The organism is Gordonia sp. ALPHA1B1, assembly GCF_005502615.1.
GTDB classification, from domain to species: Bacteria; Actinomycetota; Actinomycetes; order Mycobacteriales; family Mycobacteriaceae; genus Gordonia; species Gordonia hongkongensis.
The window spans coordinates 1-48,258 of the sequence record NZ_SCOC01000034.1 but is presented as its reverse complement, the minus strand read 5'-3'; the positions used below and the strand labels follow the sequence as shown (position 1 = coordinate 48,258).

Annotated in this window: 52 protein-coding genes and 1 pseudogene; 32 read left to right on the top strand and 21 right to left on the bottom strand. The window is 65.6% G+C overall.

Annotated elements, in window-relative coordinates:
- Both FFS52_RS18985 and FFS52_RS18980 read right to left on the bottom strand, forming a co-directional pair.
- Positions 1-168 (bottom strand): annotated as a pseudogene (locus tag FFS52_RS18985) (IS256 family transposase); the annotation flags it as partial.
- Complete coding sequence (locus FFS52_RS18980) at positions 116-1,213, bottom strand: reprolysin-like metallopeptidase (RefSeq protein WP_171011677.1); 1,098 nt, start codon at positions 1,211-1,213, stop codon at positions 116-118. The pseudogene FFS52_RS18985 and the gene FFS52_RS18980, both read right to left, overlap by 53 nt.
- Before the next feature lie 283 nt (positions 1,214-1,496).
- Here FFS52_RS18980 and FFS52_RS18975 point away from each other — a divergent pair, with 283 nt between their 5' ends.
- The 4 genes from FFS52_RS18975 (at position 1,497) to FFS52_RS18960 (ending at position 5,527) form a co-directional block, all read left to right on the top strand.
- Positions 1,497-3,557 carry a DEAD/DEAH box helicase family protein gene (locus FFS52_RS18975; RefSeq protein WP_068970440.1) on the top strand — a complete coding sequence of 687 codons (2,061 nt, stop codon included), beginning with the start codon at positions 1,497-1,499 and terminating at the stop codon, positions 3,555-3,557.
- A gap of 34 nt (positions 3,558-3,591) precedes the next feature.
- Complete coding sequence (locus FFS52_RS18970) at positions 3,592-3,831, top strand: hypothetical protein (protein WP_055477305.1); 240 nt, start codon at positions 3,592-3,594, stop codon at positions 3,829-3,831.
- 588 nt (positions 3,832-4,419) lie between these two features.
- The gene (locus FFS52_RS18965) at positions 4,420-4,653 is read left to right on the top strand and encodes a hypothetical protein (RefSeq protein WP_055477307.1); all 234 of its coding nucleotides are present in this window, start codon (positions 4,420-4,422) and stop codon (positions 4,651-4,653) included.
- A 667-nt stretch (positions 4,654-5,320) separates the two neighbouring features.
- The gene (locus FFS52_RS18960) at positions 5,321-5,527 is read left to right on the top strand and encodes a hypothetical protein (RefSeq protein ID WP_055477311.1); all 207 of its coding nucleotides are present in this window, start codon (positions 5,321-5,323) and stop codon (positions 5,525-5,527) included.
- Positions 5,528-5,545: 18 nt separating this feature from the next.
- Here FFS52_RS18960 and FFS52_RS18955 read toward each other — a convergent pair whose 3' ends face one another.
- The 4 genes from FFS52_RS18955 to FFS52_RS18940 form a co-directional block, all read right to left on the bottom strand.
- Positions 5,546-5,836 carry a type II toxin-antitoxin system RelE/ParE family toxin gene (locus FFS52_RS18955; RefSeq protein ID WP_055477308.1) on the bottom strand — a complete coding sequence of 97 codons (291 nt, stop codon included), beginning with the start codon at positions 5,834-5,836 and terminating at the stop codon, positions 5,546-5,548.
- Entirely contained in the window at positions 5,833-6,108 is a 276-nt protein-coding gene (locus tag FFS52_RS18950; RefSeq protein ID WP_055477309.1) for a type II toxin-antitoxin system Phd/YefM family antitoxin, read from the bottom strand. The genes FFS52_RS18955 and FFS52_RS18950 overlap by 4 nt, the downstream gene beginning before the upstream one ends.
- Before the next feature lie 119 nt (positions 6,109-6,227).
- Positions 6,228-6,848 carry a TetR/AcrR family transcriptional regulator gene (locus FFS52_RS18945; protein ID WP_223258858.1) on the bottom strand — a complete coding sequence of 207 codons (621 nt, stop codon included), beginning with the start codon at positions 6,846-6,848 and terminating at the stop codon, positions 6,228-6,230.
- Positions 6,845-7,372, bottom strand: coding sequence for a GNAT family N-acetyltransferase (locus FFS52_RS18940; RefSeq protein ID WP_065631669.1), 528 nt, complete (start codon positions 7,370-7,372; stop codon positions 6,845-6,847). The genes FFS52_RS18945 and FFS52_RS18940 overlap by 4 nt, the downstream gene beginning before the upstream one ends.
- Before the next feature lie 407 nt (positions 7,373-7,779).
- On the opposite strand from FFS52_RS18940, the gene FFS52_RS18935 reads away from it, so the two are divergent.
- Both FFS52_RS18935 and FFS52_RS18930 read left to right on the top strand, forming a co-directional pair.
- On the top strand, positions 7,780-8,541 hold the full coding sequence (locus tag FFS52_RS18935) for a hypothetical protein (RefSeq protein ID WP_068970441.1): 762 nt from the start codon (positions 7,780-7,782) through the stop codon (positions 8,539-8,541).
- A 54-nt stretch (positions 8,542-8,595) separates the two neighbouring features.
- Positions 8,596-8,901: a hypothetical protein gene (locus FFS52_RS18930; protein WP_068970442.1), complete on the top strand. Its 306-nt coding sequence runs from the start codon at positions 8,596-8,598 to the stop codon at positions 8,899-8,901.
- Positions 8,902-8,952: 51 nt separating this feature from the next.
- Here FFS52_RS18930 and FFS52_RS18925 read toward each other — a convergent pair whose 3' ends face one another.
- The 3 genes from FFS52_RS18925 to FFS52_RS18915 form a co-directional block, all read right to left on the bottom strand.
- Positions 8,953-9,333 (bottom strand): SRPBCC family protein, encoded by a 381-nt coding sequence (locus FFS52_RS18925; RefSeq protein WP_065631666.1) that lies wholly within the window; start codon positions 9,331-9,333, stop codon positions 8,953-8,955.
- Positions 9,334-9,481: 148 nt separating this feature from the next.
- Positions 9,482-10,387 (bottom strand): RNA polymerase sigma-70 factor, encoded by a 906-nt coding sequence (locus FFS52_RS18920; protein ID WP_065631665.1) that lies wholly within the window; start codon positions 10,385-10,387, stop codon positions 9,482-9,484.
- 29 nt (positions 10,388-10,416) lie between these two features.
- Positions 10,417-11,631 carry an FAD-dependent oxidoreductase gene (locus tag FFS52_RS18915; RefSeq protein WP_065631664.1) on the bottom strand — a complete coding sequence of 405 codons (1,215 nt, stop codon included), beginning with the start codon at positions 11,629-11,631 and terminating at the stop codon, positions 10,417-10,419.
- Between the two features lie 461 nt (positions 11,632-12,092).
- Here FFS52_RS18915 and FFS52_RS18905 point away from each other — a divergent pair, with 461 nt between their 5' ends.
- The 3 genes from FFS52_RS18905 to FFS52_RS18890 all read left to right on the top strand — a co-directional run bounded on the left by FFS52_RS18905 (position 12,093) and on the right by FFS52_RS18890 (position 14,602).
- Complete coding sequence (locus FFS52_RS18905) at positions 12,093-12,533, top strand: SRPBCC domain-containing protein (protein WP_068970444.1); 441 nt, start codon at positions 12,093-12,095, stop codon at positions 12,531-12,533.
- 189 nt (positions 12,534-12,722) lie between these two features.
- On the top strand, positions 12,723-13,313 hold the full coding sequence (locus FFS52_RS18900; protein ID WP_065631663.1) for a dihydrofolate reductase family protein: 591 nt from the start codon (positions 12,723-12,725) through the stop codon (positions 13,311-13,313).
- A gap of 986 nt (positions 13,314-14,299) precedes the next feature.
- Positions 14,300-14,602, top strand: coding sequence for a hypothetical protein (locus FFS52_RS18890; protein WP_068970445.1), 303 nt, complete (start codon positions 14,300-14,302; stop codon positions 14,600-14,602).
- A 25-nt stretch (positions 14,603-14,627) separates the two neighbouring features.
- On the opposite strand, the gene FFS52_RS18885 is transcribed toward FFS52_RS18890, so the two are convergent.
- A complete protein-coding gene (locus FFS52_RS18885) occupies positions 14,628-15,032 on the bottom strand; it encodes a DUF1801 domain-containing protein (RefSeq protein ID WP_068970457.1) in 405 nt (134 codons plus the stop codon).
- A gap of 276 nt (positions 15,033-15,308) precedes the next feature.
- On the opposite strand from FFS52_RS18885, the gene FFS52_RS18880 reads away from it, so the two are divergent.
- On the top strand, positions 15,309-15,749 hold the full coding sequence (locus tag FFS52_RS18880; RefSeq protein WP_065631660.1) for an SRPBCC domain-containing protein: 441 nt from the start codon (positions 15,309-15,311) through the stop codon (positions 15,747-15,749).
- Positions 15,750-15,862: 113 nt separating this feature from the next.
- On the opposite strand, the gene FFS52_RS18875 is transcribed toward FFS52_RS18880, so the two are convergent.
- Complete coding sequence (locus tag FFS52_RS18875; protein ID WP_065631659.1) at positions 15,863-16,750, bottom strand: DUF5996 family protein; 888 nt, start codon at positions 16,748-16,750, stop codon at positions 15,863-15,865.
- Between the two features lie 615 nt (positions 16,751-17,365).
- Between FFS52_RS18875 and FFS52_RS18870 the strand changes: the two genes are divergently transcribed.
- From FFS52_RS18870 to FFS52_RS18855, 4 genes are all read left to right on the top strand, one after another.
- Complete coding sequence (locus FFS52_RS18870; protein WP_203235851.1) at positions 17,366-17,689, top strand: hypothetical protein; 324 nt, start codon at positions 17,366-17,368, stop codon at positions 17,687-17,689.
- 243 nt (positions 17,690-17,932) lie between these two features.
- Positions 17,933-18,667 carry a PE-PPE domain-containing protein gene (locus tag FFS52_RS18865; RefSeq protein WP_226513400.1) on the top strand — a complete coding sequence of 245 codons (735 nt, stop codon included), beginning with the start codon at positions 17,933-17,935 and terminating at the stop codon, positions 18,665-18,667.
- Positions 18,668-18,768: 101 nt separating this feature from the next.
- Positions 18,769-19,299 carry a hypothetical protein gene (locus FFS52_RS18860; protein ID WP_065631656.1) on the top strand — a complete coding sequence of 177 codons (531 nt, stop codon included), beginning with the start codon at positions 18,769-18,771 and terminating at the stop codon, positions 19,297-19,299.
- Between the two features lie 68 nt (positions 19,300-19,367).
- Complete coding sequence (locus FFS52_RS18855) at positions 19,368-19,979, top strand: AAA family ATPase (protein ID WP_068970446.1); 612 nt, start codon at positions 19,368-19,370, stop codon at positions 19,977-19,979.
- Between the two features lie 98 nt (positions 19,980-20,077).
- Here FFS52_RS18855 and FFS52_RS18850 read toward each other — a convergent pair whose 3' ends face one another.
- Positions 20,078-20,527 carry a GNAT family N-acetyltransferase gene (locus FFS52_RS18850; protein ID WP_238994896.1) on the bottom strand — a complete coding sequence of 150 codons (450 nt, stop codon included), beginning with the start codon at positions 20,525-20,527 and terminating at the stop codon, positions 20,078-20,080.
- 168 nt (positions 20,528-20,695) lie between these two features.
- On the opposite strand from FFS52_RS18850, the gene FFS52_RS18845 reads away from it, so the two are divergent.
- Entirely contained in the window at positions 20,696-20,989 is a 294-nt protein-coding gene (locus FFS52_RS18845) for a hypothetical protein (protein WP_065631654.1), read from the top strand.
- Between the two features lie 15 nt (positions 20,990-21,004).
- On the opposite strand, the gene FFS52_RS18840 is transcribed toward FFS52_RS18845, so the two are convergent.
- A complete protein-coding gene (locus FFS52_RS18840; protein ID WP_083207431.1) occupies positions 21,005-21,520 on the bottom strand; it encodes a MarR family transcriptional regulator in 516 nt (171 codons plus the stop codon).
- A 101-nt stretch (positions 21,521-21,621) separates the two neighbouring features.
- On the opposite strand from FFS52_RS18840, the gene FFS52_RS18835 reads away from it, so the two are divergent.
- Together FFS52_RS18835 and FFS52_RS18830 are read left to right on the top strand one after the other, a co-directional pair.
- Positions 21,622-23,703, top strand: a complete 2,082-nt coding sequence (locus FFS52_RS18835; RefSeq protein ID WP_249356511.1) for an MMPL family transporter — start codon at positions 21,622-21,624, stop codon at positions 23,701-23,703.
- 129 nt (positions 23,704-23,832) lie between these two features.
- Positions 23,833-25,533, top strand: coding sequence for a plasmid pRiA4b ORF-3 family protein (locus FFS52_RS18830; RefSeq protein ID WP_165630004.1), 1,701 nt, complete (start codon positions 23,833-23,835; stop codon positions 25,531-25,533).
- Between the two features lie 12 nt (positions 25,534-25,545).
- Here the strand turns inward: FFS52_RS18830 and FFS52_RS18825 are convergent, their stop codons facing one another.
- Both FFS52_RS18825 and FFS52_RS18815 read right to left on the bottom strand, forming a co-directional pair.
- On the bottom strand, positions 25,546-25,740 hold the full coding sequence (locus FFS52_RS18825; protein ID WP_065631650.1) for a hypothetical protein: 195 nt from the start codon (positions 25,738-25,740) through the stop codon (positions 25,546-25,548).
- 483 nt (positions 25,741-26,223) lie between these two features.
- A complete protein-coding gene (locus tag FFS52_RS18815; RefSeq protein ID WP_065631648.1) occupies positions 26,224-27,396 on the bottom strand; it encodes an acetyl-CoA C-acyltransferase in 1,173 nt (390 codons plus the stop codon).
- 124 nt (positions 27,397-27,520) lie between these two features.
- Here FFS52_RS18815 and FFS52_RS18810 point away from each other — a divergent pair, with 124 nt between their 5' ends.
- From FFS52_RS18810 to FFS52_RS18800, 3 genes are all read left to right on the top strand, one after another.
- The gene (locus FFS52_RS18810) at positions 27,521-27,994 is read left to right on the top strand and encodes a helix-turn-helix domain-containing protein (RefSeq protein WP_065631647.1); all 474 of its coding nucleotides are present in this window, start codon (positions 27,521-27,523) and stop codon (positions 27,992-27,994) included.
- Between the two features lie 24 nt (positions 27,995-28,018).
- Positions 28,019-28,546: a putative immunity protein gene (locus FFS52_RS18805; RefSeq protein WP_068970448.1), complete on the top strand. Its 528-nt coding sequence runs from the start codon at positions 28,019-28,021 to the stop codon at positions 28,544-28,546.
- Between the two features lie 166 nt (positions 28,547-28,712).
- On the top strand, positions 28,713-29,459 hold the full coding sequence (locus tag FFS52_RS18800) for an MBL fold metallo-hydrolase (RefSeq protein ID WP_068970458.1): 747 nt from the start codon (positions 28,713-28,715) through the stop codon (positions 29,457-29,459).
- 93 nt (positions 29,460-29,552) lie between these two features.
- Here the strand turns inward: FFS52_RS18800 and FFS52_RS18795 are convergent, their stop codons facing one another.
- Positions 29,553-30,929 (bottom strand): NAD-dependent succinate-semialdehyde dehydrogenase, encoded by a 1,377-nt coding sequence (locus tag FFS52_RS18795; RefSeq protein ID WP_068970449.1) that lies wholly within the window; start codon positions 30,927-30,929, stop codon positions 29,553-29,555.
- Positions 30,930-31,178: 249 nt separating this feature from the next.
- On the opposite strand from FFS52_RS18795, the gene FFS52_RS18790 reads away from it, so the two are divergent.
- From FFS52_RS18790 to FFS52_RS18775, 4 genes are all read left to right on the top strand, one after another.
- A complete protein-coding gene (locus FFS52_RS18790) occupies positions 31,179-32,174 on the top strand; it encodes an alpha/beta hydrolase family protein (protein ID WP_058253487.1) in 996 nt (331 codons plus the stop codon).
- A 566-nt stretch (positions 32,175-32,740) separates the two neighbouring features.
- The gene (locus FFS52_RS18785; protein WP_223258860.1) at positions 32,741-32,998 is read left to right on the top strand and encodes a hypothetical protein; all 258 of its coding nucleotides are present in this window, start codon (positions 32,741-32,743) and stop codon (positions 32,996-32,998) included.
- Between the two features lie 184 nt (positions 32,999-33,182).
- The gene (gdhA, locus tag FFS52_RS18780) at positions 33,183-34,538 is read left to right on the top strand and encodes an NADP-specific glutamate dehydrogenase (protein ID WP_065631644.1); all 1,356 of its coding nucleotides are present in this window, start codon (positions 33,183-33,185) and stop codon (positions 34,536-34,538) included.
- A 66-nt stretch (positions 34,539-34,604) separates the two neighbouring features.
- Positions 34,605-35,687 (top strand): MerR family transcriptional regulator, encoded by a 1,083-nt coding sequence (locus FFS52_RS18775; RefSeq protein ID WP_068970451.1) that lies wholly within the window; start codon positions 34,605-34,607, stop codon positions 35,685-35,687.
- Between the two features lie 149 nt (positions 35,688-35,836).
- Here FFS52_RS18775 and FFS52_RS18770 read toward each other — a convergent pair whose 3' ends face one another.
- Complete coding sequence (locus FFS52_RS18770; protein WP_137810589.1) at positions 35,837-36,520, bottom strand: DNA alkylation repair protein; 684 nt, start codon at positions 36,518-36,520, stop codon at positions 35,837-35,839.
- A 63-nt stretch (positions 36,521-36,583) separates the two neighbouring features.
- On the bottom strand, positions 36,584-36,883 hold the full coding sequence (locus FFS52_RS18765) for an antibiotic biosynthesis monooxygenase family protein (RefSeq protein WP_137810588.1): 300 nt from the start codon (positions 36,881-36,883) through the stop codon (positions 36,584-36,586).
- Positions 36,884-37,043: 160 nt separating this feature from the next.
- On the opposite strand from FFS52_RS18765, the gene FFS52_RS18760 reads away from it, so the two are divergent.
- Complete coding sequence (locus FFS52_RS18760; RefSeq protein WP_137810587.1) at positions 37,044-38,687, top strand: alkaline phosphatase D family protein; 1,644 nt, start codon at positions 37,044-37,046, stop codon at positions 38,685-38,687.
- A gap of 23 nt (positions 38,688-38,710) precedes the next feature.
- Here the strand turns inward: FFS52_RS18760 and FFS52_RS18755 are convergent, their stop codons facing one another.
- Together FFS52_RS18755 and FFS52_RS18750 are read right to left on the bottom strand one after the other, a co-directional pair.
- Positions 38,711-39,148 carry a VOC family protein gene (locus tag FFS52_RS18755; protein ID WP_137810586.1) on the bottom strand — a complete coding sequence of 146 codons (438 nt, stop codon included), beginning with the start codon at positions 39,146-39,148 and terminating at the stop codon, positions 38,711-38,713.
- Positions 39,149-39,199: 51 nt separating this feature from the next.
- A complete protein-coding gene (locus FFS52_RS18750) occupies positions 39,200-39,631 on the bottom strand; it encodes a PPOX class F420-dependent oxidoreductase (protein WP_058253495.1) in 432 nt (143 codons plus the stop codon).
- A 120-nt stretch (positions 39,632-39,751) separates the two neighbouring features.
- Between FFS52_RS18750 and FFS52_RS18745 the strand changes: the two genes are divergently transcribed.
- Together FFS52_RS18745 and FFS52_RS18740 are read left to right on the top strand one after the other, a co-directional pair.
- Positions 39,752-40,312, top strand: coding sequence for a GXWXG domain-containing protein (locus FFS52_RS18745; RefSeq protein ID WP_137810585.1), 561 nt, complete (start codon positions 39,752-39,754; stop codon positions 40,310-40,312).
- 104 nt (positions 40,313-40,416) lie between these two features.
- Positions 40,417-40,830 carry a hypothetical protein gene (locus tag FFS52_RS18740; protein WP_240199260.1) on the top strand — a complete coding sequence of 138 codons (414 nt, stop codon included), beginning with the start codon at positions 40,417-40,419 and terminating at the stop codon, positions 40,828-40,830.
- A gap of 54 nt (positions 40,831-40,884) precedes the next feature.
- On the opposite strand, the gene FFS52_RS18735 is transcribed toward FFS52_RS18740, so the two are convergent.
- Entirely contained in the window at positions 40,885-41,802 is a 918-nt protein-coding gene (locus tag FFS52_RS18735; protein ID WP_137810584.1) for a hypothetical protein, read from the bottom strand.
- 127 nt (positions 41,803-41,929) lie between these two features.
- Here FFS52_RS18735 and FFS52_RS18730 point away from each other — a divergent pair, with 127 nt between their 5' ends.
- The 5 genes from FFS52_RS18730 to upp all read left to right on the top strand — a co-directional run bounded on the left by FFS52_RS18730 (position 41,930) and on the right by upp (position 48,028).
- Positions 41,930-42,388 (top strand): Fur family transcriptional regulator, encoded by a 459-nt coding sequence (locus tag FFS52_RS18730; protein ID WP_058253521.1) that lies wholly within the window; start codon positions 41,930-41,932, stop codon positions 42,386-42,388.
- Positions 42,389-42,520: 132 nt separating this feature from the next.
- Entirely contained in the window at positions 42,521-44,713 is a 2,193-nt protein-coding gene (gene katG, locus FFS52_RS18725) for a catalase/peroxidase HPI (protein WP_137810583.1), read from the top strand.
- Positions 44,714-44,881: 168 nt separating this feature from the next.
- On the top strand, positions 44,882-46,129 hold the full coding sequence (locus FFS52_RS18720; RefSeq protein ID WP_137810582.1) for a GTP cyclohydrolase II: 1,248 nt from the start codon (positions 44,882-44,884) through the stop codon (positions 46,127-46,129).
- A complete protein-coding gene (locus tag FFS52_RS18715) occupies positions 46,129-47,373 on the top strand; it encodes a URC4/urg3 family protein (protein ID WP_137810581.1) in 1,245 nt (414 codons plus the stop codon). Before FFS52_RS18720 ends, FFS52_RS18715 begins: the two co-directional genes overlap by 1 nt.
- Before the next feature lie 25 nt (positions 47,374-47,398).
- On the top strand, positions 47,399-48,028 hold the full coding sequence (gene upp, locus FFS52_RS18710; RefSeq protein ID WP_058253501.1) for a uracil phosphoribosyltransferase: 630 nt from the start codon (positions 47,399-47,401) through the stop codon (positions 48,026-48,028).
- Positions 48,029-48,258 lie beyond the last annotated feature (230 nt).

Below are 48,258 nucleotides of genomic sequence, written 5' to 3'. Positions count from 1 at the left end.
GCCGTCGCCGGTGATCTGGACCTGGCCGGTATCGATCTGGGCCAACAACTCATCGACCATGCCCGAGGCCTCCAGCGCCTCGGCCACCTCCGCGGTCGAACGCGGCTCAGCCAGCTCAGGCAGCTGCTGACCGTCGTCGTGCTGCTTGTCGTCTAACGCCATGCTCATAGATTGTCCTCTCACTGATGAGCACCGGACTTACACAGACCATCTGACACCCCCCAGTGGGCGTGTAGGACGTTCCGCGGGCCCCGTCATTATCTGCCATCAGGTCGTTGGAGCAGGTGTGGAACAGTCCCAGTGCGTGCCCAATCTCGTGGGCGATCACCCCCGCTCTCCTCGCCGATGAGTAGCCCTGCACGTAGTGCATGTTGATCTGGATAGTGCTGGTCAGCGGCGCGTTGTAGCGCGTGTGCAGCCCAGACCAGCTCACATCGGATCGGTTTTCCGTCGAGATCGCCACATCGGCAACCTCGAACACACCTACCGGCGCGACCGTGATAGGACTGAGTTGGTTCCAGGAGTTCACCGCAGATTGCAGCTCGGCGCCGTAGAGGAAACCGCCGCCGGTGCTGTAGGCGAGGCGCTGCCCATCGACGTCGTTGTTGGGTAGGAAGTAGCCGCCGACGCCCGTGTCCTTGTAGAGCACAGTGCCGCCCTGGAAGTCTTGCGCCCAGACCGAGCAGGTGGTGGTGCGGGTGTCTTCAGTGGGAAACTTGAATCGCCCGTTCTCCCAGCCTGAATCGGCCCAGACGTCGCGGATTCCCAGCCACACGTTTTTAGCTCCGGTCGTGGCCGAGTAGTAGATCGACCCGGCCACCATGTGATTCGCGCGCCCGCCGTTGACGCCGAACTCGCGGGTGATCGGATAGCCCAGATACCCAGTCTCCCAACCTACTCGGCCCCACGCATCGCGAATAAGTCCACCGATCTGGTTGGCATGCCCGCCGGCCACGGCGGAGTGCCAGTAGATCGAGCTGTTCTTGACGAACTTCTGAAACTTGCCGCCGTTCTGGGTGTTTGACTCGGGGATGGTGGCGTTGCCGAAGAAGTTGTAACCACCGGCTTGTTCGTATTCCTCGTGGATCTTCCCGTAGATCCAGTAACCATGGAAGACGTCCGCGCGTACCGCGCCTGCGCCGATCCACATTAATGCGGCAATTACTAACGAGGCCAGGGCAATACCAAACCTACGCACCGTCACCACCTTCACTCGCCCCCCAAGACCAGCAAGTGGTGGACACGCTATCTGCAATGTGTGATCTACGTCAACGAAAATCGGGTACCGCAGATCACTTCGGCACTCCTGCCTCGCACCTACCTGCCCGACTGATGTAGCGGGACGCTGTGGTGACTTTGTCGGCCTCGAGGGCCCGGCCCGTCCAGGTGACCTGACGTGTGAGCGGGAGAGTGTGTCGAGGTTGAAGCTCATTTGCGCGCGGCAATATACGCAGTGGATACTTGTTAGAGTTGTATAATGTTGTATAGTTTTAATCATGGCTGAACAAGGTTTTCTGCGAGTCGCGGAGGCGGCTGCTTATCTCGGGGTGTCCGCCCAGACGCTGCGGCGATGGGATCGTGACGGCACCTTGCCTGCGCTGCGGCGCCCCGGCAGTGATTACCGGTATTACCGGCGCGCCGACCTGGAGCCGTTCCGGCTGGAGTATCGCCGTGCCCAGGAGGCCGCCGCGGCTGGCGCCAACAGCAGTGTGTTCGTCACCGCCAACGCGGACGTCGAGGCCAACGCGGCGTTGCGGGAGCCACAGCGCGAGGCCCACCGTGCTGTGCGCGAGCACTTCGCTGAGAACGCCACCCCGGCGATCGTGCAGATTCCAGTCGGGTGCGGCAAGACCGGCATCATGGCGACTCTGCCCTTCGGCATCGCCCGTGGTCGCACGCTGGTGATCACGCCGAACTTGACGATCCGTAAGGGGGTCGCCGATGCCGTGGACATCACCAGCCCGCAGTGTTTCTGGACCAAGTGTCGGGTGTTGTCGGATTTCACCGCAGGGCCGTGGATGGCCGTCCTGGACGGGCCAAACGCCAACGTCCACGACGCGATCGAAAGTGACTTCGTGGTCTGCAACATCCAGCAGCTGGCCAGCCAGGCCGACCGGTGGCTTCCGCAGTTCCCGGAGGACTTTTTTGACATGATCCTGGTCGATGAGGGCCATCACGCTGCCGCCGAAAGCTGGCAGAAGGTGTTCCGGCGCTTCCCCAATGCCAAGGTCGTCAGCCTGACCGCCACCCCGTTTCGCTCCGACCAGCAGCAGCTGCACGGCGACATCGTCTACCGGTACCCGTTCACCCGGGCGATGATCACCGGCTACATCAAGCAGATCCACTCCCGCAACGTCGCCCCCGCCGAGCTGTACTTCACCTACCGTGACGACACCCGCCGCCACACCCTCGACGAAGTCCTGGAACTGCGCGAGGAGGCCTGGTTCCGCCGCGGCGTGGCGCTGAGTACCGAGTGCAACCGCCACATCGTGGAGGCCAGCATCCAGGCGTGTGACCGGATGCGCGCCCAGACCGGTATCCAGCACCAGATCATCGCCGCGGCCTGCTCGGTCGACCATGCCCGCCAGGTCGCCGCGATCTACAACGAATGCGGATACCGCGCGGCCGAGATCCATTCCGACATGGACGAAAACGACCAGGACGCCGTCATCGCACGGCTGCGCCAAGGGCAGCTCGACTGCGTCGTGCAGGTGCAGATGCTCGGTGAGGGCTTCGACCACCCGCGCCTGAGTGTCGCGGCGATCTTCCGGCCCTTCCGCAGCCTGGCGCCCTACATCCAGTTTGTCGGCCGGGTGATGCGCGTGGTGCAGGAGGCGGCCCCCGAGCACCCCGACAACCAGGGCCACATCGTGTCCCACATCGGACTCAACAACGACGCCCGCTGGTCAGAATTCCGCGAACTCGACCTCGATGACCAAGCCTTGGTGCACGGATGGGTTGCCGGCACCACCGACGATGACGGCGATGGCAACGGTGATGGCGAACCGCGTGCCCGCCGATTCGACGAGGGCATGCTCGTCGACAACGAGATCCTCACCGACTTCGTCGAGCAGACCTACCTTGATCCCACCGACGACCGGGTCCTCGACGAGATCTTGAACCGCGAAGTCGCCCCCGGCATTCGTGTCGGCGACGTCGTTGACCGCGAGCAGCTACGCCAACGCCTGCTGGCGCAGCAGGCAGCAGCCGCACCCCCTGCGCCGCAGCCGATCCCGGTCTCCCCGCAGCGGGCACGACAATCGGCCAAGACCCGGGTCAACCAGCGCACCAAGGCGGTCGCCAACCGAATTCTGGCCGACCTCGACCTCCCGACCCGGGGTCACCAGCTGATGGCCGTCACGGGCGGCCCGCGTCAGCACAACACGGTCATCGCAATCCGCCGTCTGGCCGCGGCGATCAACGAGGCGGTGGGCATGCCCAACGGCACCCGCGGCGAGTGGTCGGGCGAGCAGTTGACCACCATCTTCGAACGCATCGACAAGATCGCCGACACCGTCCGCGACACGTTGAGATCCCAACTGTCCCAACGCGGGTAAAACCTCACCCGTACCGTGCCCCAAAGGAGTCAGCATGCCCACCACCAAAGCGATCCTGCGCCACGTCCGTGTCGAGACGCCCCGCACGAATCACGAGCGTCCGTGCGCCGCCCACCGCAAAGGCAAGAAGGCCCACTTCATCCTGGCCGGTGACACCCACCTGGTCATCACGGAAAACGACAAGGCGATCAGATACTGCCCGCCGGCGGCCGCCGAGATCCTCGACGTCGCTCAACAGGACCTCGCCACGCTGCGCCAGCAGCTCGGCCTGTGACGCCGACGGGCCTATGTCTATCTGGCTAGCTAAAGCCCTGTCCCCCAGCATTTTTCAACTGGTAACGGGACGTGTTGAACTAGGGCGAGTTGCAAGAAGCAGTCCTGATCGACAAGGTCTATCCCAAGCCCCAATCGGTCCATGCCCCGAGTAGCGCGATCACTCCGGCCGTTACGCCAGCCGCGAGCGAGTACGCCCAGCCAGCCCAACGGGTGCGTGCCGGGAGCATAACCGCGATCCCGGGAAGGAGTAGCACCGCCCATGCCAGCAACCACGGAACCCAGTACGTGGCGATGAGCGGCCTGTCCACCGGTGCATCCAGGGGCGCGGCGGTGGGTTCCGACAAGCCCAGCCAGCTCCGTGTCAGATGGGCGAGCGGGATCACGACGAACATCCCGACTACGAAGCCGATGATAGCGGCGGCGACGACCTGGGCCTTGCCTGCACGCGATACGGCGAAAGTGGCTACCATCGACCCACCTTACGGTGAGTCCCGGCTCAATCTATGGCACCGAGGGCCGGTTCGTAAGAGAACTTGTTTAGCGCGAAAATCTCATCCGCAACGGCGGGTTCGTCTCGCGGGAGTCGGTGTACCGGCTGGGCGACTACGGTCCCGATCGCCGCCTGAACAACTGGATCGCTCCGTTCAACTCGATCTACGAGGAGCTGGTCGAGGACCGCGGTCTGGAGTCGGAGACCCTTCCGGTCGCGGCGGTGTACGACCGAGCGGTGAGCGGGTACCAGCGGGCACGCGGGTACCGCGTGTTCCAGGGGATCGTGCGACTGGTCCGCGAGCGCGAGGACCGCCTCACGCAGGCATAACCACGTATGAGCGAAAGCCTCCCGCTGCCTGGGATGTCCGGGCAGCGGGAGGCTTCGTTCCTACTTACCGCTTGGTGAGGCTGTAGCCGAGGGTGTCGGCGAGCATCGTCAGGAGCTGGTGGGCGTTAGGCAGGTGGGCCTCGGCCATTCGTGCTGCAGCTCGTTCGCAGTCGGAGTCGTCGCCGCACAGGCATTCTTCGCTAAGAGGGTGCTCTGAACGACGCGTTGCTGTCGCTAAGCAAGACCAACCCTGGAGCTTTCGATGACGTGGCTTCCAGGTTGTGGAAGTCTTCAGGACTGGATATGGCCATTCGCAATGGCGGTTTCGGGCTCGGCGATGCCTTCGGTGGTGATCGCAGCTTGCTGCCCGACCCTTCCAACTGGCCGGACCGTCGCTCGGGACCCCCGGATAGCACCGATGGCGAGGCTGACAGCTCGCACAGCGGTGATGGATAGTGCGTGTTCCGCTTACGATCACTCCATCGTCACCACTACAAGTGGTCTTGAGGCGGCGATGATCATGCTGACCTGGCGTTGCAGCGCGATGATGAGGTCTTAGAGCTGGTCGACAGCCCAGGAATGCGGGTACTGACGACGAGCAGTGATTCAAACTGGTTTCCGTCAACCAATGTTGACGGATCGCGGAGACACGGGCACGCTGGTCTGCATGAGGACTGGACTGGACCGCGGCGACGACGACGAGACACCAATCGAGCAGCTTTCCCGAGTCGCAGATTGGCGACGGGAGATTGCCCGCGAGGAGGAAGTCGCGGTGCGGCGGGCACGCCTGGCAGGACTGTCGTGGGCAGAGATCGGCACGCTCCTTGGAACGACGAAGCAGGCAATGCACAGGAAGTACCGCCGGGTCGGTTGAGAATTCAACGCACCAGACTCAGGTGCGGTAGGCGTGGGCTCGGTGGTCGATTCTGACAATGACGATGGTGTGGTTGGGGTCGTCGATGCGGAGCAGGATGCGATAATCGCCGCGGCGGGCGCTGTGAAGGTCTGCGAGGTCGTCGCGCAGCGGCTTGCTAAGCCGGTGGGGGTTCTCGGCGAGCGGCCCGGAGATGAATTCGATGACGGCGTGGACGATCCGGGATGGGAGTCGTTGAAGGTCGCGTCGAGCTGGGGATGCGACCTCAACCCGGTACGGGGCGGACGAGTCTGTCGGAGCGTCGCTCATTTCGGCGGCATGCCGTGTTCGGCGCGCAGGTCGTCGATGGAGACGGTCTCACCGGCCGCGTACTCGGCGTCTGCGGTAGCGACGTCGTCGCGGACGCCGGCGCGTGAGAGCCAGTAGATCGTCTCGTGCAGCGATTCGAGGTCGTCGGCCGACATCAGCACCGCGGCGGGTTTGCCGTGCTTGGTGATCGTGATGATGTCGTGCGTGCTCTCGGCGCTGTCGACCAGCGCGGAGAGCTTGTCCTTAGCTTCACCGAGTGGCACTGTCGTCATGGCTACATGATAGCCGCAATACTAGCCTTCCACTAGCCTCGTTTTTAGCCGATAATAGATATTATGTCAAGTAGATGATTGCATACTCATCTGCTGTATTAACCCGCGCCGATCACCCACTACTGCGGGCCCTCGGGCACGACTCGTCCAGCCAGAGAGTCCAGAGCCATGTGGACAGCGGTTGTGGTTCGTCGGACGTCGCCGGTTGCCAGCAGGTCGAGGAGACCGCCACGGAGGACGGCGAGAACAGCCGTCCGTTCACTTTCGGCCTTCGACGTTTGCCGGACGCCTGTCGGTTGCGCCTCGGCGAGCATCGTCAGCCAGTCGTCGACAGTCCCCTGCGCGAACAGGCTCCACGGGCCGTCGGGGTCGGTGAGCGCTCGACCGTAAGCCTCGACCCACAATGCCAGTACCGGTCGTTGCGAAGGCGTGGACAGCCATTCCCACACCGCTCGTGCAACGGCGAAGATATCCCGTGCAGCAGGCTGTTTTGCGAGGACTACGCGCCCCGCCATCGATTCCATCTGGTCGGCGCGAGCGTGCTGCAGCAGTGCCTGGATGAGTCCATCCTTGCTGCCGAACAAGTACAGCAGCACACGCGGACTCGACCCGATCGCGGTCGCCAACGGTCGTAGCGACAGGGAGGCTGCCCCGTTGTCGACGATGTAGGCGTATGCGGCGTCGAGGAGCTGGACTCGACGGGCAGAGCCTGTCGCCAGCTCAGGCCGTGGCGCGCTCACAGAGTTTGTGACCAGGTCTGTTCGACCAGATCTTTTCCGAACAGGCGGCTCGACCACTCGGTGTCCAGCGCGAATCCGGCGTCAATGTAGACGCGACGAGCTGAAGTCAGGGAGTCGACCGTCCAGAGTTCCATCCGCTCATAGCCCGCTCGCCTCGCGAAATCGACGCTGGTCCCGACCAGACGTCGACCCAGCGAGTGCCCTCGCGCCTTCGGATCGACCACGAGCACTCGCAGCTTGGCGGTGCGCTCATCCTGTCCACGAGTGCAGAACACCGAGCCGACCCGCGCGCCGTCGAGTTCGGCGACCCAGCCGGCCTCGGTGTCTTCGTCGTGGTTGCGGGCAAAGGCGGCAACGATGTCGGCGACCAGCGTCTCGATCGTTATGTCCCAACCGAACTCGCGCGCGTACACCTCGCCGTTGGTCTGTACGACCCACCCGAGGTCGCCTGGCTTGCCGAACGGACGGAGCACGACACCACCGGACGGCGGGGTCGACCACGCCGCTGCTGTTCCCTGGGTCATCGCGACCTCCGAGTAATCTCACTGAAACGAGTGTTTCAGTACGGTAACACACGCTGCGCGAATTGAGCCGTGCGACGGCGTTCACCCTCTCTACGTCGGCGGCGACCACGCCGTCGTCACCCGGACGTACAGAGCCCTGGCTGTGGTGACGCGCAGTTCCGACGACTGCTACCTCGCGATCTGGGCCGGCCATTCAGCGTGTCGTGTCTCCCCCACCGGGTGGGCCTCGGATGTACACCCCGAGCTGCGACTACCACCTCTACACCAACAGCTCTCACCACGAGAACGTCTGTCGTGCAGAGTGATACGTGGCCGGTTGGCCGGAAACTGCCGTCAAGCTCTGAAGACGTGAAGGCTGACCGATCACATCCGGTGGTTTCCGTGTTCTACTGGTCACAGGTGACCTCATGCCCGACGGCGTCGACCGTCGGTTTGCCGAGTGCATGGGGATCGAAGTGAGTCTGTACCACGAGGACCGTCTCCTCGAATCCCGCTTGCACCGTGCTGTACCTCTCGCCCAGGTCGACCTGCTACGCCGGAGCGTCCCGTTTGCCCGTGACGTATTCGACCAATTCATCTATTCCGTCACCCAGTACTCAATCGTGGAGGGAACGTGGGACACGTTCGTCGGAGAGAGCCTCCGGTACCTCGCTTTCACCAGTGACGAGCCGGCGAACTCTGTCCCGCCGCTGATCCCCCCGGAGATCGCCGCCACGGTCGCCGACATCATGTCCAGATTTCGCCGCCGAGCACCCGGCGAACCGGTCATCGACGGGCATTCGATGACAACCGTTCATCAGCAGCAGCTCGGTGAAGAGTTGATGTTCGCCCTCGGCGGCGACCACGACGACGGAGTTCATGCTGCGGGCACGCGCGCCTACAGCAAGATGATGTCGGCCCGAATCGGTGACGGTTTTGTCCACCCAGTCGTCGGGAGTCATTTCTGGAGCGACGTATACGCTGCGGAGTCCCGCCACCCAACGATGGGTCCACACGTGACCGTGCTTCCCACGATCGCCGCCGCCGTCGAACGATGGCACGCCTCCCCCGCCGACCGCCCGCGATGCGAACGCATCATCTGCGACCGTGCCCACTCCCGCGGGTGGAAAGACCTACCACCCAGCGATGGCCGGTGGGTGGCCGTGACACCCAGTGGACTGCTCTCATGATGGCGTCGGTCCGGGGCACTGATATTGGGCGACGGTCGCTCGTACAGTGAGGCGATGACGGACTCGCGGCTTCTGCGCTCACTGTCGACACTGATCGGAATCCTCCTGGTCAGTGTTGCGGTCGCGGTACCGACAGCGGTCGCTCTGGCGTGGCCGCTGATCTATCTGTCCGAGTCCGTGCTGCACCTGGGCTGTTCCTCGACCACGATCGATGGGCAGCAGGTGTGGGTCTGCCCCGACGGGATAGGGTACGTGATTCCGGGGGTAGCCCTGGTCGTGCTCTTGACCATCGTCGGCGTCGTTGTCGGTATCTTCGTTCAGCGCGATGCCCTGAGGCCGCCGGCAGCGGCAATCGACTGACGCGGCGGGGCCGGTGTCATCACATCTCTGACGCAGCAGCGCCTTTCGAGGTCAGCTTCCGAGACCAGACGCGATCCGTTCGATCCGCGGCAACGCGATGGCCAGTACCGGCAGATACGGTACCGCCCAGACCGGCGCACCGAAGCTGAGAATGCAGCCACCCGCCACCGGGATCACCTCGTGCCGCGTCGCGTTCACACCCGCCACCTTCCACGCCCACAATCGTCCGTCGACGAACTCGGTGATCTCGAACGGCACGGGTACCCCCGCGACAGTCGTGATCGTTCCGCGTGTCCCAGAGGCCAACTCGACGTCACCGTCTACCTGCGCCCCGAAAACCGTGGGTCCCCATGACGGCCAGGCGTTCACATCGGTGATCGTCGCCCACACTGCGTCAGGAGCCAGATTCATCCGCAACTCTGTCGTCGGCATGCCATGCCGAAAACCAGTGCGAACTCGCAGCACCGACCTGAGCGATGCGGGAGTCGACAAGTTGTGCAACATCGGACCATCGTCGCAGAACAAGGCCCGGCGCGGCCCTCATCGCCTTGTTCCCGCATAGAAACGTGCCGGGTGAACGTCACCGTGCGATCGTTCGCGGTTCCTCGACCCCGGCGAGCTTGTCGGGATTGCGCATCGCGTAGATCTGGTCGATCACGCCGTCGACAATGTGGAACGTGAACACGCCCTGCAGTTTTCCGTCGAAGTACACGAGCATGCCGGGCTCGTGATTGAGCACCGCCACCTCCGCGCGATAGTCGTCGATCGTCGTCCCGAGTCGCGCGAATCCGGTGAGCAGGCGCGCCACCGGCAGCGAACCCTGAATGGGCCGTTTCACCGCCGTGGCCTTGCCGTCACTGTCGGCGGTGAACACGACGTCGGGCGACAGCAGCGCCATGAGCGATTCGACCTCACCTGACTGCGCGGCGGCGAGAAACTCCTCGACAACCGCTCCGGCGCGTTGGGCGTCGACCGGCTCGAACCGGGGCCGCCGCGACTCGACATGCGACCGGGCGCGGTGCGCGATCTGGCGCACCGCGGCCGACGACTTCGAGACCATCGATCCGATCTCGGCGTAGGAGAACCCGAACACCTCGCGCAACACGAACACTGCACGCTCGTCCGGACTCAGCGATTCCAGCACCACCAACATCGCCGTGGACACCGACTCGGCGAGTACGACGTCGTCGGCGAGGTCGCGGTCGTCGAGCAGGATCGGCTCGGGGAGCCACGGGCCGACGTACTCCTCACGACGCCGCGAGCGCGACCGCAGGGTGTTGAGTGCCTGGCGTGTGACGATCTTCGCGAGGTAGGCCTTCGGGTCGGCGACTTCGACGTCGTCGACCTCCGCCCACCTCAGGTAGCTCTCCTGCAGGACATCATCCGCGTCGGCGGCGGAACCGACGATCTCATAGGCGACGGTGAACAGCAACGGCCGCAGTTCTGCGAATCGTGCTGCGCGACGGTCGAGTTGACCGCCTGTCATAGCTACTCCGTTCGTCGACGGGCCGTTCGTCATCGTCCGACCGGTTCACGCTCGGCGGTCGCGCTCTTCGCTGCACCGAACCAGCTGAACTTACCGGGCCGCGCGGCCTCACGCCGGATGTTGGCCACGGTTTCTCGGCACACCAACTCCTTCGTCCAGGCTGCGAGACGACCGGTCACCACCGCCGGCGTCGGCGAATCGTCGCGGCGCGTGAACTGCAGGGTGGCCGCATGTCGGCCGATGCTGGCACACTGCGCGACGAAGCCCTGGTCGACAGGGCTCGGCTGCTCACCGGCGATCTTCGCGAGGACCGCGTCGGCGGCCTGGGCGCCCAGTGGTTCAGCGGCCTGACAGCTCATCCGCAGCGTCATGCCATCAACAGCCACCGCGTCACCGGCGCCGATGATCCGGTCGTCGTCGATGCTGGCCAGGGCGGCGTCGGCGCGCAGGCGGCCGATCTCGTCGGTCTCCAGGCCGCTGGCGGCCGCGAGTTCCGGCGCCTCGAAGCCGGTCGCGAGAACCGTTGCCGCGCTGGGTAGCACGATTCGTTGACCGTCGATGTCGACGGTGACGGTCCGCTCCCCGAGCTCGACCACACGTCCCTGGTCCATGACATCGACACCCAGTCGATTCAGCTGCGTCTCCGTGGCGCGTCGAGCCCGGGCGCTCACCGAAGCCGCGAACTCACCGCCGCCCACCAACCGGACGCTGTGTCCGCTCTCGGCGAGTTCTGCCGCAACCTCGATCCCGGTGAGTCCCCCGCCGATGACGGTGACCGTCTCGTGCGCCGCCAGATCCTCGACGCGTTCGCGCATGCGTTGTGCACTCTCCCAATCGGCGATGAACAGCGCATGGTCCGCGGCCCCTGGGATCTCGGGGGTGCGGTGGCGGGTGCCGATCGCGTAGATGAGGTAGTCGTAATCGAGGTGCGCGCCCGACGCCAGATGGACTCGCCGTGCGTCGGCGTCGATGCGCGTGGCGGTGTCGGCGAGAACGCGGATGTCGTCGGCCAGCACATCGTCGAATGCGATCTGCGGATCACCGGTCCCCGAAACGAACTGGTGGAGCCGTATGCGCTGTACGAAGAACGGCTGTGGGTTCACGACCGTGACGTCGACCGCACGATCACGCCGGAGCCGGTTGGCCGCCATCGCGCCGGCGTAGCCCGCACCCAGTACGACAACGTGCGTCCGCTCCCCGTCAGCCTTGTCGTCGCCGATCTGGTTGATGTCGGTGGTGTTCATGGTCCCGCCTTCCGTGGTGGTGTTCGATAGTGCTCGCCCTCGAGACACCGGCGGCGACGAGAATGTGACACCCGGGCCGAATCCGCTGGTCAGCGGCCACCCTCGGCGCCGACCTGCGCCCGACACGGTAGTGGCTCTCATCGGGGTGATCACCGGTCTCGTCGCAGCTGCCCTGGGATCGGCGGCGGTCCTGCGGCAACCGCCGTGGCCTCGGATGATCGTCCGGCCGGACCATCTTTCCGATCCGCCAATGCGGTCGACCACACCGCGCTGAGAACAAAGGCGTCTAGGCGGCAAACGCTCCATCCTGATGCGGATCGCCGACTGGACCCATCCAGCGCTTCCGTCGTCCGAGCGCCGATGGGTTCCCGCCGCGCCGGGAGTCTGCCCGGGTGGGACGAGACCGTCCGCACCGAGCCACCGATGCCTGCAGACATCGACGACGACAAGGCAGGATCACCATGATCGACACAACCGGAGCAACCCTCACCCACACCGTCGACGCCTCCCCCGACGCCGTCTTCGACGCGTGGACGACGCCGCAACTCTTCGCCGCCTTCTTCGGCGGTGCCACGAATGAGGTCCCCGTCGACTCGGTCACGCTGGACGCCCGACCCGGAGGCACCTGGACCGCAACCATGATCGCCGACGCGGAAATGCCCGAGTTCCATTGGCGCGGGGAGTACATCGAAGTGCAGCGACCGAGCAAACTCGTGCTGACGATGACCGACGAGCCGGGCGACGCACGTGAACTTCTCACCGTGGACCTCATCGCAGTCGACGCCGGCACCGAGCTCCGCTTCAGCCAAACCGGCGGAAACCTCACCGATGAGCAGTACGAGTACGCGACGGCCGGCTGGCACGCGGCGTTCGAAGCGCTGAATGCTGTGCTGTCCGGGTAGTCCCGAGGCGCTGTCGCATACGCGGAACGGAAAGCGCAACCGTCCCGACCGGAGCTATCCGGGCGAGGAGTTCACAAATACCGCCTATCGGGGCCACGAGCCCCCCATCGTCGCCAGGACGTGCAGAGCCCTGGCTGCGGGACGCGCAGCTCCGATGACTTTTCGGGCCCAGAGAAAGAAGCAAGGATCGTGAGCAGACTGATCATCAGCATGTGGACCACTCTCGACGGTTATGTCGCTGGCCTCGATGACTCCATGGACTGGCTACTCGCCGATTCCGACCTCATGAACTACGAACTCGCCCTCGTCGAGCACGCCGGCGCGCTCCTGCTCGGCCGGATCACGCACGCCGACTTCGCCTCCTACTGGCCGGCTGTCGCCGCCGGAACGATCGACGCCGACGACGGCAATCGGCGTTACGCCCGTCGCCTCGACCAGCTCGACAAGTTCGTCGCCTCCCGTTCCGGTGACATCGCCGCATGGCCGGTGACCCAGCACGTCACAGAAGTGACCGCCAGCGAGATCCAGCGCATCAAGGATCGCGCCAACGGCGATGTGGTCGTCTACGGCAGCCTCAGCTTGATCGCGACACTCAATGCGATGAACGCGGTCGATGAGTTCCACCTCATCGTCAACCCGATCTTGCTCTGCAAAGGCAAACCCGTCCTCGACGCACACCAGCCTTCAACCCGACTGGAACTGATGGAATGCCGACCCTTCTCCTCTGGCGCAGTCTTGCTCAGATACGCCGCCCTGACGACACCCGCGACTCATGAATGAAATCGAATCACCTCCCCGCAGGCACGGTGCTAATGGACACGAACGTAGGGTGGCACGGGAGGTGCAATCGACTGACCGGCGACGCGGCTGGTGACATCACATCGCGTTTTCCGAGGCCAGCTCTCCGAGACCGGTCGCAATTCGTTCAGTCAGCCGTTTCCTATCCGCTCTCGTGTGCGCGACGCCGCGAGAACCCGCCACGCCCGCGGACTGATCACGTACATCGCGCGGGATCGTCTACTGAAGTGCGACGGATTCGTGATGCACCAGCGCCGGGCGATTGCCGCGACCGGTTGATGAGCGGTCTCGGCGCGAGGTCATCATGCGCGCCCTCGAGTCGACTCGTGATGATCCACTGCTCGAGACTCGTGCCGGCATCGGCGAGGAGCTGGAACAGTTTTCGGACGGTGATGCCGTGCGCCCGCGCGATCGACACCGGCGACAAGTCCGGATCGCTGAGGTGCATGCGAACGTGTCCGCGGGTCCTGGGAAGCAACACAGCAGCTGACCGACGCCGGCCTGTCGGCCGAGACGATCGCCGCGGCCCACAACGTGTCGACCCGGGAGCTGTACGCCGACTGGCCCAGTTCCGAAAGGCGGCTGATGGATCACGTCATCCGACGCCGCCTCGACCGTGCCCGTGACGCCATGATCGCCCGCGCTCATGGGTTCAGCGACTCAACGCATTTCACCAAGCGGTTCCGAGCCGCTTCGGGGTGACCCCGTGACAGTCGCGGCGCGACAATCTGAACTCGTGACGACAAGCCGCCCGGTTGCACGGCGCCGCGACCTCGTGACCACCCACCGAACGCTAAGGAAACTGATGCCGCGCTGGCATCGCCTGCGGTCTCGCGTCGACCACCGCGGCCGCGGATGACCCCGGGCCGGATTACTTTCCCGGCCACTGATCACCACTCAGAGTCACGCCCCCCCGTTTGCGGGAAAATGCCATGCGAGTACTGCTGTGAGTCTTTAACGTCCCACGAATGATTGCGCAACAGAACGATGACTGGCGCCCGGCGCCGGCTGACTGCCCGGTCGATCTGGTCGTCGACGGAGAACTGTTTCAAGTGACAGTCCGTGCCGACGGTGGGTATTCAAGCAAGTGGACGTCGGGCCCGAACCCTGGGTACGGCTTCGGCTCCAGCGGGCCGCGAGTTGCGTGGCAGAGCGACGACGGGCTCCCGCCCGCCCCGCTGCCACTCCCCCTGCCGACGATTCGCGACCACCGCGAGTCGATCAGGGAGTTCCTCTCGAACATCAACCCGGAGACCGGATATCTCGATTGAGCGGGATACCGGACCCGCGGTGATCTCAACCTCCGTGGGACGAGCGTGTCTGCGCCAACGATCGTTCGAGAAGCGTTGTCAGCACTGCGAGATCGACATCTCGGAGCCGAGTGACGTGGAGGCACGACTTGGCGACGCGACACTTTCCCAGCCGGTCGATGAGATCTGGCCACTGCGTGGCGAAGTCGCTGACCAGGTAGATGGTGTGATTCTTCGGGCCGGGCGCGAAAGCGAGTTCCGGCGCCCGACCGCCATGCCCGCTGGCGTAGCGGTACTCGTACTCGCCGAAGCCGATCATGCGGCCGGCCCAGAGGACGGGCCGGTGTCCGGAGATCTCACCGAGCAAGGCGACCAGTTCATCGGCCTCGTCCCGACGTGGACCGACTGCTCGGTCGAGCACTTCCTCGATCGGCGCCTCGGACGGCCTCATCGCGGGCGCCTTGCCGCCGGCTCGCGGTTCTTCGTTCACAATCGATACCCACCGGTTCTCTTCGCCTGGAATGGCACGTCGCCGAGAAACTAGCAGACCTGATTGGTAGATCGGCACCGATCAGGACTCGCCCGACTGCTTCTGCCCAACCGCACCCTCCCCGCCGTGAGCCCGATGAGTTCTGCGAGCAACGAGGGTCTGCCCTCCTGCGGACCGAGCCGTCCGCGGCGAAACATCGATGTCGGCCGACGTCGACGACCAGAAGGCAGTCACACCATGACGGACGCAACCGGGGCAACCCTCACCTACACACTGAACGCTTCTCCCGCCGCCGTGTTCGACGCGTGGACGACGCCGGCTCTGTTCGCCGAGTTCTTCGGCGGCAGCGCGAACCAGGTCCCCGTCGAATCGGTATCGCTCGACGCCCGACCCGGGGGCACCTGGGCAGCAACAATGATCGTTGGGGGCGATTTCCCCGAAGTCCATTGGCGCGGTGAGTACGTCGAGGTCAGCCGACCGAACAGACTCGTACTGACGATGACCGACGAGCCGGGTGATGAACGTGAACTCCTCACCGCTGACTTCATGGCAGTCGACAACGGCACCGAGATCCGTTTCAGCCAAACCGGTGGCAACCTCACCGACGAGCAGTACGAGTACGCGGCCGCCGGCTGGCGCGCGGCGTTCGAAGCGCTGGACGCTCTGCTCGCCGGATAGGCTCGGGGGTTAGGTGGCGAGCGGCGCCGCTGAGCGAGATTGCAACCGGCCAGGACGAACGATGAACAGACCTCGACGTCTGGACGTCGGAAACGTCCGCCGCCGGCTCGCGTCTAGTCCCAGCCCGCCGTCTCCGCCGCCGCTCGATGAGTCTGCTCGAGGAACTTCAGGACCACGGCGTCCGGGTCCGGCGATTGGCGTACAAGCTGATACGGCAGGATGTACTCGCCCAGTGCGGCATCCCACCGCGCCGGAGCCTCGACCGCCGGGTGCGTGTCGTAGCCCTCGGGATGTGGGTAGGCGTAGGCGTAGAAGGCCCCCTCCTCGGCGCCACCCGGCCAGTAGCCCGCGCTCGACACCTCGTCGCTGTAGGCCTCGTGCATCACCCAGTCGGGGCAATTCGGCACCCCACCCGGATGCTGGGGTGCACTGCGTCCCGAGAACCGTGTGACGGCCAGATCGAAAGCGCCCCAAAAGAAGTGGACCGGTGACGACTTGCCGCGGAAGCGGCCGCGGAACTCCGACAGCACGCGGTGCGCACTGACGAGAGACCGCCAGAACCGAGACACGGCGTCGGCGTCGTACGACGAGTGGGCGGTGTCCTCGGCGAACGGGGTCGCATCAGGCAGTTCGACGGGGGTACCGACGATGGCGATGTCGAAGCCGAGGTCGGCGAGGTGAGCGGTGTACTCCGCGTAGAAATCGGCGACCGTCCGCGGTTCCAGCTTCATCTGACGGGTGCTGCCATCGGTGACGAGGAAGAGCAGCTGGTGGTCCAGAAAGTCGAAGCGGATCTCGAGGCCGCGGTCTCCGACGGCCATCAGGGACGTGGTCAGGCCACGCGCGTCCACATACAGCGGTACGCCCCACCAGTGGTTGACCTCGGGTCCGAGAGCGAGACGCGTCTTGCCGACGATCTGGGTCCACAACTGGACGGTGTCCCTTGTGTCGACCCACGACTCCACCGGTAGTGCGGGCCAAGCCTCGTATTTGGTTTCCATGTCGCCAATGATCCCGGACGCGTCAACTCGAACGTGCCGATGAGCCGTCGGCCCTGTGAAGTTTCGACGGAGACACCGACGAACACCTGCGTAACCTGTCGCGGAGACGGCAGTCGGACACGACCTCGACGTCGCTATCAAGGAGGAGCATTGCCGCGCATCACGCTCGGAACGGTCTTGATGTTCGTCGCGATCGGAACCACCATCGTCACCGCGTTACTCGGGGCGCCGGATTGGCTGATCGTCGTCGTAGCCGCCTTGCTCTTCGTGCTCGCCCTGGTGCTCCCGATCGCAATACGGGACTTCGGGGCGAACAGGCACGTGCAAGGCCGAGGGGCCGAGAGGCCAGCGGGGGCTCCGTCCCGGCCGCCGCACAGTCGTCATACGGGAAGCTCCGACTCGTCCTCGAGTTGGTTCGGTTTCGATGGCGGATGGTCAGGCGACGGCGGCTCCGATTCCTCTGGCGGAAGCTCGGGTGGCGGCGACTAGTGGGTCGACCACCCGGTCCATTGCGAGACGTCGACGAATGGCTGGTCCACTCCCCCCGCACCTCCTCACGGTGACCTGGCTCTACGTCCCGACGCCGACGAGTGGCCTAGCACCAGTGAAGTGCGGGTGCGCCTCTCCCCCGGCCAGGCAGGCGGCACCGAGTTGGAGCTCATCCATGCAGCATTCGTCGGAGAACCCTTGTTCGCGACGTACGGACCAGGTGCCGGCGGGGTCGGTTGGGATCTATTGCTCCTCGGTCTGACCCGGCTGCTCGTCGATGGCGAAACCGCTGACCACGAAGCAATCGAGAAGTCTCCCGAGGGACGCGAGTTCATCCGCCGTAGCGCGGCGGCCTGGGGAGAGGCACACCTCGCGGCCGGAGGTGAACCCGCGCAGGTCGCGGCCGCGGCTGCGGCCACCGCGAAGTTCTACGCACCCGATTCGGTGTGATTCCGGGTCTATTCGCGATACAAATCGGCAAACAACAGCGTTAAACGCCTATCGTCGGACCGCCGTCCCTTTTCTCGCATCCCCCCGGCGAGATTTGCGATGTGATAGACATTCGTCAGACCTCTGAGGCGGCTTAGAATGAAGCAATATTCGCGAATAGTCCTGGTGCTCATTGTGGCAATCGGAATCGGGCAATGGACACCGAATGTCGCAGGTGCAGCGCCGGGCCCGGGTGGGGCGACAGTGCTGACACTGGACCCGGCCTTCCGCTCGCTTCCGATGAACTGGCTGCGCGGTGAGCTGTTCGCACCACCCAATCGAGTGGTGAACGTGCCGTACAACAACTTTCCCGGCGCGACGAACACCCACCGCGGACGCGACAAGTTGAACGAGATGCTGCACGAGATCCCCGGGCGGAAGATCGTCGTCGGACACAGTCAAGGCGCGCAAGTTCAGGATGATTGGCTGCGCACCTACGGTCCCACCAGCGACATCGACCCTGCCACAGTGACGTTCGTCCTGACCGGTGATCTCGAATCGAAATACAACGGTTGCGCCAACCAGGGAGGATGCCGCGCGGACTACGGCGGCAACAACTTTCCCGATGACACCCGATACACCGTCAAGATAGTTGCGCGACAATACGATTTCTGGGCCGATGCACCCAACCGCGACCTCATGAACGACGCCGCCCGACGAAACCACAGTGCGTCGGATTCGGTCGGCGGACGTGGTGAAGGCCGCCCGGTACACAACGACTACAGCATGATCGGGCTCGACGATCCGGCCAACAAGACGTTCGTCGAAGGCAACGCCACCTACATTCTCGGCGCCCCGGCAACCTATTACCTGCCCATGGTCACCCAGATGTGGACGACTGCCGCCCGCAAGGCCGAAGAGGACGCACGACTTCGTCCGGAGGTCGAGAAAGCCTACGACCGGCCGATGGGTTCGCCGCCGGCCCCCTCTGACACCTGAGCCGGTTCATCTGACCCGAATCGGACAGAACCGAAGTTCGAGCGCGCGCCGGCACCTAACATCAGGACTGCAACGTGACGGCATGACGAGCGAGGACCGGCATGAAAAAGACCCTGAATTCCCTGTCCGAAAGCGAATATGTACTCGTCCGCGAGACCAAGAAATCACAGATGGCCGGCCTCGACGAGGACGGACTGATCGATCTGCACTCGCGAATCCGGCGCGCACGGAACAAGCACGTCACCCTCTACCGCCGTGCGGGTGCTGAGAAAGTCAAGACCAAAGGCGGCCGTGGGAGCGCGAAAGCAGCAAATGCCCGGAACGCCGCTAAAGCCGAGGTCTTCGAGGACGCCTTGAGCCGCGTGAGCCGTCGACTGGCCAGGGTTTCTCGAGACGCCGCTCTCGAATTGAAGGCCGAGCGACTGGTCCGGGCGCGTACCGACAGCCCGACATCTCAAAAGGACACCGGCAAGGGCAGAGGCAAGGACAAGGGCAAGGGCAAAGTGGCGTCGTCGGGACGAATCCGGACCGACGACACCCGCGAATCACCCGGTCGAAAGAAGTACGAGGCCTCGACCATCGCCGCCGGTGCGCGACGTCAGACCAAGAAAGACCGGAGGCACGAATCCTGACCGGCGGACCGACATCGCCCCTGACCGCTTCACCGGAAGCGCTGCCCACCTGTCGGTAACCTCACGTCATGTTGATCTGGATCAACGGCGCCTTCGGCGTCGGTAAGACACAGACCGCACACGAGCTTCACCGCCGGCTGACTGCGTCGCACGTGGCCGATCCCGAACTCCTCGGATTCGCGATGCACAAGATGCTGCCGCCCGCCCGGCGCGACGATTTTCAGGACCTACCGCAGTGGCGCACGGGCGTCACCCAAACCCTCTTGGATGCCGAACAATCCAGCGACTCCCCGGTGATCGTTCCCATGACGCTCGTCGACGCTGAGTACTTCGACGAGATCGTCGGTGGACTCAAAGAGCATGGCGTCGATGTCAGGCACTACACCCTGACCGCTTCCGTCGAAGTGATCCATCGACGTCTCAGAGCCCGCCTTGCTCACCGTCTCGGCCCCATCCTCGGCGCCGATGAGACCTGGGCGATGAAACAGACTGGGAGGTGCGTCGCCCGGCTTGGCGAGGACCGATTCGCAAGCCATGTGCCAGCAGACGAACGCAGTGTCGACCAAGTTGTCGAGCACATCGCCGACGATGCCGGACTCGAACTCTCCCGTCCCCGTTTGTCTTCGGCGCGTTATCAGCTGCGTAGGGCAGCAGTCGCAGTTCGACACATCCGAACGTGAGCCGACACTCGTCCGCGAGACTTCTAGAGGCCTCGAATGGCCGTGGTGACGGTGAACAAGTTCTGCACCCGCGATTCGCCGCGGCGTGAAACTAGGTCTCACGGGACCCCGGCGCGCCGAAAGTGCAGCAACGGAAACGGCCGGCCGTCGGAATCCACCGGCGAGCGGCCCACCTGCTCGAACCCCCTGCGCCGATAGAACTCCACGGCGCCCGGGTTCTGTTCGTTGACGTCGAGTTCGTCGACGCCGCCGTGCGCGACCGCGTGATCGAGCAGCACCGTGCCGATGCCCCGCCCGTGGGCGGCCGGATCGACGAACAGCATCTCGAGCCGATTCTCTGCGGTTCCGCTGAAGCCGACGACCACTCCGTCGGCCTCCGCGACGACCAACTCGACCGCCGGAAAGTAGTCACGTGCGAGCCGATCCGCGTAGCCGTAGATGTCGGCAGGAGTCAGGAAGTGATGCGTAGCCTCGACCGCCGAACGCCACACGGCCACGAGGCGGTCCGTGTCGGCGTCGTCGGCCTGCCGAAGTCTCACCTCAGCCACGGGTCGCCGAACGAGCGCGGGCCCAGCAGGTCGGTGTATGCACGATCGGCACAGTAGTGCGCGCCGGCGTCGAAGGGCAACGGTGTTGTGATCTGCCGCAAACCCCGGCATCGCCGTTCTCGGCGGATATCGTGATCACGACACAATCCGCAGGGCGAGGGGTAGCACGTGCTCGAGATCCATGGTCTGTCGAACGAAACGGTCGTACTCGATGGCGAGTGGTTCGAGAAACTCCGCGGCGGCACGTCCAAGACCCGGTTGCCGGCAGCATCGTTCGTCTCCGCGGAGGTCACCGAGACCAACCGACGGAAGAAGCTGTTCGGCGGTGAACGCGAACAGCTCCTCCAGGTGACCCTCACCTTCTCGCGCCCGCCGTTCGTCGGGCTGATGACGTCGGCGGAGAACCGGGCGAAGGTCGACGCACTCGTCGCCGGACTCGAAGCAGCCCGCGACGCGGGTTGAGCAACCGACGCGACGCTATGACGGCCCCGAGCTCCGATCCTGTTGCACGCGAATCAGTTCGAGCAACAATCGACGGAGTTCCGGTTCTGACGCGCCGATGGACGCGATCAGCGCCGGGTCGGTTCGCTCCCGTTCCAGCAATGCGCGGTAGACCTCGGCACCGGCCGGAGTCGCGCTCACGTGCTTTCTCCGCTCATCGTCGGGATCGACCTGACGCCGCACGTAACCCATCCGTTCCAGTCGCTCGATGGTGCGGCTCGCAGTTTGATCGGTCACCCTGGCCTTCTTGGCGACCTCGCGCTGGGTGGCCGGTCCCGTGCTCACCACATGGAGGACGACGAGTCCAGCGCTCGAGATGTCGTACTCCCGCAGTACCGCCTCCCAGGCGTGCTCGACGAGCCGTGCCGCCACCGACAGCAGCCGACCGGTCGGCCACCCGTCCATCCCGTCGTTTCCGTCGTCCACCTTGTCCTGCCGATTCTCTACGTCACACCCCGCAGACTTGCAATTGTTCAGCCTGCTGAACATCATGGTGCTCACGCACTCCACCCGCAACCGACGAACGGAAGCCCGTGAACCCACCCACCTCTGCTCGACGAGTCAGTCGCTTGCGATGGATTCTGCCAGCCCTCTTGGTCATCGGATGGCTGGCCCTGGGTTCTGTCGGCGGACCGTTCGCCGGAAAACTCGGTGACGTACAGGCGAACGACAACACGTCGTTCCTGCCCGCATCCGCCGAAGCCACCGAGGTCTCCCGCCTGGAAGCGGACTTCGTGGACTCCTCCGAGATCCCGGCCGTCGTGGTGGCCGAACGTACGAGCGGCATCACCGACGCCGACCTCGCGTTCGTGTCCGAGGCGGTGGGCAAGGTCGCCGGCACGGACGGGATCTCCGAGCGAACGTCTCCGCCGATCCGCTCGCAGGATGGTCAGGCGATCCAGATGATCGTGCCCGTCGACTCCTCCGGGGAGATCTCGGAAAGCATCGAGGCTCTGCGTGCGGAACTCGCGAACGGCCCGCCCGAGGGACTGTCGGTGTATGTGACCGGACCCGCAGGCATCGCGGGCGACCTCACCGAGGCGTTCGGCGGGATCGACGGCTTGTTGCTACTGGTTGCCGGCGCGGTCGTCATCCTGATCCTCATCGTGGTGTACCGCAGTCCGATCCTGCCGTTCGTCGTGATCGTGTCCGCCGTGTTCGCGCTGGGGCTCGCCAGTCTGCTGGTCTACGTGCTCGCGTCGAACGACGTGCTCACCCTCAACGGCCAGAGCCAGGGCATCCTCTTCATCCTCGTGTTCGGTGCGGCGACGGACTACGCCCTGCTCCTGGTGTCCCGCTATCGAGAAGAACTGCGACTCACCGCCGACAAGTACGACGCCATGCGGGCCGCGTGGCGCGCGACCCTCGAACCCGTCGCCGCCTCCGCCGGCACGGTCATCGCCGGTGTGTTGTGCCTCCTGCTGTCGGATCTGAACTCCAACCGCGGTCTCGGTCCCGTTGCCGCGATCGGTATCGCGGCGTCGTTCCTGGCGTCGATGACGTTCCTCCCCGCGGCACTGACCCTGCTCGGACGCAGTGCCTTCTGGCCGAAGCGACCGGTCGTCGACCCGGCGTCGGCGCAGCGTGAGGACAGCAGCAACCATCGCTTCTGGGGCGCCTTGGCGAACCGGATCGGACGGCACCCCCGGCGCTTCTGGGTGGCAACGACGTTGCTCCTCGTGCTCTTCGCGTTGTTCCTCCCCCAGTTCAAGGCCGACGGTGTCGCGCAGTCCGACACCTTCCTCGTAGCGGTGGAGTCGCAGGAGGGCCAAGAAGTCCTCACCGCCCACTTCGACGCCGGGGACGGTTCACCCGCGGTCATCATCGCCGACGCCGCATCGCTGCAGCAGGTGCAGAACACGGCGGCGAATGTCGACGGCGTCGCCGAGGTCGTCCCGGTCACCGATCCGGGCGGCGCCCCCAAGACGGTCGACGGACGGGTCGCTCTGCAGGCGACCCTGACCGATCCGGCCGATTCCCTGGCCGCCGAGGAGACCATCGAGCGTCTTCGCGACGCGGTGGGGAACGTCAACGGCGCCGACGCGCTCGTCGGCGGTCCTACCGCGGTCGACCTTGACACCAAGACGACGGCCATCCACGACCGGAACCTGATCATCCCGATCGTCAGCATCGTCGTGCTGCTCATCCTGTGCGCGCTGCTCCGGGCGATCGTCGCCCCGATTCTCCTGATGGCCACCGTCATCCTGAGTTTCGCGGCGACTCTGGGAATTTCGTCGATCGTGTTCAACCACATACTCGGATTCCCCGGCGCCGACCCGGTCGTGCCGCTGTTCGCGTTCGTGTTCCTGGTCGCGCTGGGCATCGACTACAACATCTTCCTGATGACCCGCGTCCGCGAGGAAGCACTGCAGATCGGTACGCGCCGAGGTGTTCTCCGTGGGCTCACGGTCACCGGCGGAGTCATCACCTCGGCCGGCGTGGTCCTCGCGGCGACGTTCTCCGCCCTGGCGGTCATCCCGCTGATCTTCTTGGCGCAGATTGCGTTCATCGTCGCCTTCGGCGTCCTCCTCGACGCGTTGATCGTCCGGACGCTGCTGGTCCCGGCGCTCGTCTACGACATTGGCCGTCCCGTGTGGTGGCCCAGCGCGCTGGCGAACAAGGAAGATGTCCCGGAGGACGACGAGTTGGTGGAGGCAGGACCAAGGCAGGACTAGGAAAGTCCGGACTCTTCATACCGAACAGCCGACGGTCCCGGCCCTCAGGAGCCGGGACCGTTCGACCGCCGGCCGGACCAGCACTCGACCTGGCCGATGACGGCGATGCTCGCGATAGGATCGGTGCCGATGAGCCGGAAGAACAAGCAGTCCCGCGGCGCCAAGCGGACCGAAAAGACGAAGAAGCGGGCCGCGCGCCGAAGTAGCAATGTGATCCCGATTCGCGGTCGCGACACCTCGGAGATCGACATGCTGATACGCGAGTTCGAACGTTGGCTGCCCAGTGTGGAATTCGAAGACGATCCGGACAAGCAGGCAGCCATCGTCGACGCCGTCAGAGCGCTGGACTTTGCCGTCGGCTACGCATTGCCAGACCATCGGCCCACCGAGTGGTCGCTCGAGGAGGTCGATGCGGCAATCGACTTCGCCGAGTACATGGAAGAGGAAGAGGACGACGCCTTACCGGCAAGCATTGCGGTCTTCGCACTGCGCTTGTTCATCGATTTCCTCGTCACCACTTCCAGGTGGACTGCAGCCATCAGCGCCGATGTCGTAATGGGGGCTTGCCAGCAATACCTCCTCGACTCCATGGGCGGGCTGAAGGTCGATGTAGACGACATCGACAGCTCCACCGAGCGCGATGCATTGGAATCGGTTCGGGTTTTGCAGCGGCTCGATGTGTTGATGGACTGGATCGGCCACAAACGGCCGGTGACGCCAAGTGGATGGCTCAAGCCGGCACTGCTTCCGGACCTATTGCATGCGCTGGAGATCGAGCCACCAGCAGCAGCACTCAAGGCAATGAAACATCATCGCGTTCTTGCTGAGATCTGGGAGCTCGCCCGGGATGCCCAGTTGATCGCAATCACTCCATCCCATGTCTACCCGGGCCCGGCGGCCGCGTCCTGGCGTGGATCAGAGTCGTTGACGACGCGACGCAGCACGCTGGCTGCGGCCGTCGGCAGAGCGTTGACCTCTGATTCGAGTGCAATGGCACAGTTTGTGGACGGAATCGTCGCGCGCGTCGTATACCACGGTCTGACGATCATGCCGTTTGCCGCCGATCGCTTCGCCGCCCTGCGCGATGACGGGCTGATCTCACCGGAGATGCCCAGGGCCCATTCTCGCATCGAGCACATCATCGAGGACGGGTGGCTCGTCCTCAACGAGGACGGTGACTACGTCGTCCCCGAGGGGTTGCGACCCGCTGTGTGGGACGGATTTCCGGAACGTCACATTCCGGAAAGCGGGGAGGCGACGACCATGATCACTGTGCGCGCCGAACTCGCCGGCGTCCGACCCAGAGTCTGGCGACGGATTCGAATACTCGCGTTGGTTCCATTGAACGAACTCCACGAAGTGCTGCAAGCTGCATTCGCCTGGAACGATGCGCATCTCTACGCGTTCACGACTCCATGCTTCGGCCACGAGCACCGGTATCTATCAGACGAGGCGATGGGCACCGCACGGGCCGGCAGGTACACGGAGTCCGTCTTCGACTCGACTCTGGGTGAGCTGGTCGACGAGCCCGGCGACGTGGTGTCCTATGAGTACGACTTCGGGGACGGCTGGGAAGTGAGCATTGTCGTCGAGGCATTCACCCCGATGAATGACGGCGAACCGCCGGTGTCGATCGTCGCCGGCGGCGGAACCGCCCCTTTCGAGGATGTCGGCGGAGTTCCCGGATGGGCGGATTTCATCGAGGCCGTCAACGATGAGACGCACCCGCGCCATCTGGAATTACGCGAGTGGGCGGGCCTGACACCTGGTTCGGCCTTCGACCCGACGTCGTTCGACATCGATGTGGTCAGGCGCCGATTAGGCGTGTGATCCACAGCGGGCTTAAGCCGACGCGGCGGACCGGTTGGTTCGGCGTCGGACAGCAGCACCGATGACCGTGATCGGGTGATTGAGCAGCGTGGCGATCCGGCCGACGAGGGTGTTCGGATCCCGCGCGACCCCGAGCTGCATGAACATTTCCAGACGGTCGAAGTAGGCGCGCTCCGCAACCAGATCTGAGCCCGCGAAGGTGAACACCGCGACGATGGGCAGGTAGAGAGCCGACCCGTCGGGGCAAGTCCGCGGTATGGGCCCAGATGTGTTCCGCGAACTCGCGTCTCACAGATGACTCGATCGTCGTGATGGCACAGCGTCTCGGGATCGACATCGAAATGCATGTCCGGCAATGCGGTGAACAGTTCGTGATATGAGGCCGATACCGCGTCGTGGCCATCGGCGATCTCACCAGGCAACTCGGTACGTGCCGCGCCGTCTTTGAACGTCGCCAGCGTGGCAGCGACGTCGTGCCGATTCTCGGTCTCGAGATGCGCCAGAACGGTGGCCTCCCGCGTCGCGACGAGCGCTGCTGCATTCGGGTCGGTTGGGTTCATGAGGTCCCCGCAGTCATCGGCCCCGCCCCGAACAGCGGGTATGCGCAATCACGGTACCGGGCGGACGCAACGTGTGCGACCGAGATACGCCGAATGGACGACGAGCACGCCCGCCCGGACCGCCGACGGCTCAGCTGAGTCGCTCGTAGATCGTCGCGTTGGCCAATCCGCCTGCCTCACACATCGTTTGCAGGAGGTAACGACCGCCGCGCTGTTCCAGCGCGTTGAGTCCCGTGGTCGCGAGGCGGGCACCGCTGGCACCAAGCGGGTGGCCGAGCGCGATCGCACCGCCGTTGACGTTGACTCGATCCACGTCCACCCCGAACTCCCGCGACCACGCCAGGACCACCGGCGCGAACGCCTCGTTCACCTCGAACAGGTCGATGTCCTCGACACGCAAACCACTGCGTGACAGTGCCTTCCGCGTTGCCGGGATGATGCCGGTGAGCATCAGGAGTGGGTCGTCGCCGGCGACCGCGATGGTGTGCACCCGTGCGCGCGGACGCAAACCGAGTTCGACGGCCTTCTCCTCGCTCATCAGCAGCACCGCCGACGACCCGTCGCTGATCTGACTCGCACTCGCCGCGGTGATCCGCCAGTCGATCTCGGGGAACCGACGCGCGATCGCCTCGTCGTAGTAGGCCGGCCGCAGCCGGGCGAGGTCGTCGAGGTTGCCCCCGAGACGAATTCCCTCGTCTGACGTCAGCCCCGCGATGGGCGCGAGTTCGTCGTCGAAGAGTCCGTTCTTGGTGGCAGTGGCGGCGAGATCGTGTGACCGCAAGGAGAATTCATCGATCTCACGTCGCGAGATGGCCCAGCGGGCGGCGATCAGTTCCGCCGAGATGCCCTGACCCACGAGGCCCTGCGAGTATCGTTCGCCGAACGCCCGTCCGTTGAGATCGGCGGTACCGGCAACGGCCGAGCCCATCGGGATACGGGACATCGATTCGACACCCGCGGCGACCGCGATGTCGTACGTGCCCGCGATGATGCCCTGCGCGGCGAACGCGATGGCCTGTTGCCCGCTTCCGCATTGGCGGTCAACGGAGACCCCCGGCACGGATACGGGGTAGCCGGCGGCCAGGAGCGCGCGCCGCGCGATGTTGAAACTCTGCTCCCCCACCTGACTGACAACACCGGTGATCACGTCGTCGACGAGTTCGGGATCGACACCCGAACGGTCCACGACTGCTCGGAGGCTGTGCGCGAGGAGGTCGACGGGATGAACGTCATGGAGGGCGCCGGTGGGCTTGCCCTTGCCGATGGGTGTGCGAACAGCGTCGACGATGACCGCAGATCTCATGACTGATCCTCCGTCAGTGTGCGGATCGGAACGCAACCCGATCCGGATGATGGCTGACTTTTGTCTGCCAAAGTCAGGTCTACGCTCTGGCTATGATCTTGTCAAGTCAGGGTAGGCTGGGGGCATGATGCACCTGAAGGGCCCGCTGGCCGAACGCGACAGCTGGGAGGCGAGCGGCTGCTCGATCGCGAAGGCGATCGACCTGGTGGGCACCCGGTCGGCGATCCTCATCCTGCGGGAGGCCTTCTACGGCGCCACCAGGTTCGATCAGTTCAGCCGGCGGGTCGGGATCAGCGACGCGGTCGCGTCGGCCCGCCTGCGCGAACTCACCGAGGCCGGGATCTTCACCAAGGTCCCTTACCGCGACGCCGGGCAGCGCGAACGGTTCGAGTATCAGCTCACCGACATGGGCCGCGATCTGTTTCCCGTGGTGATGTCGTTGATGCAGTGGGGCAACGACCATCTGCAGCCCGACGGCCCGCCGCTCACCGTCACCGACCGAGCCCAGGCGCCCGTACGCGTGGGCGTCGTCGCCGAACCCACCGCGGTTCTCACACCCGAGGACGTCGAGGTGCAAATCGCCCGGCGCCGCCGCTGAGTCCGTGCCGGCAGAGAGGTCGCGATGATCCTCCCCACAGTGTTCGACCCCCGCTTGGTCACCATCCGTCGTGGCGGGACACTCACCGACGCCGATCACCACTTGCTGGCGCTCTGGGCGGCACGGTGTGCGGAGCACGTTCTGCCCTTGTTCGAGTCGGCACGGCCGGATGACGCTCGCCCCAGGGAGGCAATCGCGGCGGTCCGCGCGTGGACCCGGGGCGAACTGGCGATGATGGAGTCGCGCGCCGCCGGCGGACACGCCATGGGTGCCGCCCGCGATCTACGTGGCGCACCGCGGTTCGCCGCCTACGCCGCCGGGCAAGCGGCGGTGACCGCGCACGTCGCATCGCACGACCTCGGTGCCGCGGCGTACGCGATCAAGGCGGTCCGGTCCGCACACGGGGTCGACGCGGGTAGACACGAATGCGCTTGGCAGCGAAGACATCTCCCTGTTCGGGTACGCGAGTTGGTGCTCGACGACCAACGTGCCCGCAATTACCTGTGCTGGCAGGTCTTCATCGACGATCGACATCAGGTCGGCAATCGGTGATTCGCGTTCACCGGGGTGTTCCTGTTACTGTCGCAGTCACGCTCCTGCGGTGCTGTAACCCGCATGTCGAGCCAGAGGCCGGGGTGATTACAGAAACCCCCGGTCTTGTCCAAACTTCGAAGGTCGTCCCGGTTTGCTGCCGCGACCACCGGGTACGCGTCTCGTCATGACCTTCCATCGTGACGTCGTCCCCGGCATCCACTGGCTCGAGTACGCCTACACGAATCAGTACCTGATCGAGGACCAGGACCGGCTGATCCTCGTCGACTGTGGACTCCCCCGTTCGTACGAACCCCTCGTCAAGGCCATCCGGGAACTCGGCCGTGACACCGATGCCGTGACCGACCTGATCATCACGCATGGTCATTTCGATCACGTCGGCACCGCGCGCCGCCTGGCGCGCGAGTGGCGGATCCCGGTCCACGTCCATCGCGACGATGCGTGGCTGGCGTCCCATCCCTACCGCTACGCGCATCAGAACGCGACCAGATTCGGAGTGCCCCTTCGTCATCCGCGTTCGCTACGCCTGCTCGGACGCATGGCGGCGGCCGGTGCGTTCACGGTGCGCGGCGTCGATCACCTGGATGTGACGCCTTTCGGCGATGATGCCCTGCTCCCCGGTGGCGCGCAGGTGGTGCCGACTCCCGGTCACACCTACGGCCATGTGTCGCTGCACTTTCCATTGCGCGACGCGGTCATCGCCGGCGACGCGCTCGTCACCCTCGATCCGTACACCGCGGCGACCGGCCCGCGCATGATCGCCGGTTCCGCAACCGCCGACCTCGATCGCAATCGGGCGTCGCTCGACGCGCTGGCAGCGACGGACGCGAAGTCTCTGCTTCCCGGGCACGGGGTGCCGTGGCATCACGGGGTGGCCGTCGCGGTCGACCGGGCGCGTCAGACCAACGGCTGACACGTCGGACAACCGGCCGCCAGATCACGAGCCGGACAGCGAGACGGGCCGACGCTTCCGCATCGGCCCGTCCGGCCATCGCCGATCGTCCGGCTACTCGGAGGCGGTGCGACGCAGCTTGGTGTTGACGAACTCGCCCATGCCCCAACGCCCGAGTTCGCGACCGTAGCCGGACCGTTTCACCCCGCCGAACGGAAGGCCGGGCAGCGTGGTGCCGTGTTCGTTGACATACGCCATGCCGACCTCCAGCTGATCGGCGACCTCCTCGGCCTTGCCGATGTCACCGCTCCACACCGATCCGCTCAATCCGAACTCGACATCGTTGGCGAGCGCCACGGCGTCCTCCGGAGAGGACACCTTGTAGACCATCGCGACCGGCCCGAAGATCTCCTCGGAGTAGGCGTCCATGTCCGGGGTGATGTCCGTCAGCACAGTGGGTTCGAAGAAGGCTCCGTCGCGCTCCAGCGGCTTTCCACCCGTCCGCAGGGTGGCGCCCTGTTTCACCGCGGTCTCGACCTGTTCGGCCACCGTGTCGCGCGCCGACAGGGACGACAGCGGACCCATCTGAGTGGAATCGTCGGATGGATCACCGACCACCGTCGACTCGAACTGCTTGACCACACCGTCGACGAAGTCGTCGTACAACTCGTCGAGAACGATGAACCGTTTCGGCGAATTGCACGCCTGGCCCGCGTTCGACAGCCGTGCGCCCGCCGCGATCTTCGTCGTGCGTTCCATGTCGGCGGAGTCGAGCAGGATGAACGGGTCCGAACCGCCGAGCTCGAGCACGGACTTCTTCAGGTTCTCCGCCGCAACCTTTGCCACGGCTGCACCCGCTTTCTCACTGCCGGTGAGCGATACGCCGCGTATCGCGTTGTGCGCGAGCAGGTCTGCGATCTGATCACTGCTTGCATACGCGTTGATGTACGCGTCGGCAGGGACACCCGCGTCGTGCAGGATCTCTGCCATCAACGCCGACGAGGCCGCGCAGATCGACGCATGCTTGAGAATGACGGTGTTGCCGGCCAACAGGTTCGGCGCGACGAAACGTGCGACCTGGTAGTAGGGGTAGTTCCACGGCATCACGCCCACCAGTGGTCCGATCGGCGCGACCTGCACGATCGACGCGTCCGCGCCCTGCGGGTCGAGGACCTCGGTCTCGAGCAGATCCGGTCCGTGCTCGGCATACCAGCGATAGATGTCCGCGGCCAGCTGAACCTCTCCCGCCGCCTCCTTGGCGGGTTTGCCCATCTCGGTCGTGATGACGGCCGCGAGCTCATCGGCTCGCCTCTCGTACTCGTCAGCGGTCCGGGAGAGAATTGCGGCCCGTTCGGATGCCTCGGTCGCTCGCCACTCCTGGTATGCCGCGAGTGACCGTTCGGCCACGCCGGCCACCTCGTCGTCCTTCAGTCCGGGAAATTCCCGATCGGTCGTACCGGTGGTCGGATTCGCGGTGACATATGTGCCCACCAGAGCACCTACCTTCCTCTGTCGTGTGAATCCCGACTGTCCACAGCCCGGGATCATTCGGGTACCCGGGTCCCTGTACGCAAAACCTCGGTCGTCGGCGCGCTTCGGTCACACGGCGGCCCCAGACCTGCTCTAATGGGTCCGCGGTCCGTGTCCGGACCCGTGATCGACCGACACGCGGCGAATGCCGGACGTCGACCTGGGGGTGGGTCGCCGGTCGTGACGGCAGTGTCCGAGGGGGAACGAAGAGTGTCACGCTGGCAGCGAGCCGCAGGGCTCGGTTGTGCATTTCTGATCGCGGTCGTCGCGAGCGTCTCGACGGGGCAGCCGGCGGGAGCGACCCCGCCGAGGCTCGGCGACTCGGCGCGGATCCTTGCGGTGTCCTCGGAGACGGCGACACGCACGACGATGACCGTGTATTCCGCCGCCATGAAGCGGCCCGTTCGAGTGAGCGTGCTCGCCCCCCGCGAGCGGACCGGCCCACGGCCGACCGTGTACCTCCTCGACGGGATCGACGGTGGGGTCTACACCAGCTACACGCAGAGCGGGTGGACCTTTCAGACCGACATCGCGCGCTTCGTCGCCGACAAGAAGGTCAACGTGGTTCTGCCCATCGGGGGTACGGGCTCGTACTACACCGACTGGCGCCGAATCGATCCCGTCCTGGGTCGGAACATGTGGGAGACCTTCCTGACCGAGGAACTCCCTCCGCTGGTCGACGGACGCTTCCGGGGCAACGGACGGAACGTGATCGGCGGGCTGTCGATGGGGGCGCTGGGCGCGATGTCCATCGCGGTCCGCAACCCAGATCTCTACCGGGGTGTGGTCGCCTTCAGCGGGTGCCTCGATCAAGGGTCGCCGGAGTTCCGGCAGGCGACCGCCACATCGGTCACGACGAGAGGCGGGAACCCGGAGAACATGTGGGGCCCGCTCGATCACGACAACTGGGATGCCCACAATCCCGCCGGTCACGTGTCCGCGCTACGCGGTAAGCCCGTGTATGTAGCGGTCGGCAACGGTCTGCCCGACCCGGCCCTAGGGCTGGCCGGGCTGGCCTCACCCGTCGGAGGCGTGCTCGAGGGCATCGTCGCCCGATGCACCGAGAGCTTCAAGCGTCGCGCAGACCGAGCCGGGGTCGACATCACCTACGACTTCCGTGCCGGTCTCCACTCGTGGGGCTACTGGAACCAGGATCTGCACCGAGCCTGGCCCACGATCGCCCGGGCACTGAAAAGCGCGGGCTGACGCGAGCGTCGGCGTCAACGCGCGCTTTTCCTCTTCCGAATCAACGAGACATCCTCGAGTGCCCGTTTTCGCTCACGACGTTCCTTGAGTTCTTGCCGCCGCTTTTTCGAGCTCGAATTCTTTTCCGCCATTTATCCTCGAATCGGTCGTGGTCTACAACGGTTCGCTCCCGCTCTCCTTCGTGACCATAGCCCAGAAATGGCAGAAGTCCAGCCCGTCCGATCTGATGCCGACTTGCCGACTTCATACGTTGTCACACAGTACGTTTCATTTACTGTGGGCCTGCGAAATGCGCCGGACTGGCTTTTATTTTTTTCTGGGCTAGAGTCCATGGCACCGGTCGCAGATGGCCGGTAGCAGCGAAAGGAAGAGTGGCCGTGAATGCGGTTGTGATGGAGTGCCGAATACGCGTGTGTGGCTCCCCCGGTCGGGTCAGAGAATTCGTCGAGCAAGCGTCGACTCGCGCGCACGACGCCTTTTCCCACCCCGCCAGGTGTTCGGTTGTCGTCGAGGAGTCGGAGTCGTTGCTCCTCCGACGGCAATGGCACCGCGAGAACGACGCGGACGTGTTCGGAATACCCGAGGGGCGGGATGTGTGCTTCGGTTTCGCGGACTCGTCCGGACGACTGACCGTCGCGAGACTCGAGAGCCTGTCACGCGACATCCTGGCCCACCTCGAACTGGATCCGTGGGTGTCCGACGACGCCGAGTCGGTGCCTTGGATCCTGACGCTCACCACTGGTGCCGATCCGACGTCCAGGCATGAGATCGTGACCCGACATCCGTCGCTCCAGGTGCGACGACCTGTTCTGGCCCGCGCGTGATCCGCGCATAGCGGTGCCCGACCGGACTGCTCCGCAGGTGAGCGGGTCCGACCACCTCACTGCGGACACACCGCGGTCGTCGTCCGACGGACCGGTCTGCGGTCGAATTCCTGTCACTCGATAGGGTGCGGGTGGCGGCGTGCTCGCCTGGGCACGTCGCCGTCCCACACCTACGGAGAAGGAAGTGGTCGCCATCGTGCTCGACGAGAAGATCAGCGATCTGTACGCGCAGGTTGTTGCGCGGAACCCTGGGGAGGCCGAGTTCCACCAGGCCGTCCGGGAGGTCTTCGACAGTCTGGGTCCGGTCTTGGCGAAACATCCCCACTACGCGGACGCCGGGATCATCAAGAGACTGACGGAGCCCGAGCGCCAGATCATCTTCCGAGTGCCGTGGGTCGACGACCAGGGACAGGTGCAGATCAACCGCGGGTTCCGGGTCGAGTTCAATTCCGCACTCGGTCCCTACAAGGGCGGGTTGCGCTTTCACCCGAGCGTCTACCTGGGCGTGGTCAAGTTCCTCGGGTTCGAGCAGATCTTCAAGAACGCACTGACCGGGCTCCCGATCGGCGGCGGCAAAGGCGGCGCCGACTTCGATCCCAAGGGACGCTCCGACGCGGAGATCATGCGGTTCTGCCAGTCGTTCATGACCGAGCTCTATCGTCACATCGGCGAGTACACCGATGTGCCCGCGGGTGACACCGGCGTCGGCGGTCGGGAGATCGGTTATCTCTTCGGCCAGTACAAGCGCATCACCAACCGTTACGAGTCCGGCGTGCTCACCGGCAAGGGACTCGCCTGGGGTGGGTCGCAGGTCCGCACCGAGGCGACCGGGTACGGCGTGGTGTTCTTCGTCCGCGAGATGCTCGCCGCGGCCGGCGACGACCTCGACGGCAAGACCGTGGTGGTCTCGGGCTCGGGCAATGTGGCGATCTACGCCATCGAGAAGGTGCAACAACTCGGCGGTCGCGTGATCGCGTGCTCGGACTCCGGGGGCTACGTCGTCGATGATGCCGGTATCGACCTCGAACTGCTCAAGGAGATCAAAAACGTTCGGCGCGGCCGTATCTCGGATTACGCCGACGCCCGCCGCGGGTCCGCCCGTCACGTCGACACCGGATCGATGTGGAGTGTGCCCACCGACATCGCCATCCCCTGCGCGACGCAGAACGAACTGAACGGGGTCGACGCCACTCAACTGGCGAAGAACGGATGTCGCATCGTCGCCGAGGGCGCGAACATGCCCAGCACCCCCGAGGCGGTGCGCATCTTCGCAGACGCCGGCGTCGGCTTCGCCCCGGGTAAGGCCGCGAACGCGGGCGGCGTCGCCACCAGCGCACTCGAGATGCAGCAGAACGCTTCTCGGGATTCGTGGACGTTCGCGCACACCGAGGACCGATTGTCGGAGATCATGACGGCCATCCATGACCACTGCCTGCACACGGCAGACGAATACGGGGCACCGGGCAACTACGCGACCGGCGCCAACATCGCGGCGTTCACTCGCGTGGCCGACGCCATGCTCGCACTCGGTCTCATCTGACCCGATTCGGACGCCGACTCGCTTCCTCTTGACCTTCAGGTTGGTCGAAGCCGGATGATCTGCGATATGCCCTCCGTTCCCGAAGTCAGCGAACTCGTCCCGATCGGCGCGTTCGCGCAACGCACCGGTTTGACCGCGTCCGCGCTGCGGTTCTACGACGACTCGGGGTTGCTCACCCCGGCCGCCGTCGACGCGTCGACCGGATATCGCCAGTACAGCGCGTCGCAGGAGCGGCACGCGATCGCACTCCGGCGACTCCGCGAGATCGGGATGTCGCTCGCCGACATCCGCACGGTCCTCGCCGCCGAGCCGGGTACCGCCGGCGGACTGATCGACGAGCACGTGCGGACCGTCGCAGCCGATGCCGATCGGATTCGGCGCGAGGCCAGGACGATCAAGATGTCGATCGCCGCGGAGTCGACGACCATGCTCGCCACTGTGCGTGGTCCGATCCTGGCAGCCGCGCTCGGCCAGGTGCTCACCGCGGCCGCCCGTGACGCGGCCCATCCCGTCCTGGACGCTGTCGAACTCCGGCTGGAAGACGGGGCCGTGACCCTGACCTCGACAGACCGCTACCGGCTCTCTTCCCGGTCGCTACCGACCGTCGAGCCGTGCGGCACCCGGTGGTCGGGAACGCTGTGTGCGGCCGACCTCCGTGATGGTCTGTCCGACCTGGCACGGGGCGGCGTCGTCGTCATCGACGCCGTGGCCGGCGCAGTTCGATTCCGGCTCGACGGTCGGGACGATCTATGGTGCCGCCTACTCGACGGGCCGTTTCCCGCGCACCAGGTGATGATCGAAGCCCTGCCCACGGTGACCATGCGCGCGAGTGTCGCGAAAACCGCTGTGTTGCAATCGTTGGAGCGCTGTGCAACCGACCGGGTGCACCTGGACTTCACGTCGGCGGCGCTCACACTGAGCGACGCCTCGTCGGCACAACTCGCCGTCGTGCCAGCCGAGACCTGCGGCCCCCCGATCGCACTGTGGTTCGAGGTCTCGACGCTCTACCCCGCGGTCCATGTGTCGATTGGGGCCGAGATGATGATCGACGTCCGCAATCGGGACCTCCCGATGACGATTCGGTCCGCAGACGGCGGCGACCTCACCTTGGTCGTCATGCCGGTTTCCCACAGCCGCCACAATGACTGAGCAGAGGATCTGATTGATTTGACCGACGTCGGCACGGACCCAACGATGGACGCACTCACCGAGGCGGTGACCCTCGGACGCAGCGGCGAGACAGTCCTGGCCCGTGAGATCCGAGGCCTGAGCGACGGGGCAACGAGCAGCCGCTCAGGTCACGGCGATCTGCGCCGTACCATCTCGGCGATCCAGACCGGCGCATACGGCGAAGTACAGCCCGGGGAGGTCGGGTAATCCTCCAGCACTCGCAACCGCTGACCGATGTCGATTGCACGGGAACGGAAGTCGGGATTCTCGATGCCGATGGTCGCCAGGCATGTGTTCATCGCCCACTGCAGGCGTGGCGGTGCGTTCCCCATGTCGGACTCGATGGTGTCGAGCAACCCGGCCATGTCGAGGTCACCGGGCTTCTTGACCACTCGATCAGCGGTCAGGGCCCATCCCGCCGCGGCGACACCGGGCTCGGTGTCGGCCATCCACGACCTCCGCAACTCCTCGGCATGCGGACTCTTCTTGACGACGTAGTTGACGAGCCAATCGTGGACCTTCGGCCGGTCGGCCTCGCGGATCATCGTGTCGAGCTGCGCGGCGTCGAACGCCCGCGGGCGACAGATCAACAGTGCGAGCAGACGCGGCGCGGTGTCGCCCGTCGCCCACAGCTCCGCGGACAGTTCGGGCTGCGTTCGCAGTCGTTTCGCGATCGCCCTGAGCTTCGTGAGATTGACCCCGTGGTCGTCGCCGTGTTTCTCGTTGACCGCTCGGATCCGCGGGTCGTCGAGACTGCGGAGCTCGCCGAGGACGTCGGCGAGAGTCTGTTGGATGTCGGACATTCCGGTCATGATCCCCTCTGGAAGTGCGCACACAGCCTACGACGCTCGATGTCGCCGCGGGTTGTGTGCTCATCAATCCGGAGGGCCCGCCAGTATCCGCACGTCGGCGACGTCGTACTCGGCAACGAACGCCGACCGGATCGCCCGTGACTGGTCCTCGCTGACCCCGTCGCCACGGAAAGCCTCGACCGCCGACTGCGAGTCCCAGCGCTCGAAGATGTTGATCCGGCCGGGGTCCATCGAGTCCGCGGAGATCGCGAAATCGAGACACCCCGGTGCCCGACGGGCGGCACCGACCACCTCGTCGCAGCCGGCGATGTACGCCGCGCGCTGGTCCGGGTCCACTCGCAGACTGCCGGCAACGATCACCACTGGTTGCTCCTCCATCGATACTGCGGTGCACCGGTGTCCCGGCGCGAGACGTCACCGCTGTGGTGAGGGCGACAGGAGTGCAGACCGGCACGACCGGGCGAACTCATCGCTCACGATCGACGTGGCCGCGCGACGCCGCGCCACGGCCTACTCTGATCGAATGGCTTTGGTTCTGGGTCCGATCCTCCGGCACGTCGACGAAACCTCCGCGCTGATCTGGGTGCAGACCGACGAACCCGGCGAGGTCGAAGTCCTCGGCTGTGCGACCCGGACGTTCGAGGTGTCCGGTCACCACTACGCGCTGGTCGAGGTCAGCGGCCTGGTGCCCGACACGGTCTCCGAGTATCAGGTCCGCGTCAACGGCGCCCTCGAGTGGCCCCTCCCGGACACCGAGTTCCCGCCCAGCGTGATCCGGACCCGGGGACCGGACACCGCGGACCGGCACCGGTTCGTCTTCGGGTCCTGCCGGTATCCGCGGGCCGAGGACCCCAAGCTCGACGAGAAGCTCGGACTCGACGCATTGGACTGCTACGCGGTCCGGATGCGCCACCTCCCGGTGGAGGAGTGGCCGGACACCCTCATTCTGCTCGGCGATCAGGTGTACGCGGACGAGCTGACCCCGCAGGTGAAGGAGTCGCTGGAGTCGAGCCGGGCCTCGACCGCCGGACCGTCCGACGAGGTCGTCGACTTCGAGGAGTACGAGGGACTGTATCGGCACACCTGGGGAGACCCCGAGATCCGATGGATCCTCTCGACCGTGCCGACGGCCATGATCTTCGACGATCACGACATCCGTGATGACTGGAACACCTCGGACACCTGGCGTCGGCAGATGAGTGAGAAGCCGTGGTGGCAGGACCGGATCCGCGCCGGCCTCGCGTCGTACTGGGTGTATCAGCACCTCGGCAACCTCTCCCCCGCCGAACTCGCCGAGTCCGAGGACTACCGCCGCGTCCGCGAGATCGACGGTGACTGCTGGCCCCACCTGGTCGAGGTCGCGGATCGCGCCGACCGGGAAACCGACGGAACCAAGGGTGTCCGGTTCAGTTTCCGGTGGAACCTGGGCAACACCAGGCTGGTCATGATCGACTCCCGCAACGGTCGCATCCTGTCCGACGGAACACGAAAGATGGTGAGTGACAACGAATTCGATTGGGTAGAGAGCCAGGTCGACGACGACATCGAGCGACTCGACCACCTGGTCCTGGGTTCATCACTGCCGTGGTTGCTCCCGCCGGTCATCGGTGATGCGGAAACCGTGAACGAAATCGGTGCCCGGCGGCCGGGCCGTCGTGGACAGCTGGCCGAGAAGATCCGGCAGGGTGCCGACCTCGAGCACTGGCCGGCCTTCTTCGATTCCTTCGTCCGGCTCAGCGAGATGATCCGGCAGGTTGCGGCGCGCGACCCCGGGCCTGCGACCGTCAGCGTGCTGTCCGGCGATGTCCACCACAGCTATGCCGCACGTGCGGTTTTCCCGGACACGACGAGCGCCGACGTCCACCAGCTCGTGTGTTCGCCGGTGCACAACGCGATCCCGCCGTACATCAAGGTGGTGTTCCGGTTGGGGTGGTCGAATCGGCTCGCCTCGGTCGTCCGGCGTTGGGCGCGTCGTGGTGGCTCACCCGAACTGCCCGTCGCCTGGCGGAACACCCTGGGCCCGCTGTTCGGCAACACCATCGCGACGCTCTCGGTTCAGGGACGCTTCGCCGAGGTCACTTTCGAGCAGCCCGACCTGGACGGGACGCTCGGTAGAGCCGGAAACATCTGTCTGACACCGGAATTCGTGGCAACAGAGCGCACATAGCGCGCATTGTCGCCACGAAATCCCTAGTCCAGACAGAACTCGTTGCCCTCGGGGTCGTGCATCACGATGTGTCCCTCGCCGAGCGGAGGTGCGGGGTCGTGTCGTTCGACCCGGGTCGCACCGAGTCCGACGAGCCGGTCGGCTTCGGCCTCGAGGGCGCGCATCCGGTCGTCGCCACTCAGGCCAGGGGCAGCACGGACGTCGAGGTGCACCCGGTTCTTCGCCGTCTTGCCCTCGGGTACGCGTTGGAAGAACAACCGTGGCCTGCGCTCCTCCGGGTCGATAACGGCCGAGGCGTCGTTCCGACGCTCCGGAGGCACACCGAATGCGTCGAGCGCCGACTCCCAGCTGTCGAATCCGGTAGGCGGGTCCTGGAGCCGGTAACCGAGCACCTCGGCCCAGAATGCGGACAGAGCAGCCGGGTCACCACAGTCGAAGGTCAGTTGAAAGTCGGTTGTCATGAGTCCACTGTGCGACACGACGAGGACAACCCGGGTCCTCGATCGTGAAAATCAGCGCAGACGTTCGCCGTACACCCGGTCCACGGACATGACCATCAGGACGCGGCGATCGGCGACCATGACCCTGCGGTATTCGTCCCAGTCCGGGTGCTCGCCTGCCGCCTTGCGGTAGTAGTCGACGAGCGCCTCGACCTCGGGCCCGTCCGGTTCGGTGCCCGGTCCGATCAACGTCACAGTGCCCTCGGCGGTCGCCCACGTGTAGCGATCGGGCCCGGTGATCTCCAACGCGGCGCGCGGATCGCGTCGGAGGTTGGCGGTCTTGGCCCGGCCCTCGGTCATCGAGACGTAGATGGTCCCGGCGTCGCGGTCGTAAAAGGGGGTCACCGGGGACAGCTGTGGTAATCCCGAGGACTTGATCGTGGCGAGGACACCGACTCCGCCTTCGGCGAGAAGATCACGAGGGTCATACGCGGGTTGGTTCATGCCTGCGGCAACCCGGCGTACGTACAGGCTATTCCGGACGGGCCGCACACCCCGGGCATGGCTCCGCGATGCGTTGCGACATTCTTCAGATCCTGTGTCTTTACACGTACGATCGTCGACATGCATGTGCGCGAGATCCTGACCACCACGCCTACGACGACCGCTGAGGCCCTCGACCTGTTCGACTCCGCCCCCGCGGTCGAACCGGACTTCATGATCGGCACCTGGCGTGGCGCCGAGCTGCCCACCGACCACCCGTTGGACGGCTTCCTCGCGGCCAGCGGCTGGTGGGGCAAGCAATTCGTCGACGCCGAGACCGTCCACCCCCTGCTCTTCCCGACCCGCGACGGTTCGGCACTGTGGGCCATGAACCCGGCGATCGCTTTCGGCGGACTGGGGATCGCCGAGAAGGCACCCGGGGTCAAGTCGTTGTCGCTGGGGACGCCGATCGCCGCGACCAGGCTTCTCAGTCAGACCCGACGAGCACGGGCCCGGCTGCGCACCACTCGGTACCGCGGCACGGACACCGCGACCATGTCGTACGACCAGCTGCCGATCAACGACGTCTTCCACCGGATCTCCGATGATGCCGTCCTGGGCGCCATGGACCTGAAGGGGTCGCCGAAGCCGTACTTCTTCGTGCTCCGCCGCGACGACTCACTCCGCCTCGTCGGCCACTGATCCTCGTCGGCCACTGATCCTCGTCGGCCACCGATCCTCGGCGACGCGAGGACGGCGCCGACGAACCACGAGCCGGCGAGCCGGCGGAGGCGTTCAATGGGTAGATGGACACCTCACCCACCGCCCACCTCCGCCGGGGTGCCGTCGCGGTCGCTGCGGGCGCCCTCGCGGGCGCCGTGACACTGGCCGCACCCGGGACCACCCAGGCTGCACCGCCGATGCCGTCCGGGTATTACCGCGGCGACGTCACCAGCGCCCCGATCGCCGACACGGTGTGGTTCGGCAAGAACTTCACGGGTTCGCGAGTCGTCAACAACACCGCGATCGGGTGGGCCTTCCCCGGCGCGGTGTACCCCGGGCGTTCCGTGCAGGACGGTGCACCGGTCATCGTCGTCGACTACTCGGGAACCGCCGTGGGATTCGTGCGTGACGAGCTCCGAGCCGACGGCCGTGGCGGCTATTGGGGCCGCGCGCTGAACGGCACCACCGAGCTGCTGCGTTTTCACTTGACACGCTGACCGTGGGCGACGGGCAACCATGGTGGAGACTTCGGGTTCGACCCCTTCGTCGGCTCACAGCTCGGCGAGCGCCGAGCGGATCTCATTGGTGGCCGCGACGGCTTCACGGAGCGCGATCCGCGCCTCGGCCCGGCCCTGTTCCGCAGTCGAGAGTCGTTGCCGCGCGAACCGCAGCGATTCTTCGCAACGAGCCAGCTCGGCCCGCAACTCCTGAGCCCGCCGGACGATCTCGTCGACCTCCGACGAAGCCCCGTCCACAGTTCGGGAGGCGGCGTCGAGGTCGGATCGGGCCGTTCGCTCCCCTGTCTCGGCCTCGGCCAGTCGGGCTTCGAGGTCACGTCGACGACGCTCCGCTTCGTCAGACGCTGTGTGGTCCGAGTCGTCGGCGTCATCCCTGTCGGCACCCTCTTCGTCGGCACCGTCTGCGTCCGCGCCGCTTGCCTCGGACTCGTCCGCGACTGGTTCCTGCAACGGCTCCGGGACGACGAACACGCCGGCGGGCCCGAAGCCGCTGTATTCGGCGGATGCGGTGAGGTTTCCCCGCAACACCTGCTCGAGCACTTCCGGGTCGGCCACCGCGGCTCGCAATGTCTGCGTGACCTCGCGAATGGTACTGTCTCCCAGCGTCACTCGCAGATCTGCGGCCGTGGCGGCGACCGCGGTCACCGAATCGTTGATCAGATCCTGACGGCGTCGCGACAACGTCTTCATCTTGTCGACAGCCGAGCGGCGCTGGGCCGCAGTCAAATCCGACGCCAACCCAGCGATGAGGGCACTGTCGTCGGGGTGCGCGCGAACCCATTGGTTGATGGCCCATGCAGCTTGCGTGGGCCGACGCAATTTCGCGATCCGCCCCGCCAGGTCACGGTCGCCGTCCGCTTTGATCTCCCGAGCGAGTTCGTTCCGGCGTGTCACGAACGCCGCCGGCGCCAGACCGTACAGCTCGTCGACGATCTCGTCGTACGGGGTCATAGGGCTGCCCGAGCGGTGGTCGGCGTCACTGTCCGCATGAGCAGATACTACGACGGCGCCCGTGACGGCCACCTCACTTCGCCTTCTAAACTTGAATCATTCCAGATAAGACTGCACGATGGTCACCATGCTCACCGACGAGGACTGCGCCCGGCACCTGCGCGCCGCCGGACTGCGGGTGACCCGTCCGCGGGTCGCGGTCATGCAAGCCGTCCGAGCACATCCTCATGCGGACACCGACGAGGTCCTCCGAACCGCTCGCGAACGGTTGCCGGAGGTCTCGCAGCAAACGGTGTACGACGTTCTGGGCGTACTGACTTCGGCCGGCCTCGTGCGACGCATCCAGCCGTCCGGCCACGTGTCTCGATATGAGTCACGCGTCGGGGACAACCATCACCACGTGATATGCCGTACATGCGGATCCATCGGGGACGTCGACTGCGCAGTCGGCGAGGCCCCGTGCCTGACCCCGTCCGACGACCGGGGTTTCGTCATCGACGAAGCCGAGGTCATCTACTGGGGTCATTGCCCCGACTGCATCCCCGAACCCAACCGACCCGCTCCGGGCGCCGGCCCCGACCGATAGACCCCGACCCACGACGCCTCCCTCCCCTGCGATCACCGACCCGGCGATCGCAGTTCTCACCGTGCCCGAAAGGAAACCCCGCATGGCGCAGCAAGACCACGAGCCCGTCCGTGACGCGAAGGAACATCCCCCATCGCCGAGGCGAACACCGAGCCCGCCGCGGGCGGTTGCCCGGTCGCGCACGGTCGGCTCACGCCGCCCACCCAGGGCGGCGGCAACCGCGACTGGTGGCCGAACCAGCTGAATCTCAAGGTGCTTCAGCACAATCCGGAAGTCGCGAATCCGATGGACGCCGACTTCGACTACGACTCGGCGCTCGAGGATCTCGACGTCGAGGCGTTACGCGCCGACCTGACCGCCCTGATGACCGATTCGCAGGACTGGTGGCCCGCCGACTTCGGCCATTACGGAGGCCTGTTCGTCCGTATGTCCTGGCATGCCGCGGGTACCTACCGGGTACAGGACGGACGCGGTGGTGCCGGAGCCGGGATGCAGCGATTCGCCCCGCTCAACAGCTGGCCGGACAACGCGAACCTGGACAAGGCGCGCCGACTCCTGTGGCCGATCAAGAAGAAGTACGGTACGGCACTGTCCTGGGCCGACCTCCTGGTCTTCGCCGGGAACGTCGCCCTGGAGTCGATGGGGTTCACCACCGCCGGCTTCGCCTTCGGGCGCGTGGACGAGTGGGAGCCCGACGAGGTGTACTGGGGCCCCGAACTCGAGTGGCTGGCGGATCAGCGGTACCCGGGCGACCGCGAACTCGAAACACCGCTTGCGGCAGTGCAAATGGGGCTCATCTATGTGAATCCGGAAGGACCGAACGGCAATCCGGACATCCTCGCGTCCGCGGTCGACATCCGCGAGACGTTCGCGCGGATGGCGATGAACGACGTCGAGACCGCGGCTCTGATCGTCGGGGGCCACACCTTCGGCAAGACCCACGGCGCCGGTGACGCCGGCCTGGTGGGTCCCGAACCCGAGGCCGCCGCCGTCGAGGACGCCGGTCTCGGCTGGACCAGCTCGCACGGCTCCGGCAAGGGCGCGGACACGATCACCAGCGGCCTCGAGGTGATCTGGAATCCGACCCCGACCCGCTGGGACAACGCTTTCCTCGAGACTCTCTACGGCTACGAGTGGGAGCTCTACAAGAGTCCGGCCGGAGCCAACCAGTGGCGTCCGAAGGACGGCGCCGGGACCGGTACCGTCCCCACGGCATTCGGCGACGAGAAGACCCACCCGTCGATGCTGACCACCGACCTCGCGATGCGCTACGACCCCGGTTTCGAGAAGATCACCCGGCGGTGGCTCGATCACCCCGAGGAACTGGCGCACGAGTTCGCCAAGGCCTGGTTCAAGCTCCTGCACCGCGACATGGGACCCGCCGTCCGGTATCGGGGTCCGCTTGTTCCGACCGAGACGTACCTGTGGCAGGACAATGTCCCGGCGCACGAGGGCCCACTCGTCACCGATGCCGACGTGGCAGCCTTGAAGGCGACGCTCCTCGACTCGGGACTGACTGTGGCGCAACTCGTGAAGACCGCGTGGGCGGCGGCGTCGAGCTTCCGTGGCAGCGACAAGCGCGGCGGCGCCAACGGCGGCCGGATCCGCCTGCAGCCGCAGGCATCCTGGGAGGTCAACGAGCCCGACGAGTTGGCCACCGTGATCCGCACCCTCGAAGGCATCCGGGGTGCGTTCACCGGCGAGGCCGGCGCGAAGGTCTCCTTCGCCGACCTCGTGGTCCTCGGCGGCACGGCAGCAGTCGAGAAGGCGGCGCGGGATGCCGGAGTCGAGATCACGGTACCGTTCACCCCTGGACGTACCGACGCCACCCAGGACGAGACGGACGCCGATTCGATGGCACATCTCGAGCCCACCGCCGACGGGTTCCGCAACTACGTCGGCAAGACCAGTGGCCTTCCGGCCGAGTTCACCCTCGTCGACAAGGCATCGCTGCTGACCCTCAGCGCCCCCGAGATGACGGTGCTGGTGGGTGGCCTCCGGGTGCTGGGCAACAACTTCGGCGGCTCGGCGGCCGGCGTCCTGACCGACCGTCCCGGCGTCCTCACGAACGACTTCTTCGTGAATCTGCTGGACATGTCGACAGCCTGGTCGGCGTCGGAAGACGAGAACCTGTACGTCGGGCGCGATCGCGCCACCGGCGAGCAGACCTGGACCGGCACTCGCGCCGATCTGGCGTTCACGTCGAACTCACAGTTGCGCGCCCTGGCCGAGGTCTACGCGGCCGACGACGCAGCGGAGAAGTTCGTGAACGACTTCGTCGCGGCCTGGGACAAGGTGATGAACCTGGACCGGTTCGTACTCTGAGCAAATCGGTTCATCGTCGAACCGATCAGATGCGGCGGCGGCACCCTTCGTGGGGTGCCGCCGCCGTGGCGTTTCGCATCACCCGGCGCACAGGGACTTCCGGAACTATGCTGGCGCTTTCCCTCCGTGGCGGGTGACCGCCTCGAGACGAAGGTGAGGACGACGACGATGTCCGGCGAACACAGGTCCCTGGGCCATATCCGACTGACCTCACACAGCGGCGGGGTCGACGCTCCGCCCATCCACTGGGGGGCGGCCACCGCGGCGGAACGCGGTCCCGTCATCGGGACGACGGGCACACGTGCGCATCGCAATGTCATCGGCACCCACAGCGGCTCCTACAGCGTCTATCGCGCACTGGCCGTCGCCGCCGGCGCCCTTGCACGAGAGCACCGAGCCGATCTCACCAACACCTCGCCCACCGACCACATCGGACCGTATCCACAGTGGGGCAATCCGCGCGCGATCGTCTCGCTGGATCCTTGGGGTGCGACAGTCGCCGAGAGTTTCCCCGACGAGATCGCTCGCGGTTACGACATCCGGCCGACCATCGCGGTGACCAAGGCGCACGTCATCCTTCCCGAGATCGCCGAGGCGATCGAGAAGGGCCGTCTGGTCCCCGACGGTGAGGTTCTGCTGCCGAGTGGCGCGGCTCTGGTCACCAAGGCGGCCGTGGAACCGGTGTGGCATCTTCCCGGCGTCGCCGAGCGGTTCGGCTGCTCCGAGGCCGAGCTGCGCCGGGTGTTGTTCGAGGAGACCGGCGGCATGTATCCCGAACTCGTCACGCGGTCGGATCTCGAGGTGTTCCTCCCGCCGATCGGCGGGCAGACGGTCTACATCTTCGGCAACGCCCGCGACCTCGCCGACCCCTCGGTGGAACTCACCGCACGGGTGCACGACGAGTGCAACGGCTCCGACGTGTTCGGCTCCGACATCTGTACGTGCCGCCCATATCTGACGCATGCAATCGAGGAGTGCATCCGCGGCACCCAGCGCGGCGGCGTCGGCTTGGTCGCCTACTCCCGCAAAGAGGGACGCGCCCTCGGCGAGGTCACCAAGTTCCTGGTGTACAACGCCCGTAAACGCCAACTCGGCGGTGACACCGCGGACCAGTACTTCGCCCGCACCGAATGCGTTGCGGGCGTACAGGACATGCGGTTCCAGGAGCTCATGCCCGACGTCCTGCACTGGTTCGGCATCACCAGGATCCATCACCTGGTGTCGATGTCGAACATGAAGTACGACGCCATCACCGGCTCGGGTATCGAGGTCGGCGAACGGGTCAACATCCCCGACGAACTGATCCCCGCCGACGCCCGCGTCGAGATCGACGCGAAAATGGCTGCCGGTTACTTCACGCCCGGACCCGTGCCCGATGCCGAACAGCTGCGTCAGGTCAAGGGCCGGGGGTTGTGATGACCGGAGCACCAGAGGTGGAACTCTCCGCCTCACAGGCCGCCCGGCTGCTGCGCTCCACCGCCACCGTCCGGAGCCGGTCGCGACAACTCCTCGAACGGGCGCGGGCCGGCGAATCGTCGTGGTTCATCGTCCACGACGATGCGCGGGACGCGGCAGCTGACATCGTCGTGGAAACGACTCGGTTGCGATATCCCGACGGAGACATCCCTTTTCACAGCAGGTGGCGACATTTCGAGGCAGGCGGTATCGACCGCCTCGGCGCTCTCGACGCCGCCTTGCCCCCGGCCGGCTCGGCGGAGCGAACCCGCGCGCTCATCGACGTCGTGCTGGTCAGCGTCCTCCTCGATGCCGGCGCGGGACCCGAGTGGTCGTTTCGGGAACGGTCGAGCGACCTGGTTCTCACCCGTTCCGAGGGGCTCGGCGTCGCGAGCTGGGTGGCGTTCTGCGAGGGGGTGTTCTCGAGCGACCCGGCCGATCCCCTGCGGGTCGACGCCACCGGTCTGGGCCGCGTCACGGCGGACACTCTCGGCGCGGCCTTCCAGGTGGGTCCCGACAACCCGCTCACGGGCCTGCCCGGGCGGGTCGATCTCCTGCGCCGCCTGGGCGAGGTGTTGTCGAGCCGCCCCGAGATCTTCGGTCCGGACGCCCGGCCGGGCGGCCTGTTCGATCACCTCACCCGCGGTGGTCGTGCGGAGGTGCCCGCGGTCGACATCCTGAGCGGGGTACTCGAGTATCTGGGCCCGATCTGGCCGTCGGACAACACGATCGACACCCACCCACTGGGCGACTGCTGGCATCACGACGCCGTCGTCGGCCCGGGCCTCACCGCCGGCTGGGTGCCGTTCCACAAACTGTCCCAGTGGCTGACCTATTCGCTTCTCGAACCGTTTCGCTGGGCCGGTGTCCAGGTGACCGGACTCGACGAGCTGACCGGCCTCCCCGAATACCGCAACGGTGGCCTTCTCCTCGACTCGGGTGTGCTCGCGCTGCGTGAGGAGGCCTGGGCGGACCGGGAGTGGGAGGTCGGCGACGAGCTCGTCGTCGAATGGCGGGCGCTCACCGTCGCCCTTCTCGACGAGATCGCCGACCTCGTACGCGATCGCCTCGACGCCGATGCGGCCTCGATGCCCCTGGCCTGCGTGCTCGAGGGTGGCACGTGGGCGGCCGGCCGCGTGCTCGCGAGCCGACTTCGCGATGGGTTGCCGCCGTTGATGATACGCAGTACCGGCACCGTTTTCTGAGCCGACCACCGACCGAGAGGAACCCATGGGCAGCGTCGCCGTCATCGACCATCCGCTGGTACAACACAAACTGACCCTGATGCGTCGCAAGGAGACGTCGACAAACGACTTCCGCCGTCTGCTCGACGAGATCTCGATCCTGATGGCGTACGACGTCCTGCGTGACATCCCGATGCACGAGATCACCATCGACACACCGCTCGAGACCACCACCGCCCGGGTCATCGACGGCAAGAAGCTGGTGTTCGCCGCGGTTCTGCGGGCCGGTGCCGGTATCGCCGACGGCATGCTGACCGTTGTTCCCGGCGCGCGCGTCGGACACATCGGCCTCTACCGCGACCCGAAGACCATGGTCGTCGTCGAGTACTACTTCAAGATGCCGTCGGAGCTGTCCGAGCGTGATGTCGTGATCGTCGATCCGCTTCTGGCGACCGGGCATTCGGCGGTCGCCGCGATCGACCGGATCAAGGAGTACGGTCCGAAGTCCATCAAGTTCGTCTGCCTGCTCGCCTGCCCGGAGGGCATCGAGGTGCTGCATCGCTCACACCCCGACGTGCCGATCTTCACCGCGGCGGTCGACCGCGAACTCGACGACAACGGCTTCATCCGCCCCGGACTCGGTGACGCCGGCGATCGCATCTTCGGAACCGCCTGACCTCGAGAACAGGAAGGAACCCTGCTCCCGGAGGTGCGAGCGAAGCGAGCCGCGAAGGGTGTAGCAACACGTCTCACCAGGCCCTTCGAGGCTCGTCGCTTGCGCTCCTCACACCTCAGCCTGAATCTTTCACGGGTGGGTAGGGTTTCGCCGATCGGTTGTCGGTGTCGCCTTTTGATGGTTGGTGCTGGTGTGTGGGCAGGGTGGATCGCCAGCGTTGGGTTCGCTGG

What these genes read in the sequence shown, in the direction of transcription:
- FFS52_RS18920 (WP_065631665.1), bottom strand. Translation starts at nt 10,387, where the DNA reads ATGACAGGCGGTCAACTCGACCGTCGCGCAGCACGATTCGCAGAACTG.
- FFS52_RS18950 (WP_055477309.1), bottom strand. Translation starts at nt 6,108, where the DNA reads ATGACGACAGTGCCACTCGGTGAAGCTAAGGACAAGCTCTCCGCGCTG.
- FFS52_RS18805 (WP_068970448.1), top strand. Translation starts at nt 28,019, where the DNA reads ATGATCCTCCCCACAGTGTTCGACCCCCGCTTGGTCACCATCCGTCGT.
- FFS52_RS18885 (WP_068970457.1), bottom strand. Translation starts at nt 15,032, where the DNA reads ATGAGGCCGTCCGAGGCGCCGATCGAGGAAGTGCTCGACCGAGCAGTC.
- FFS52_RS18715 (WP_137810581.1), top strand. Translation starts at nt 46,129, where the DNA reads ATGACCGGAGCACCAGAGGTGGAACTCTCCGCCTCACAGGCCGCCCGG.
- FFS52_RS18930 (WP_068970442.1), top strand. Translation starts at nt 8,596, where the DNA reads ATGACGGACTCGCGGCTTCTGCGCTCACTGTCGACACTGATCGGAATC.
- FFS52_RS18800 (WP_068970458.1), top strand. Translation starts at nt 28,713, where the DNA reads ATGACCTTCCATCGTGACGTCGTCCCCGGCATCCACTGGCTCGAGTAC.
- FFS52_RS18875 (WP_065631659.1), bottom strand. Translation starts at nt 16,750, where the DNA reads ATGGAAACCAAATACGAGGCTTGGCCCGCACTACCGGTGGAGTCGTGG.
- FFS52_RS18880 (WP_065631660.1), top strand. Translation starts at nt 15,309, where the DNA reads ATGACGGACGCAACCGGGGCAACCCTCACCTACACACTGAACGCTTCT.
- upp (WP_058253501.1), top strand. Translation starts at nt 47,399, where the DNA reads ATGGGCAGCGTCGCCGTCATCGACCATCCGCTGGTACAACACAAACTG.
- FFS52_RS18940 (WP_065631669.1), bottom strand. Translation starts at nt 7,372, where the DNA reads ATGACCCAGGGAACAGCAGCGGCGTGGTCGACCCCGCCGTCCGGTGGT.
- FFS52_RS18890 (WP_068970445.1), top strand. Translation starts at nt 14,300, where the DNA reads ATGATTGCGCAACAGAACGATGACTGGCGCCCGGCGCCGGCTGACTGC.
- FFS52_RS18860 (WP_065631656.1), top strand. Translation starts at nt 18,769, where the DNA reads ATGAAAAAGACCCTGAATTCCCTGTCCGAAAGCGAATATGTACTCGTC.
- FFS52_RS18975 (WP_068970440.1), top strand. Translation starts at nt 1,497, where the DNA reads ATGGCTGAACAAGGTTTTCTGCGAGTCGCGGAGGCGGCTGCTTATCTC.
- FFS52_RS18970 (WP_055477305.1), top strand. Translation starts at nt 3,592, where the DNA reads ATGCCCACCACCAAAGCGATCCTGCGCCACGTCCGTGTCGAGACGCCC.
- FFS52_RS18905 (WP_068970444.1), top strand. Translation starts at nt 12,093, where the DNA reads ATGATCGACACAACCGGAGCAACCCTCACCCACACCGTCGACGCCTCC.
- FFS52_RS18915 (WP_065631664.1), bottom strand. Translation starts at nt 11,631, where the DNA reads ATGAACACCACCGACATCAACCAGATCGGCGACGACAAGGCTGACGGG.
- FFS52_RS18810 (WP_065631647.1), top strand. Translation starts at nt 27,521, where the DNA reads ATGATGCACCTGAAGGGCCCGCTGGCCGAACGCGACAGCTGGGAGGCG.
- FFS52_RS18745 (WP_137810585.1), top strand. Translation starts at nt 39,752, where the DNA reads ATGCATGTGCGCGAGATCCTGACCACCACGCCTACGACGACCGCTGAG.
- FFS52_RS18755 (WP_137810586.1), bottom strand. Translation starts at nt 39,148, where the DNA reads ATGACAACCGACTTTCAACTGACCTTCGACTGTGGTGACCCGGCTGCT.
- FFS52_RS18750 (WP_058253495.1), bottom strand. Translation starts at nt 39,631, where the DNA reads ATGAACCAACCCGCGTATGACCCTCGTGATCTTCTCGCCGAAGGCGGA.
- FFS52_RS18770 (WP_137810589.1), bottom strand. Translation starts at nt 36,520, where the DNA reads ATGACCGGAATGTCCGACATCCAACAGACTCTCGCCGACGTCCTCGGC.
- FFS52_RS18775 (WP_068970451.1), top strand. Translation starts at nt 34,605, where the DNA reads ATGCCCTCCGTTCCCGAAGTCAGCGAACTCGTCCCGATCGGCGCGTTC.
- FFS52_RS18815 (WP_065631648.1), bottom strand. Translation starts at nt 27,396, where the DNA reads ATGAGATCTGCGGTCATCGTCGACGCTGTTCGCACACCCATCGGCAAG.
- FFS52_RS18720 (WP_137810582.1), top strand. Translation starts at nt 44,882, where the DNA reads ATGTCCGGCGAACACAGGTCCCTGGGCCATATCCGACTGACCTCACAC.
- FFS52_RS18730 (WP_058253521.1), top strand. Translation starts at nt 41,930, where the DNA reads ATGCTCACCGACGAGGACTGCGCCCGGCACCTGCGCGCCGCCGGACTG.
- FFS52_RS18925 (WP_065631666.1), bottom strand. Translation starts at nt 9,333, where the DNA reads ATGCCGACGACAGAGTTGCGGATGAATCTGGCTCCTGACGCAGTGTGG.
- FFS52_RS18760 (WP_137810587.1), top strand. Translation starts at nt 37,044, where the DNA reads ATGGCTTTGGTTCTGGGTCCGATCCTCCGGCACGTCGACGAAACCTCC.
- FFS52_RS18855 (WP_068970446.1), top strand. Translation starts at nt 19,368, where the DNA reads ATGTTGATCTGGATCAACGGCGCCTTCGGCGTCGGTAAGACACAGACC.
- FFS52_RS18960 (WP_055477311.1), top strand. Translation starts at nt 5,321, where the DNA reads ATGAGGACTGGACTGGACCGCGGCGACGACGACGAGACACCAATCGAG.
- FFS52_RS18735 (WP_137810584.1), bottom strand. Translation starts at nt 41,802, where the DNA reads ATGACCCCGTACGACGAGATCGTCGACGAGCTGTACGGTCTGGCGCCG.
- FFS52_RS18935 (WP_068970441.1), top strand. Translation starts at nt 7,780, where the DNA reads ATGCCCGACGGCGTCGACCGTCGGTTTGCCGAGTGCATGGGGATCGAA.
- FFS52_RS18955 (WP_055477308.1), bottom strand. Translation starts at nt 5,836, where the DNA reads ATGAGCGACGCTCCGACAGACTCGTCCGCCCCGTACCGGGTTGAGGTC.
- FFS52_RS18840 (WP_083207431.1), bottom strand. Translation starts at nt 21,520, where the DNA reads ATGATGTTCAGCAGGCTGAACAATTGCAAGTCTGCGGGGTGTGACGTA.
- FFS52_RS18830 (WP_165630004.1), top strand. Translation starts at nt 23,833, where the DNA reads ATGAGCCGGAAGAACAAGCAGTCCCGCGGCGCCAAGCGGACCGAAAAG.
- FFS52_RS18740 (WP_240199260.1), top strand. Translation starts at nt 40,417, where the DNA reads ATGGACACCTCACCCACCGCCCACCTCCGCCGGGGTGCCGTCGCGGTC.